Annotated in this window: 55 protein-coding genes (2 of these 55 running past the window's edge); 45 read left to right on the top strand and 10 right to left on the bottom strand. The window is 59.8% G+C overall.

Features of this window, described 5'->3' with window-relative positions; all coding sequences use genetic code 11:
* The 22 genes from tsf to ispD form a co-directional block, all read left to right on the top strand.
* Nucleotides 1–302 carry the 3' end of a translation elongation factor Ts gene (gene tsf, locus N5D61_RS14360; RefSeq protein ID WP_108235764.1) on the top strand. It extends 565 nt beyond the left edge of the window, so the window shows 302 of its 867 coding nt (coding positions 566–867); its start codon lies beyond the left edge, outside the window; it ends in the stop codon at nucleotides 300–302.
* Nucleotides 303–496: 194 nt separating this feature from the next.
* A complete protein-coding gene (gene pyrH, locus N5D61_RS14365) occupies nucleotides 497–1,240 on the top strand; it encodes a UMP kinase (protein ID WP_108235763.1) in 744 nt (247 codons plus the stop codon).
* Entirely contained in the window at nucleotides 1,237–1,794 is a 558-nt protein-coding gene (frr, locus tag N5D61_RS14370; protein ID WP_108235762.1) for a ribosome recycling factor, read from the top strand. The genes pyrH and frr overlap by 4 nt, the downstream gene beginning before the upstream one ends.
* A 16-nt stretch (nucleotides 1,795–1,810) precedes the next feature.
* Nucleotides 1,811–2,566 (top strand): polyprenyl diphosphate synthase, encoded by a 756-nt coding sequence (gene uppS, locus N5D61_RS14375; protein WP_108235761.1) that lies wholly within the window; start codon nucleotides 1,811–1,813, stop codon nucleotides 2,564–2,566.
* Complete coding sequence (locus tag N5D61_RS14380; protein ID WP_279893324.1) at nucleotides 2,566–3,384, top strand: phosphatidate cytidylyltransferase; 819 nt, start codon at nucleotides 2,566–2,568, stop codon at nucleotides 3,382–3,384. The genes uppS and N5D61_RS14380 overlap by 1 nt, the downstream gene beginning before the upstream one ends.
* Complete coding sequence (gene ispC, locus N5D61_RS14385; protein ID WP_108235759.1) at nucleotides 3,381–4,565, top strand: 1-deoxy-D-xylulose-5-phosphate reductoisomerase; 1,185 nt, start codon at nucleotides 3,381–3,383, stop codon at nucleotides 4,563–4,565. The genes N5D61_RS14380 and ispC overlap by 4 nt, the downstream gene beginning before the upstream one ends.
* Before the next feature lie 100 nt (nucleotides 4,566–4,665).
* Nucleotides 4,666–6,018, top strand: a complete 1,353-nt coding sequence (rseP, locus tag N5D61_RS14390) for a sigma E protease regulator RseP (RefSeq protein ID WP_108235758.1) — start codon at nucleotides 4,666–4,668, stop codon at nucleotides 6,016–6,018.
* 75 nt (nucleotides 6,019–6,093) lie between these two features.
* The gene (bamA, locus tag N5D61_RS14395) at nucleotides 6,094–8,484 is read left to right on the top strand and encodes an outer membrane protein assembly factor BamA (protein WP_108235757.1); all 2,391 of its coding nucleotides are present in this window, start codon (nucleotides 6,094–6,096) and stop codon (nucleotides 8,482–8,484) included.
* Nucleotides 8,485–8,529: 45 nt separating this feature from the next.
* Nucleotides 8,530–9,033, top strand: a complete 504-nt coding sequence (locus N5D61_RS14400; protein WP_108235756.1) for an OmpH family outer membrane protein — start codon at nucleotides 8,530–8,532, stop codon at nucleotides 9,031–9,033.
* Nucleotides 9,034–9,037: 4 nt separating this feature from the next.
* On the top strand, nucleotides 9,038–10,093 hold the full coding sequence (lpxD, locus tag N5D61_RS14405) for a UDP-3-O-(3-hydroxymyristoyl)glucosamine N-acyltransferase (RefSeq protein WP_279893328.1): 1,056 nt from the start codon (nucleotides 9,038–9,040) through the stop codon (nucleotides 10,091–10,093).
* 112 nt (nucleotides 10,094–10,205) lie between these two features.
* A complete protein-coding gene (gene fabZ, locus N5D61_RS14410) occupies nucleotides 10,206–10,646 on the top strand; it encodes a 3-hydroxyacyl-ACP dehydratase FabZ (protein ID WP_279893329.1) in 441 nt (146 codons plus the stop codon).
* Entirely contained in the window at nucleotides 10,643–11,419 is a 777-nt protein-coding gene (lpxA, locus tag N5D61_RS14415) for an acyl-ACP--UDP-N-acetylglucosamine O-acyltransferase (protein WP_108235753.1), read from the top strand. Before fabZ ends, lpxA begins: the two co-directional genes overlap by 4 nt.
* 2 nt (nucleotides 11,420–11,421) lie before the next feature.
* Nucleotides 11,422–12,558, top strand: coding sequence for a lipid-A-disaccharide synthase (lpxB, locus tag N5D61_RS14420; protein WP_279893330.1), 1,137 nt, complete (start codon nucleotides 11,422–11,424; stop codon nucleotides 12,556–12,558).
* An 11-nt stretch (nucleotides 12,559–12,569) separates the two neighbouring features.
* A complete protein-coding gene (gene rnhB, locus N5D61_RS14425) occupies nucleotides 12,570–13,217 on the top strand; it encodes a ribonuclease HII (protein WP_108235751.1) in 648 nt (215 codons plus the stop codon).
* Nucleotides 13,218–13,392: 175 nt separating this feature from the next.
* Nucleotides 13,393–16,914, top strand: a complete 3,522-nt coding sequence (gene dnaE / locus N5D61_RS14430) for a DNA polymerase III subunit alpha (RefSeq protein ID WP_279893331.1) — start codon at nucleotides 13,393–13,395, stop codon at nucleotides 16,912–16,914.
* Nucleotides 16,915–17,027: 113 nt separating this feature from the next.
* Nucleotides 17,028–17,975, top strand: coding sequence for an acetyl-CoA carboxylase carboxyltransferase subunit alpha (locus tag N5D61_RS14435; protein WP_108235749.1), 948 nt, complete (start codon nucleotides 17,028–17,030; stop codon nucleotides 17,973–17,975).
* A 48-nt stretch (nucleotides 17,976–18,023) separates the two neighbouring features.
* A complete protein-coding gene (gene tilS, locus N5D61_RS14440) occupies nucleotides 18,024–19,361 on the top strand; it encodes a tRNA lysidine(34) synthetase TilS (protein ID WP_279893332.1) in 1,338 nt (445 codons plus the stop codon).
* 267 nt (nucleotides 19,362–19,628) lie between these two features.
* Entirely contained in the window at nucleotides 19,629–21,260 is a 1,632-nt protein-coding gene (locus tag N5D61_RS14445; RefSeq protein ID WP_108235747.1) for a CTP synthase, read from the top strand.
* Nucleotides 21,261–21,275: 15 nt separating this feature from the next.
* Nucleotides 21,276–22,133: a 3-deoxy-8-phosphooctulonate synthase gene (gene kdsA, locus N5D61_RS14450; protein WP_108235746.1), complete on the top strand. Its 858-nt coding sequence runs from the start codon at nucleotides 21,276–21,278 to the stop codon at nucleotides 22,131–22,133.
* Between the two features lie 169 nt (nucleotides 22,134–22,302).
* A complete protein-coding gene (gene eno / locus N5D61_RS14455; protein ID WP_279893333.1) occupies nucleotides 22,303–23,592 on the top strand; it encodes a phosphopyruvate hydratase in 1,290 nt (429 codons plus the stop codon).
* Nucleotides 23,593–23,750: 158 nt separating this feature from the next.
* Nucleotides 23,751–24,029, top strand: a complete 279-nt coding sequence (gene ftsB, locus N5D61_RS14460) for a cell division protein FtsB (protein WP_108235744.1) — start codon at nucleotides 23,751–23,753, stop codon at nucleotides 24,027–24,029.
* Nucleotides 24,030–24,041: 12 nt separating this feature from the next.
* The gene (ispD, locus tag N5D61_RS14465; protein ID WP_108235743.1) at nucleotides 24,042–24,752 is read left to right on the top strand and encodes a 2-C-methyl-D-erythritol 4-phosphate cytidylyltransferase; all 711 of its coding nucleotides are present in this window, start codon (nucleotides 24,042–24,044) and stop codon (nucleotides 24,750–24,752) included.
* 144 nt (nucleotides 24,753–24,896) lie between these two features.
* Here the strand turns inward: ispD and N5D61_RS14470 are convergent, their stop codons facing one another.
* The gene (locus tag N5D61_RS14470; RefSeq protein WP_279893334.1) at nucleotides 24,897–25,799 is read right to left on the bottom strand and encodes a LysR substrate-binding domain-containing protein; all 903 of its coding nucleotides are present in this window, start codon (nucleotides 25,797–25,799) and stop codon (nucleotides 24,897–24,899) included.
* A gap of 112 nt (nucleotides 25,800–25,911) precedes the next feature.
* Between N5D61_RS14470 and N5D61_RS14475 the strand changes: the two genes are divergently transcribed.
* The 8 genes from N5D61_RS14475 to rpoS all read left to right on the top strand — a co-directional run bounded on the left by N5D61_RS14475 (nucleotide 25,912) and on the right by rpoS (nucleotide 33,185).
* The gene (locus N5D61_RS14475) at nucleotides 25,912–27,024 is read left to right on the top strand and encodes an S-(hydroxymethyl)glutathione dehydrogenase/class III alcohol dehydrogenase (RefSeq protein ID WP_279893335.1); all 1,113 of its coding nucleotides are present in this window, start codon (nucleotides 25,912–25,914) and stop codon (nucleotides 27,022–27,024) included.
* Nucleotides 27,025–27,106: 82 nt separating this feature from the next.
* Nucleotides 27,107–27,952: an S-formylglutathione hydrolase gene (gene fghA / locus N5D61_RS14480; protein ID WP_279893336.1), complete on the top strand. Its 846-nt coding sequence runs from the start codon at nucleotides 27,107–27,109 to the stop codon at nucleotides 27,950–27,952.
* A 94-nt stretch (nucleotides 27,953–28,046) separates the two neighbouring features.
* On the top strand, nucleotides 28,047–28,520 hold the full coding sequence (gene ispF / locus N5D61_RS14485) for a 2-C-methyl-D-erythritol 2,4-cyclodiphosphate synthase (protein ID WP_108235739.1): 474 nt from the start codon (nucleotides 28,047–28,049) through the stop codon (nucleotides 28,518–28,520).
* Nucleotides 28,517–29,575 (top strand): tRNA pseudouridine(13) synthase TruD, encoded by a 1,059-nt coding sequence (gene truD / locus N5D61_RS14490; RefSeq protein WP_108235738.1) that lies wholly within the window; start codon nucleotides 28,517–28,519, stop codon nucleotides 29,573–29,575. Before ispF ends, truD begins: the two co-directional genes overlap by 4 nt.
* Entirely contained in the window at nucleotides 29,563–30,312 is a 750-nt protein-coding gene (gene surE, locus N5D61_RS14495) for a 5'/3'-nucleotidase SurE (protein ID WP_108235737.1), read from the top strand. The genes truD and surE overlap by 13 nt, the downstream gene beginning before the upstream one ends.
* Entirely contained in the window at nucleotides 30,312–30,989 is a 678-nt protein-coding gene (locus N5D61_RS14500) for a protein-L-isoaspartate(D-aspartate) O-methyltransferase (protein WP_108235736.1), read from the top strand. Before surE ends, N5D61_RS14500 begins: the two co-directional genes overlap by 1 nt.
* A 191-nt stretch (nucleotides 30,990–31,180) precedes the next feature.
* On the top strand, nucleotides 31,181–32,077 hold the full coding sequence (locus tag N5D61_RS14505; protein ID WP_108235735.1) for a peptidoglycan DD-metalloendopeptidase family protein: 897 nt from the start codon (nucleotides 31,181–31,183) through the stop codon (nucleotides 32,075–32,077).
* A gap of 103 nt (nucleotides 32,078–32,180) precedes the next feature.
* Nucleotides 32,181–33,185, top strand: coding sequence for an RNA polymerase sigma factor RpoS (rpoS, locus tag N5D61_RS14510; protein ID WP_279893337.1), 1,005 nt, complete (start codon nucleotides 32,181–32,183; stop codon nucleotides 33,183–33,185).
* Nucleotides 33,186–33,760: 575 nt separating this feature from the next.
* Here rpoS and fdxA read toward each other — a convergent pair.
* Both fdxA and mutS read right to left on the bottom strand, forming a co-directional pair.
* Nucleotides 33,761–34,084, bottom strand: coding sequence for a ferredoxin FdxA (gene fdxA / locus N5D61_RS14515; RefSeq protein ID WP_108235733.1), 324 nt, complete (start codon nucleotides 34,082–34,084; stop codon nucleotides 33,761–33,763).
* Nucleotides 34,085–34,309: 225 nt separating this feature from the next.
* A complete protein-coding gene (gene mutS / locus N5D61_RS14520; protein WP_279893404.1) occupies nucleotides 34,310–36,877 on the bottom strand; it encodes a DNA mismatch repair protein MutS in 2,568 nt (855 codons plus the stop codon).
* A gap of 264 nt (nucleotides 36,878–37,141) precedes the next feature.
* Between mutS and N5D61_RS14525 the strand changes: the two genes are divergently transcribed.
* The 4 genes from N5D61_RS14525 (at nucleotide 37,142) to recX (ending at nucleotide 39,497) form a co-directional block, all read left to right on the top strand.
* Nucleotides 37,142–37,273 (top strand): hypothetical protein, encoded by a 132-nt coding sequence (locus N5D61_RS14525; protein ID WP_279893338.1) that lies wholly within the window; start codon nucleotides 37,142–37,144, stop codon nucleotides 37,271–37,273.
* A gap of 97 nt (nucleotides 37,274–37,370) precedes the next feature.
* Nucleotides 37,371–37,871 (top strand): CinA family protein, encoded by a 501-nt coding sequence (locus N5D61_RS14530; protein WP_279893339.1) that lies wholly within the window; start codon nucleotides 37,371–37,373, stop codon nucleotides 37,869–37,871.
* An 85-nt stretch (nucleotides 37,872–37,956) separates the two neighbouring features.
* Entirely contained in the window at nucleotides 37,957–39,018 is a 1,062-nt protein-coding gene (gene recA / locus N5D61_RS14535; protein ID WP_108235729.1) for a recombinase RecA, read from the top strand.
* An 8-nt stretch (nucleotides 39,019–39,026) separates the two neighbouring features.
* Nucleotides 39,027–39,497, top strand: coding sequence for a recombination regulator RecX (recX, locus tag N5D61_RS14540; protein WP_108235728.1), 471 nt, complete (start codon nucleotides 39,027–39,029; stop codon nucleotides 39,495–39,497).
* A gap of 89 nt (nucleotides 39,498–39,586) precedes the next feature.
* Here recX and N5D61_RS14545 read toward each other — a convergent pair whose 3' ends face one another.
* On the bottom strand, nucleotides 39,587–40,702 hold the full coding sequence (locus tag N5D61_RS14545) for an LOG family protein (protein WP_108235727.1): 1,116 nt from the start codon (nucleotides 40,700–40,702) through the stop codon (nucleotides 39,587–39,589).
* 451 nt (nucleotides 40,703–41,153) lie between these two features.
* The gene (locus N5D61_RS14550) at nucleotides 41,154–41,579 is read right to left on the bottom strand and encodes a PA3611 family quorum-sensing-regulated virulence factor (RefSeq protein WP_108235726.1); all 426 of its coding nucleotides are present in this window, start codon (nucleotides 41,577–41,579) and stop codon (nucleotides 41,154–41,156) included.
* A gap of 219 nt (nucleotides 41,580–41,798) precedes the next feature.
* On the opposite strand from N5D61_RS14550, the gene N5D61_RS14555 reads away from it, so the two are divergent.
* Nucleotides 41,799–42,509 (top strand): DTW domain-containing protein, encoded by a 711-nt coding sequence (locus N5D61_RS14555; protein ID WP_279893340.1) that lies wholly within the window; start codon nucleotides 41,799–41,801, stop codon nucleotides 42,507–42,509.
* 62 nt (nucleotides 42,510–42,571) lie between these two features.
* Here N5D61_RS14555 and N5D61_RS14560 read toward each other — a convergent pair whose 3' ends face one another.
* Complete coding sequence (locus N5D61_RS14560) at nucleotides 42,572–43,450, bottom strand: DMT family transporter (protein ID WP_279893341.1); 879 nt, start codon at nucleotides 43,448–43,450, stop codon at nucleotides 42,572–42,574.
* Nucleotides 43,451–43,675: 225 nt separating this feature from the next.
* Here N5D61_RS14560 and erdR point away from each other — a divergent pair, with 225 nt between their 5' ends.
* Nucleotides 43,676–44,326, top strand: coding sequence for a response regulator transcription factor ErdR (erdR, locus tag N5D61_RS14565; protein ID WP_108236034.1), 651 nt, complete (start codon nucleotides 43,676–43,678; stop codon nucleotides 44,324–44,326).
* A gap of 97 nt (nucleotides 44,327–44,423) precedes the next feature.
* Complete coding sequence (locus N5D61_RS14570; RefSeq protein ID WP_108235723.1) at nucleotides 44,424–44,792, top strand: diacylglycerol kinase; 369 nt, start codon at nucleotides 44,424–44,426, stop codon at nucleotides 44,790–44,792.
* A gap of 73 nt (nucleotides 44,793–44,865) precedes the next feature.
* Here the strand turns inward: N5D61_RS14570 and N5D61_RS14575 are convergent, their stop codons facing one another.
* The gene (locus tag N5D61_RS14575; protein ID WP_108235722.1) at nucleotides 44,866–45,792 is read right to left on the bottom strand and encodes a LysR family transcriptional regulator; all 927 of its coding nucleotides are present in this window, start codon (nucleotides 45,790–45,792) and stop codon (nucleotides 44,866–44,868) included.
* A gap of 122 nt (nucleotides 45,793–45,914) precedes the next feature.
* Between N5D61_RS14575 and fpr the strand changes: the two genes are divergently transcribed.
* Nucleotides 45,915–46,694 (top strand): ferredoxin-NADP reductase, encoded by a 780-nt coding sequence (gene fpr, locus N5D61_RS14580; protein ID WP_003184787.1) that lies wholly within the window; start codon nucleotides 45,915–45,917, stop codon nucleotides 46,692–46,694.
* 247 nt (nucleotides 46,695–46,941) lie between these two features.
* Here fpr and tsaA read toward each other — a convergent pair whose 3' ends face one another.
* From tsaA to N5D61_RS14595, 3 genes are all read right to left on the bottom strand, one after another.
* On the bottom strand, nucleotides 46,942–47,646 hold the full coding sequence (gene tsaA / locus N5D61_RS14585) for a tRNA (N6-threonylcarbamoyladenosine(37)-N6)-methyltransferase TrmO (protein ID WP_279893342.1): 705 nt from the start codon (nucleotides 47,644–47,646) through the stop codon (nucleotides 46,942–46,944).
* Between the two features lie 16 nt (nucleotides 47,647–47,662).
* Nucleotides 47,663–48,124: a DUF1456 family protein gene (locus tag N5D61_RS14590; protein WP_279893343.1), complete on the bottom strand. Its 462-nt coding sequence runs from the start codon at nucleotides 48,122–48,124 to the stop codon at nucleotides 47,663–47,665.
* Nucleotides 48,125–48,191: 67 nt separating this feature from the next.
* A complete protein-coding gene (locus N5D61_RS14595) occupies nucleotides 48,192–48,902 on the bottom strand; it encodes an rRNA pseudouridine synthase (protein ID WP_279893344.1) in 711 nt (236 codons plus the stop codon).
* A 160-nt stretch (nucleotides 48,903–49,062) separates the two neighbouring features.
* Here N5D61_RS14595 and N5D61_RS14600 point away from each other — a divergent pair, with 160 nt between their 5' ends.
* From N5D61_RS14600 to N5D61_RS14630, 7 genes are all read left to right on the top strand, one after another.
* A complete protein-coding gene (locus N5D61_RS14600; protein ID WP_279893345.1) occupies nucleotides 49,063–50,058 on the top strand; it encodes an alpha/beta hydrolase in 996 nt (331 codons plus the stop codon).
* 188 nt (nucleotides 50,059–50,246) lie between these two features.
* Complete coding sequence (locus N5D61_RS14605) at nucleotides 50,247–52,418, top strand: TonB-dependent siderophore receptor (RefSeq protein ID WP_279893346.1); 2,172 nt, start codon at nucleotides 50,247–50,249, stop codon at nucleotides 52,416–52,418.
* 226 nt (nucleotides 52,419–52,644) lie between these two features.
* Nucleotides 52,645–53,130, top strand: a complete 486-nt coding sequence (locus N5D61_RS14610; protein ID WP_279893347.1) for a GNAT family N-acetyltransferase — start codon at nucleotides 52,645–52,647, stop codon at nucleotides 53,128–53,130.
* Between the two features lie 111 nt (nucleotides 53,131–53,241).
* A complete protein-coding gene (locus tag N5D61_RS14615; RefSeq protein WP_279893348.1) occupies nucleotides 53,242–54,009 on the top strand; it encodes a helix-turn-helix transcriptional regulator in 768 nt (255 codons plus the stop codon).
* 110 nt (nucleotides 54,010–54,119) lie between these two features.
* Nucleotides 54,120–55,439, top strand: coding sequence for an MFS transporter (locus N5D61_RS14620; RefSeq protein WP_279893349.1), 1,320 nt, complete (start codon nucleotides 54,120–54,122; stop codon nucleotides 55,437–55,439).
* Nucleotides 55,440–55,958: 519 nt separating this feature from the next.
* The gene (locus N5D61_RS14625; protein WP_108235714.1) at nucleotides 55,959–56,207 is read left to right on the top strand and encodes a LuxR C-terminal-related transcriptional regulator; all 249 of its coding nucleotides are present in this window, start codon (nucleotides 55,959–55,961) and stop codon (nucleotides 56,205–56,207) included.
* A 293-nt stretch (nucleotides 56,208–56,500) separates the two neighbouring features.
* Nucleotides 56,501–56,806, top strand: the 5' portion of a protein-coding gene (locus N5D61_RS14630; RefSeq protein ID WP_279893350.1) for a hypothetical protein. The gene runs 435 nt beyond the window's last position; the window shows 306 of its 741 coding nt (coding positions 1–306); it begins with the start codon at nucleotides 56,501–56,503; its stop codon lies beyond the right edge, outside the window.

Raw genomic sequence — 56,806 nt, forward strand, 5'->3', positions numbered from 1 at the left:
AAGCGATCGAGCGCGAGAAAGGTGTCTTCCTGCAACTGAACGAAGAGAAGCTCAAGGGCAAGCCTGCCGATATCGCCGAGAAGATGGTTGCCGGCCGTATCGCCAAGTTCAAGGCTGAGGCTAGCCTGGTCGAGCAGGCGTTCGTCATGAACCCTGAAATCACCGTAGGTGCTCTGGCGAAGAAAGCCGGCGCAGAAATCGTTTCCTTCACCTACTTCAAAGTGGGCGAAGGCATCGAGAAGCCAGTCGACAACTTCGCTGAAGAAGTTGCTGCTCAAGTGGCTGCTGCCAGCAAGCAATAAGACGGTTTTCAAGCTGTCGACCCAAGAGGCTGCCCGCTCACGCGCGCAGCCTCTTTTTCAAAACGGCTGCACGAATTTGTTTTTTCAGGCTATGCAGCGCACAAACTGCATATCCTTGGGTGGTGGCCTAGAGTTAGCGCAGACTCGGGGTGCTTCCCGTACATTTTTTTAAGATGCCGCAGGAGAGATTCGCAATGGCTCAGCAGGGCAGTGGTTATCAAGCTCGCTATAAACGCATTCTACTCAAGCTCAGCGGCGAGGCCCTCATGGGGTCGGAAGAGTTCGGCATCGATCCTAAAGTGCTGGACCGCATGGCGCTGGAAGTGGGGCAACTGGTCGGAATCGGTGTTCAGGTCGGGCTGGTGATCGGTGGCGGCAACCTGTTTCGCGGTGCTGCACTCAGTGCTGCCGGCATGGACCGCGTCACCGGCGACCACATGGGAATGCTGGCGACGGTAATGAATGCCCTGGCGATGCGAGACGCGCTGGAACGGGCCAATATCTCGGCCATCGTGATGTCGGCAATTTCGATGGTGGGCGTCACCGATCACTATGACCGTCGCAAGGCCATGCGCCACCTCAGCAGCAAAGAAGTGGTGATCTTCGCGGCAGGTACCGGTAACCCCTTCTTCACCACGGACTCGGCTGCCTGCCTGCGCGCCATCGAAATCGATGCGGATGTCGTATTGAAGGCAACCAAGGTCGATGGTGTGTACACTGCCGATCCATTCAAGGACCCGCATGCCGAGAAGTTCGATCATCTGACTTACGATGAAGTGCTGGATCGCAAGCTGGGCGTGATGGATCTCACGGCCATCTGCCTGTGCCGTGACCACAAGATGCCGCTGCGTGTCTTTAACATGAACAAGCCCGGCGCCCTGCTGAACATCGTGCATGGCGGCGCGGAAGGAACTTTGATCGAGGAAGGCGAGCAATGATCAACGACATCAAGAAAGACGCCAAAGAGCGCATGCAGAAATCCGTGGACTCCCTGCACCACGCATTCGGCCAGATCCGTACCGGCAAGGCGCACCCGAGTGTGCTGGGCACGGTCATGGTTCCTTACTACGGTGCTGACACCCCCCTCACGGGCGTGGCTAACGTCACCGTGAAAGACTCGCGCACTCTCCAGGTCGTGCCATTCGAGCGCAATATGCTGGGGGCAGTCGACAAGGCGATCGCCAGTGCCGGGCTCAACCTGAACCCGACCAACCTGGGCGAACTGCTGCTGGTCAACATGCCACCGCTGACCGAAGAAACCCGCAAGGGCTTCACCAAGCAGGCGCGCAGCGCCGCCGAGGATGCTCGTGTTGCGGTGCGTAACATCCGTCGCGACGCGATGGGTGAGCTGAAGAAACTGGTCAAGGACAAGGCCATCAGCGAAGACGAAGAGCGTCGTGCCAGTGCCGACATCGACAAGTTGATCAAGGATTTCGAGGCTCAGATCACCAAGGCCACGGATGAAAAAGAAGCGGACCTGATGGCTGTTTAAGGGCCGAGAAGCTTTCATGGAAAAGACAAAGCTGGCTGTGCCGTCGGTGGTGCCGCGCCACGTCGCGATCATCATGGATGGGAACAATCGCTGGGCGAAGAAGCGCCTGTTGCCTGGAGTAGCAGGGCACAAGGCGGGCGTGGACGCTGTGCGGGCGGTCATCGAAGTGTGTGCCGAGGCCAAGGTCGAGGTGCTGACCCTGTTCGCGTTCTCCAGCGAAAACTGGCAGCGCCCCGCCGATGAGGTCGGGGCGTTGATGGAGCTGTTCTTCACGGCGCTCCGTCGCGAGACTCGTCGTCTGAACGAGAACGGCATCAGCCTGCGGATCATTGGCGACCGTTCACGCTTCCATCCGGAGCTGCAGGCCGCGATCCGGGAAGCCGAGGCAGCCACTGCTGCCAACAGTCGCTTCGTCTTGCAGATTGCTGCCAACTATGGCGGCCAGTGGGACATCGCCCAAGCGGCGCAGCGCCTGGCGCGTGAGGTGCAGGCCGGGCATCTTCGTCCGGACGACATCACGCCCGAGCTGTTGCAAACCTGCCTGGCCACCGGCGACCTGCCTTTGCCCGACCTCTGTATTCGTACGGGGGGCGAGCATCGCATCAGTAATTTCCTGCTATGGCAGCTCGCCTATGCCGAGCTGTATTTCTCCGACCTGTACTGGCCGGACTTCAAACACGACGCCATGCGCCATGCGCTGGCCGATTTCGCTTCACGCCAGCGTCGCTTTGGTAAAACCAGCGAGCAGGTCGAAGCTGGAGCCCGTGCTTAATGCTCAAACAACGAATCATTACAGCGTTGATCCTCGCGCCTTTGGCGCTGTGCGGCTTTTTCCTGCTGGAAGGCGGTTACTTCGCGCTGTTCATCGGCGTGGTGGTTGCGCTGGGGGCTTGGGAGTGGGCGCGTCTTGCGGGTTTTGAAAGCGCTTCCATTCGGGTCGGGTATGCCGTCGTGGTTGCGGTCCTGCTCTTCCTGCTCTATCTGTTGCCTGGCCTGGCCCCCTGGCTCCTGGTCGCAGCCCTGCTTTGGTGGCTGACGGCGACCTGGCTGGTCCTGACCTATCCGGAATCCAGTGACCATTGGTCCAGCGTGCTGTGCAAGCTGGTCATCGGCCTGTTGATTCTGCTTCCTGCGTGGCAGGGTCTGATCCTGCTCAAGCTTGCTCCCTCGGGTAACGGCTTGATTCTGGCGGTCATGGTGCTGGTCTGGGGCGCCGATATCGGTGCTTACTTTTCCGGGAAGGCGTTCGGCAAGCGGAAACTGGCGCCGAAAGTCAGCCCGGGCAAGAGCTGGGAAGGCCTCTACGGCGGCTTGGTGGCTTGCCTGCTGATTACCGCGGCAGTTGGTATTGGTCGTGGCTGGTCGGTCCCGGAAATCATCTTTGCCCTGCTGTGTGCTGCTATCGTGGTGCTGGTGTCGGTCGTGGGCGATCTCACCGAGAGCATGTTCAAACGCAAGGCGGGCGTAAAAGACAGCAGCAACCTGCTGCCTGGGCACGGCGGTGTGCTGGACCGTATCGACAGTCTGACGGCTGCGATTCCCGTTTTTGCGCTGCTGCTGTGGGCAGCCAAAGACTGGGGCTTCATGTGAGCCGCGCGCAACGCATTACGGTCCTCGGTGCCACTGGCTCCATTGGCCTGAGCACCCTCGACGTCATCGGTCGTCATCCTGAGCGTTACGAAGTCTTTGCACTGACCGGGTATTCGCGGCTGAACGAGTTGTTCGCCCTGTGCATCCGTCACGCCCCCCAATACGCGGTCGTACCCACCGCGCTTGCCGCGCGCCAGTTGCAGGACGACTTGCGCGCCGCGGGTCTGGGCACGCGTGTTCTGGTGGGGGAGGGCGGTCTCTGTGAAGTCTCCGCCGATCCTGAGGTCGATACGGTGCTGGCGGCCATTGTCGGCGCCGCCGGCCTGAGGCCGACCCTGGCTGCGGTCGAGGCGGGCAAGAAGGTTTTGCTGGCCAATAAAGAAGCCCTCGTGATGTCGGGTGCGCTGTTCATGCAGGCGGTGCATCGCAGCGCAACGGTGCTTTTGCCGCTGGACAGCGAGCACAACGCGATTTTTCAGTGTCTGCCGCGTGACTGCGCCAGCGGGCTCGACGCCCTGGGCGTGCGCAGGATTCTGCTGACCGCTTCCGGCGGGCCGTTCCGCGAGACGCCGCTTTCCGAGCTGGCACACGTCTCTCCGGAACAAGCCTGTGCCCATCCGAACTGGTCCATGGGGCGCAAGATTTCCGTGGATTCGGCCAGCATGATGAACAAGGGATTGGAGCTGATCGAAGCCTGCTGGCTGTTCGATTGCGCGCCCGCCCGGATCGAAGTTGTGGTTCATCCTCAGAGCGTCATCCACTCGATGGTCGATTACGTGGACGGTTCGGTATTGGCCCAATTGGGCAACCCTGACATGCGCACCCCCATCGCCCACGCACTGGCCTGGCCTGAGCGCATCGAGTCGGGTGTCGCGCCACTGGATCTGTTCAGCATTGCGCGGCTGGATTTCCAGGCGCCGGACGAAGTGCGCTTCCCTTGCTTGCGTCTTGCGCGGCAAGCTGCGGACGCTGGCGGCAGTGCGCCGGCGGTGTTGAACGCGGTCAACGAAGTTGCCGTGGCCGCGTTTCTGGATCGGCGCATCCGTTTTCCGGAAATCGCGAGTATGATCGACGAAGTCTTGAACGCGGAGCCGACCATTGCAGTGGGCGAGCTTGAGACAGTGTTCGAAGTCGACGCCAGGGCGCGGGTTCTGGCTGAGCAGTGGCTCCAGGCGAAATGATCGATAAGCATGGCGTGTTACACGATACAGGTGTGTCGGCGAGGACGGCCAGTCGAATGACGGTTGCCTGCAACGCCGGAACGCTACCCGGAGAATTGCGATGAGCGCTCTATATATGGTTGTCGGCACCCTGATTGCACTGGGTGTCCTGGTTACCTTTCACGAATTCGGCCATTTTTGGGTGGCGCGGCGTTGCGGTGTCAAAGTGCTGCGTTTCTCGGTCGGTTTTGGTATGCCGCTGCTGCGCTGGCATGATCGCAAGGGCACCGAATATGTCGTGGCTGCGATCCCGTTGGGCGGCTACGTGAAGATGCTCGATGAGCGCGAAGGCGAGGTGCCCGCTCATCTGCTCGATCAGGCATTCAACCGCAAGACGGTTTATCAGCGTATCGCGATCGTCATCGCCGGGCCGGTGGCGAACTTTCTGCTGGCCATCGCCTTTTTCTGGGTGCTCGCGATGCTGGGCAGTCAGCAGGTGCGGCCCGTGATCGGTGGTGTGGAAGCAGGCAGCATCGCACAAAAAGCTGGCTTGGTTGCGGGTCAGGAAATCGTTTCCATTGATGGCGAATCCACCACAGGATGGTCTTCGGTCAACCTGCAATTGGTCCGCCGTCTGGGCGAGACCGGCAGCATTGCCCTGAAGGTTCGTGACCCAGGTTCTGATGTCGACCTGCCACGTACCCTGGCCCTGGATAACTGGCTCAAAGGTGCCGACGAACCCGACCCGATCCGCTCACTGGGTATTCGCCCATGGCGTCCAGCACTGGCACCTGTTCTGGCAGAGCTCGATCCGAAAGGTCCGGCGCAGGCAGCGGGCTTGAAGACCGGTGATCGTTTGCTGGCATTGAACGGGCAGGCGGTCAGCGAGTGGCAGGAGGTGGTCGATTGGGTTCGCCTGCGCCCTGACACGAAGGTCGATGTCAGCGTTGGGCGCGACGGTGCGACCCTCGACATTCCTGTCACACTGTCGGTCAGAGGCGAAGGCAAGGCGGCGACAGGGTATCTAGGCGCCGGTGTGAAAGCGGTCGACTGGCCGCCGGAAATGCTGCGTGAAGTCAGCTATGGACCGGTCGCCGCGATTGCGGAGGGGGCTCGGCGGACCTGGACGATGAGTGTGCTGACCCTCGATTCACTCAAGAAAATGCTGTTCGGCGAGCTCTCGGTAAAAAACTTGAGTGGACCGATAACCATTGCTAAAGTGGCGGGCGCTTCGGCCCAGTCAGGTGTTGGTGACTTCTTGAATTTCCTTGCTTATCTGAGCATAAGCCTGGGGGTTCTCAATTTGCTGCCCATTCCAGTGTTGGACGGGGGGCACTTGCTGTTTTATCTGATCGAGTGGGCGCGTGGTCGTCCGCTGTCGGAAAAGGTTCAGGGGTGGGGTGTTCAGATCGGTGTGAGTCTGGTGGTCGGAGTCATGTTGCTCGCGCTGGTAAACGATCTGGGACGCCTGTAGAAGCTACGCCGAATTGTGAATCTGCCGCATTTTGCGGCAGTTTGTTTATTGCCAGTTGGAATAAGAAAGGACTTCATGAAACGTCTGCTGCTAACTGCGGTTCTTGCCGTACTGATGATCGCCGAAGTTCACGCCGAGTCCTTCACTATCTCCGATATCCGTGTCAACGGGCTGCAGCGGGTCTCCGCAGGCAGTGTCTTTGGTGCGCTGCCGTTGAACGTGGGCGAACAGGCCGATGACGCTCGTCTGGTCGAAGCCACGCGCGCCTTGTTCAAAACCGGTTTCTTCCAGGACATCCAGTTGGGCCGCGATGGCAACGTGCTGGTCATTACCGTCGTGGAGCGGCCGTCGGTCGCGAGCATCGAGATCGAAGGCAACAAGGCGATCACCACTGAAGACCTGATGAAGGGCCTCAAGCAGTCCGGTCTGGCCGAGGGCGAAATCTTCCAGCGCGCAACCCTCGAGGGCGTGCGCAACGAACTGCAACGTCAGTACGTCGCTCAGGGCCGCTATTCGGCAGAAGTTGCCACCGAAGTCGTTCCCCAGCCTCGCAACCGCGTTGGCCTGAAGATCAACATCAACGAAGGCGCCGTGGCCGCCATCCAGCACATCAACGTGGTCGGCAACTCGGTTTTCAAAGAAGAAGACCTGACCGACCTGTTCGAGCTGAAGACCACCAACTGGCTCTCTTTCTTCAAGAACGACGACAAATATGCCCGGGAGAAGCTGTCCGGCGACCTCGAGCGTCTGCGTTCCTACTACCTTGACCGCGGCTATATCAACATGGATATCGCCTCGACTCAGGTCTCGATTACCCCCGACAAGAAAAGCGTGTACATCACCGTCAACATTCATGAAGGCGAGAAGTACACCGTCAAGTCGGTCAAGCTGAGTGGCGACTTGAAGGTCCCTGAAGATCAGGTCAAATCACTGTTGCTGGTCAAGCCTGGCCAGGTGTTCTCGCGCAAGGTCATGACCACCACCTCCGAGCTGATCACGCGCCGTCTGGGTAACGAAGGCTACACCTTCGCCAACGTCAACGGCGTCCCCACGCCGAACGATGAAGACCATACCGTTGACATCCTGTTTGCGGTCGACCCAGGCAAACGTGCCTATGTGAACCGCATCAACTTCCGTGGCAATACCAAAACCGCGGACGAGGTGCTGCGCCGCGAGATGCGTCAGATGGAAGGCGGCTGGGCTTCGACTTACCTGATCGACCAATCCAAGACCCGCCTCGACCGTCTGGGCTTCTTCAAGGAAGTCAACGTCGAGACGCCGGCGGTGCCAGGCACTGACGACCAGGTGGACGTGAACTATGCGGTCGAAGAGCAGGCTTCCGGGTCGATCACCGCCAGCGTCGGTTTCGCCCAGAGTGCCGGTCTGATCCTGGGTGGTTCGATCAGCCAGAACAACTTCCTGGGTACCGGTAACAAGGTCAGCATCGGTCTGACCAAAAGTGAATACCAGACCCGTTACAACTTCAGCTACGTCAACCCTTACTTCACTCCGGACGGCGTGAGCCTGGGTTACAGCGCGTTCTATCGCAAGACCAACTATGACGATCTCGATGTCGACATCGCCAGCTACTCGGTGGACAGCATCGGTGGCGGCATCAACATGGGTTACCCGATCAGCGAGACCGCGCGCCTGAACTTCGGTCTGTCCGTGCAGAAGGACGAAATCAACACCGGTCGCTACACCGTTGACGAGATCTTCGACTTCCTCGAGAAGGAAGGCGACAGCTTCACGAACTTCAAGGCATCGGTTGGCTGGTCCGAGTCGACGTTGAACAAGGGGACTCTGCCGACCCGTGGCCATTCCCAGAGCCTGAGCCTGGAAACCACGATTCCTGGCAGCGACCTGTCGTTCTACAAGATCGACTACCGCGGTCAGTTGTTCCACCCGATCACCACCAACACCACACTGCGTCTGCACTCGGAGCTGGGGTACGGTGACGGCTTCGGCTCGACGTCGGGGCTGCCGTTCTACGAGAACTACTACGCAGGTGGTTTCAACTCGGTACGTGGCTTCAAGGACAGCACGCTGGGTCCGCGCAGTACGCCTAGCCGTGGTGCTGGCACGCCGGGTGGCAAGCCGGGCACTGACCGCGACCCGGATCAAGACCCGCTGCCGTTCGGTGGTAACGTGTTGATCACCGGCGGTGCCGAAATCCTGTTCCCGTTGCCGTTCATCAAGGATCAGCGTTCGCTGCGTACCTCGTTGTTCTGGGACGTGGGTAACGTCTTCAGTACCAACTGCGGCGGCACCAAGACTACTGTCGACGGTGAAAAAGTCGAATGTAACGGTCCAGACCTCTCGGGCCTCGCTAGCTCCGTGGGTGTTGGCGTAACGTGGGTCACTGCGCTCGGTCCGCTGAGCTTCGCCTTGGCGATGCCGGTCAAGAAACCGGACGACAACACCGAAACCCAGGTCTTCCAATTCTCTCTCGGTCAGACCTTCTAAGGGTCTGATCACTGTCACGACAACGGATTCTGTAGGAGTTACAACGTGCGTAAGTTGACCCAATTGGCATTGCTGGCAACGGTCCTGGTGGCAGGCCCGGCATTCGCTGACATGAAAATCGCCGTCCTGAACTATCAGATGGCACTGCTGGAATCGGATGCCGCCAAGAAGTATGCCGTTGATGCAGAGAAAAAATTCGGCCCGCAACTGACCAAGCTCAAGGCATTGGAAAGCAGCGCGAAAGGCATCCAGGATCGTCTGGTCGCAGGTGGCGACAAGATGGCTCAGCCTGAGCGCGAGAAGCTGGAGTTGGACTTCAAACAGAAAGCTCGCGATTTCCAGTTCCAGTCCAAGGAACTCAACGAAGCCAAGGCCGTTGCTGACCGTGACATGCTCAAGCAATTGAAGCCCAAGCTGGATCAGGCCGTAGAGGAAGTCATCAAGAAGGGCGGCTATGACCTGGTGTTCGAGCGCGGTGCCGTGATTGACGTCAAGCCACAGTACGACGTCACTCGCCAGGTCATCGAGCGCATGAACCAGTTGAAGTGATTTCATGACCGCGACTACCACCCTCGGCGCGTTGGCCGAGTTCCTGGGGGCCACGTTGCGTGGCCCTGCAGACAAGCAAATCATCGGCCTTGCCACCTTGCAGGAGGCGGGCGCTGGGCAGGTCAGTTTCCTGGCCAACCCTCAATACCGTAAATTCCTCGCCACGACCCAGGCCGCTGCCGTGCTACTCAAGCCCGCTGATGCCGAAGGCTATGACGGCGACGCGTTGCTGATCGACGATCCTTATCTGGCGTACGCGCGTATTTCCCATCTGTTCGATCCGAAGCCGAAGGCCCCAGCGGGTATCCACCCGACTGCGATCGTGGCACCCGATGCGGTCGTCGATCCGAGCGCCAGTGTCGGCCCTTACGTGGTCATCGAAAGCGGTGCAAGGATTGGCGCAGGCGTGACGGTGGGTGCGTATAGCTACGTCGGTGCCCGCAGCGTCATCGGCGACGGCGGTTGGCTGGCGCCTCGCGTCACCCTTTACCATGATGTCCGTATTGGCCAGCGGGTCGTGATTCAGTCGGGTGCGGTTCTGGGTGGCGAGGGCTTCGGCTTCGCCAACGAGAAGGGCGTCTGGCAAAAGATCGCGCAGATTGGCGGCGTGACAATCGGCGATGACGTCGAAATTGGGGTGAACACGGCAATCGATCGCGGCGCCATGGACGACACGCGCATCGGTAATGGCGTGAAGCTGGATAATCAGATTCAAATCGCCCACAACGTGCAGGTGGGTGATCACACGGCGATGGCGGCCTGTGTCGGCATTTCCGGGAGTACTCGCATCGGCAAGCATTGCATGCTCGCAGGAGGCGTAGGGCTGGTAGGGCATATCGATATTTGCGACGGCGTTTTCATCACGGGCATGACCATGGTGACCCATTCCATCACCGAGCCAGGTGCCTATTCGTCCGGGACGGCCATGCAGCCCGCCGCAGAATGGCGTAAAAGTGCGGCGCGTATTCGCAAGCTCGACGGCATGTCGCGTCGGTTGCAGCAGCTGGAAAAGATTGTCGAGGCCGTGACCTCGGGCGGTAAAGCGTCATCTGATAGCTGATATTTTTTTCTTATCAAGCGTGTACAGCCGATAAACTGCCTCCTTGATTTGCTAGAGGAGTGCTGCGCGTTCGTTGCGCACTCCCATCCTTGACTACAGGCTTCCTCTCGAAATGATGGACATCAACGAAATTCGCGAATATCTGCCCCACCGTTACCCGTTCCTGCTCGTGGACCGTGTGGTGGCGCTGGATGTTGAGAACAAGAGCATTCGTGCCTATAAGAATGTCAGCATCAACGAGCCGTTCTTCAATGGGCACTTCCCGGCCCATCCGATCATGCCCGGCGTGCTGATCATCGAAGCGATGGCCCAGGCTGCCGGTATCCTCGGCTTCAAGATGCTTGACGTGAAGCCTGCCGATGGCACTCTGTATTACTTCGTGGGCTCCGACAAGTTGCGCTTCCGTCAGCCGGTGCTGCCAGGTGACCAGTTGATCCTGGAAGCCAAGTTCATCAGTTGCAAGCGCCAGATCTGGAAGTTCGAATGTCAGGCATCAGTGGATGGCAAGCCGGTATGCTCCGCTGAAATCATCTGTGCGGAACGCAAGCTATGAGTTTGATTGACCCTCGCGCGATCATCGATCCGACGGCCATTCTGGCTGACGATGTCGAGGTCGGCCCGTGGTCGATCGTCGGACCTGGTGTGGAAATCGGCGAGGGTACGGTGATTGGTCCGCATGTGATCCTGCGTGGGCCGACCAGAATCGGCAAACACAACCACATCTACCAGTTCTCTTCAGTAGGCGAAGACACGCCCGATTTGAAATACAAAGGTGAAGCGACGCGCCTGGTGATTGGCGATCACAACGTGATCCGCGAAGGCGTGACGATACACCGCGGAACCATTCAGGACCGTGCCGAGACCACCATTGGCGATCACAACCTGATCATGGCGTACGCCCACATCGGGCACGACAGCGTCATCGGCAATCACTGCATCCTGGTCAACAACACGGCGCTGGCCGGTCACGTTCATGTGGCTGACTGGGCGATCCTGTCCGGCTTCACCCTGGTCCATCAGTACTGCCATATCGGCGCTCACAGCTTTTCAGGCATGGGCACCGCCATCGGCAAAGACGTTCCGGCCTTCGTCACCGTCTTTGGCAACCCGGCCGAAGCGCGCAGCATGAACTTCGAGGGCATGCGCCGTCGCGGTTTTTCCGAGGACTCGATACACGCCCTGCGCCGCGCGTACAAAACGGTTTACCGTCAGGGTCTCACCGTCGAGCAGGCCATCGTCGAGTTGGCCGAACCGGCTGCCCAATTTCCGGAGGTCGCGCTGTTCCTGGACTCCATCCAGAACTCGACGCGCGGCATCACCCGTTAACCATGGCGGCTTTGCGTATTGCGCTGGTCGCCGGGGAAGCTTCCGGCGACATTCTGGGTTCAGGGCTGATGCGCGCGATCAAGGCTCGTCATCCTGATGCGCAATTTATTGGCATAGGCGGTCCGCTCATGGAAGCGGAGGGCATGCAGTCCTACTTTCCCATGGAGCGCCTGTCGGTCATGGGGTTGGTTGAGGTGCTCGGCCGGCTGAAGGAGCTGTTGGCGCGCCGTAAATGGCTGATCCAGACGCTGATTGGCGAGAAGCCCGACGTTTTCATCGGCATCGATGCGCCTGACTTCACCCTTACCATCGAATTGAAGCTGCGCCAGGCCGGGATCAAGACCGTTCATTACGTAAGCCCCTCGGTGTGGGCATGGCGGCAAAAGCGGGTGCTCAAGATTCGTGAAGGGTGCGATCTGATGCTGACGCTGCTGCCGTTCGAGGCGCGCTTCTATGAAGAAAAAGGGGTGCCGGTGCGTTTCGTCGGGCACCCGCTGGCAGACACCATTCCCCTCGATGCCGATCGCCAGGCTGCGCGCGCCGAACTGGGCCTGAGCGACGGCCCTGTGGTTGCGTTGATGCCTGGCAGCCGCGGCGGCGAAGTGGGCCGCCTGTGTGCTCTGTTCCTCGACGCGGCGCAGCGCCTGCTGGCCGAGCGCCCAAACTTGCGTTTCGTGTTGCCCTGCGCAAGCCCGCAACGTCGCGCCCAGATCGAACAGCTCCTCGTAGGGCGTGACTTGCCGCTCACGCTGCTCGATGGTCGTTCCCACCTGGCGTTGGCGGCCTGCGATGCCGTTCTCATCGCGTCAGGCACGGCCACCCTCGAGGCGCTGCTGTACAAGCGCCCGATGGTGGTGGCCTATCGTCTGGCGCCGCTGACGTACTGGATTCTCAAACGCATGGTCAAAAGCCCTTACGTGTCGCTGCCGAACCTGTTGGCGCAGCGTTTGCTGGTTCCAGAGCTACTACAGGACGCGGCGACGCCCGATGCGCTGGCGCAAACGCTGCTGCCGCTGCTCGACAACGGTGCCGCGCAGACGACCGGCTTCGATGCCATTCACCGGACCTTGCGTCGCGATGCATCCAATCAGGCTGCTGAGGCAGTGCTGAGCCTGCTTGGCGCAGGGCCTTCACGATGAGTGCCAAATCAATGCAAATGGGTCTGGATTTCAACCTGGTCGAGGATCTGGTCGCCGGTGTCGACGAAGTGGGCCGTGGCCCGCTCTGCGGCGCGGTGGTGACCGCTGCGGTCATCCTGGATCCGAAGCGTCCTATTCAAGGGCTGAACGACTCGAAAAAGCTCACCGAAGCCAAACGAGAAAAGCTGTTCGACGAAATCTGCGAAAAAGCCCTGTGCTGGCATATCGCACGGGCGGAAGTCGAGGAAATCGACGAACTCAATATCCTGCATGCGACGATGCTGGCCATGAAACGCGCAGTAGAAGGGCTGATCATCACGCCGAAGCTTGCGCTGATCGATGGCAACCGTTGTCCGCAGTTGTCGATCCCTTGCGCCCCGGTCATCCAGGGCGATGCTCAGGTGCCCGCCATCGCGGCGGCGTCGATTCTCGCGAAGGTCAGCCGGGACCGGGAAATGGCGGCCATGGAACTGACCTACCCTGGCTACGGGATTGGCGGGCACAAGGGGTATCCCACCCCCGTGCATCTCGAGGCCTTGGCGCGCCTGGGCCCGACGCCCATCCATCGTCGCTCGTTCGCGCCGGTGCGGGCGGCGCATGAAGCGCGGGACATGATGCTTGCTTCACTCAATAGCGTGGCAAATCCGTTGTGGGAGTAGACCTGCGCGTGCGGATGTCATGCCCCATGATCACGAACTGGCCGGCCCTCGCATGCCTCCATAAGCGACTTCGTGGCCACAGGCGCTTCGTCATCCGCGTCCATGAGAACTGCCCAACTTCGCTGCCAGGCCGGTACAATCCGGCCTTTGCTTTCAGTGCGTCATAGGATCACCCATGTCGGCTTCTTTCGTTCATCTGCGCATGCACACCGAATATTCGCTGGTCGATGGCCTGGTCAGGGTCAAGCCACTGGTGAAGGCGCTGACCGGCCTGAACATGCCTGCCGTGGCAGTGACCGATCAAAACAACCTGTGCTCATTGGTCAAGTTCTACAAGGCCGCAATGGGGGCGGGCATCAAGCCGATCTGTGGCGCCGATATCTGGCTGGCGGGGCGTACCAAGGACGCGCCGCTCAGTCGCATGAGCCTGCTGGTGATGAACCCCAAAGGCTACCTGAACCTGACAGAGCTCATTTCCCGGGGCTTCATGGAAGGTCAGCGCAATGGTTTGGTGGTCATCGAGCGCGAATGGGTGGTCGAGGCCAATGAAGGGCTGATCGCCCTGTCCGCCGCCAAAGAAGGTGAGATCGGCATGGCCCTGCTGGGCGCGAATCCGACGGAGGCCGACGAGTTGCTCAAGGAGTGGTTGTCGGTCTTCGGCGATCGCTTTTACGTCGAGGTTCAGCGCACCCATCGCGTCAACGATGAAGAGCACCTGCACGCCGCCGTCGCCCTGGCTGATCGCCATGGGGTACCGTTGGTGGCCACCAACGACGTGCGGTTCATCAAGCAGGAAGATTTCGAAGCCCACGAAACGCGCGTCTGCATTGGTGAGGGGCGGGCGCTGGACGACCCGCGCCGCTCGAAAAACTACAGCGATCAGCAATACCTCAAAAGCGCCGAGGAAATGGTCGAGCTGTTCAGCGACCTGCCCGATGCGGTGCAGAACACGGTTGAAATTGCCAAGCGTTGCAACATCGATGTCCGGCTCGGCAAACACTTTCTGCCCAACTTCCCGATTCCCGATGGGCTTACCATCGACGAATATTTCCGCAAGGTGTCCTTCGAGGGCCTAGAAGAGCGTCTGGCGGTGCTGTGGCCGAAAGAGACCACGCCCGACTACGAGGCCAAGCGCCAGGTGTATGTCGACCGGCTGAATTTCGAGCTGGATATCATCATCCAGATGGGGTTCCCGGGTTACTTCCTGATCGTGATGGACTTCATTCAGTGGGCGAAGAACAACGGTGTACCCGTCGGGCCGGGTCGGGGGTCGGGCGCCGGGTCGCTGGTAGCCTACGTGCAGAAGATCACGGACCTGGACCCATTGGCCTATGACCTGCTCTTCGAACGTTTCCTCAACCCTGAACGGGTTTCCATGCCGGACTTCGACGTCGACTTCTGCATGGACGGCCGCGACCGTGTAATCGAGTATGTGGCGGACAAGTATGGCCGCAACGCGGTCAGCCAGATCATCACCTTCGGTTCGATGGCGGCCAAGGCCGTGGTCCGTGACGTGGCGCGGGCGCAGGGTAAGTCATTCGGTCTGGCTGATCGTCTGTCGAAGATGATCCCGTTCGAAGTCGGCATGACGCTGGAAAAAGCCTACGAGCAGGAAGAGATCCTTCGTGATTTCCTCAAGACCGATGAGGAAGGCGCTGAAATCTGGGAAATGGCGCGCAAGCTCGAGGGCGTCGTGCGTAACGTGGGCAAGCATGCCGGGGGCGTGGTGATCGCGCCGACGAAGCTGACCGACTTCGCCGCCATCTACTGCGACGAGGAAGGCAGTGGCCTGGTAACCCAGTACGACAAAGACGACGTCGAGGCTGCCGGCCTGGTGAAGTTCGACTTTCTCGGCCTGAGGACGTTGACGATCATCGACTGGGCGATGAAAACCATCAACCGCGACCGCGCCAAGGCGGGTGAAGAGCCGTTGGACATCGCGTTCATCCCGCTGGATGACGCGCCGACCTACGATTTGCTGCAAAAGGCCGAAACCACGGCCGTGTTCCAGCTCGAATCGCGAGGCATGAAAGAGCTGATCAAAAAGCTCAAGCCCGACTGCCTCGAAGACCTCATTGCGCTGGTGGCCCTGTTCCGTCCGGGCCCGCTGCAGTCCGGGATGGTGGACGACTTCATCAACCGCAAGCACGGGCGAGCCGAGCTGGCCTACCCGCACCCGGATTACCAGTACGAAGGCCTGCGGCCCGTGCTTGCGCCGACCTACGGCATCATTCTGTATCAGGAACAGGTGATGCAGATCGCCCAGGTCATGGCCGGGTACACCCTGGGCGGTGCGGACATGCTGCGGCGGGCAATGGGTAAGAAAAAGCCCGAGGAAATGGCCAAGCAACGCGGGGGCTTCATCGAGGGATGCGCCAATAACGGCATCGATCCCGATCTGGCGGGTAACATTTTCGACCTTGTAGAAAAGTTCGCTGGTTACGGCTTCAACAAATCCCACTCGGCCGCCTACGGTCTGGTGTCGTACCAGACGGCATGGTTGAAAAAGCATTACCCCGCGCCATTCATGGCGGCGGTGTTGTCTGCGGACATGCACAACACCGACAAGGTCGTGACCCTGATCGAAGAAGTGCGCACCATGAAACTGCGCCTCGATGCGCCAGACGTGAACACCTCCGAATTCAAGTTCACAGTGAACGAGGAGGGTCGCATCGTGTACGGTCTCGGCGCGATCAAGGGCGTCGGCGAAGGCCCAGTCGAAGCGATCACCGAAGCGCGTCAGGCAGGTCCCTTCAAGGATCTCTTCGATTTCTGTGAGCGCATCGACCTCAAGCGGGTCAACAAACGGACCCTGGGCGGGCTGATCAGCAGCGGTGCGCTCGACCGCCTGGGTCCGTTCTTCTACGACGAGCCCAAGCAGTATCACGCCAACATCGACCGCAACCGTGGCGTCCTGCTCGCCGCTCTCGAAGAAGCGATCCAGGCTGCAGAACAAACCGCTCGCAGTCATGACAGCGGGCACGCCGACCTGTTTGGCGGCCTGTTCGATGCAGCGGACGCTGACGTTTATGCGAACCATCGCAACGCCCGAGAGGTCACTCTCAAGGAGCGCTTGCGCGGTGAGAAGGAGACGCTGGGCCTGTACCTGACCGGGCACCCGATCGACGAATACGAAGGCGAGATACGTCGGTTTGCCCGTCAGCGCATCGTGGACCTCAAGCCTGCCCGCGATACCCAGACCGTCGCCGGGCTGATCATTGCGTTGCGGGTCATGAAAAACAAGAAGGGCGACAAGATGGGCTTTATCACCTTGGACGATCGGTCCGGGCGCATTGAGGCCTCTCTGTTCGCCGAAGCGTTCCAGGCGGCCCAGTCGTTGTTGCAGACCGACGCGATGGTGGTCGTGGAAGGCGAGGTCAGTTCGGACGACTTCTCCGGCGGATTGCGCTTGCGCGCTAAGCGCGTCATGAGCCTGGAAGAGGCCCGGACCGGGCTGGCAGAAAGTTTACGCCTGACCGTGCGTAGCGAGGCGCTCAAGGGCGATCGTCTACGCTGGCTGGGTGACCTGTGCAGGAAGCACCGGGGCGCGTGCCCGATCACGCTGGATTACACCGGACAGGATGCCAGAGCGCTGCTGCAGTTTGGCGAAGCGTGGCGGATCGATCCCGCAGACAGCCTGATCCAGGCCCTGCGTGACCAGTTCGGACGAGAGAACGTCTTCCTGCAGTATCGTTGAAAGCCAACTGACGAATTTATTAAAACTCGACCGCAAGGCGCCCGCTCCTTTAAGGTAGGGCGCTTACGGATCAACCGGCCGGCCTCTTGGCCGTCGACCCAAGACGGATGCCTATGAACCCGAATTTTCTGGATTTCGAACAGCCGATCGCTGACCTGCAAGCCAAGATTGAAGAGCTGCGCCTGGTAGGCAATGACAACTCGCTGAACATCAGCGACGAAATCTCTCGACTGCAAGATAAGAGCAAAACGCTCACCGAAAGCATTTTCGGCAACCTGACCAGCTGGCAGATCGCGCGCATGGCGCGTCACCCGCGTCGTCCGTACACGCTGGATTACATCCAACACATTTTCACCGAGTTCGACGAGCTGCACGGTGATCGTCACTTCTCCGACGACGCCGCCATCGTTGGCGGGATCGCGCGGCTCGACGGCCAGCCGGTAATGGTGATCGGTCATCAGAAAGGCCGCGAAGTGCGTGAGAAGGTACGCCGTAACTTCGGCATGCCGCGCCCTGAAGGCTATCGCAAGGCCTGTCGCCTGATGGAGATGGCCGAACGGTTCAAGATGCCGATCGTCACCTTCATCGACACGCCGGGGGCCTACCCAGGCATCGACGCCGAAGAGCGTAACCAGAGCGAGGCGATTGCCTGGAACCTGCGCGTCATGGCTCGTCTGAAGACTCCAATCATCGCCACGGTCATTGGCGAAGGCGGTTCCGGCGGCGCACTGGCCATCGGCGTCTGCGACCAACTGAACATGCTGCAATATTCCACCTATGCGGTGATCTCGCCGGAAGGTTGCGCATCGATCCTGTGGAAAACTGCCGAGAAAGCTCCGGATGCTGCCGAAGCGATGGGCATCACGGCCGAACGGCTGAAGGGCCTGGGCATCGTCGACAAGGTGATCGACGAACCGTTGGGTGGCGCGCACCGCGATCCAGCCGCAGCGTCGGCATCGATTCGCGAAGCCTTGAGCAGTCAGTTGGCCTCGCTCAAAAAGCTCAATCACGATGAACTGCTGGCGCGTCGTTACGAGCGCCTGATGAGTTACGGCGTCTAACCGGAGCCAACTCCCGAAGTCCGGTGAGCCAGCGCGGGGTCTACCAGCATGAGCAAGCCGGACCGCTTCAAGACAGAACTCCACCAGCGACTGCTGTCGCGCCTTGCGCCATGGCGTGACGCAGCCGCTTGGCGCATCGCCTTCTCGGGGGGGCTGGACTCCACCGTTCTGCTTCATCTGCTGGCTGAGCTTTCCCGCCACCAGCGCCTTCCCCCGTTGACCGCCATTCATGTCCATCACGGTCTGCAGGCTGTGGCTGCGTCGTGGCCGGGGCACTGCCGTCAGGTGTGTCAGATTCTGGGTGTGCCGTTGCAAGTCGTCGACGTTCAGGTCGAGTCGGGCGCCAGTCTGGAACAGGCTGCTCGGGATGCCCGGTATGCAGCCTTCGACGCTACGTTGCAAAGGGGGGAGGTGCTGCTCACGGCCCAGCACCGAGACGATCAGGCTGAAACCTTGATGTTCCGTCTGCTGAGGGGCGCCGGGGTTCGTGGTCTGGCGGCCATGCCGGCGCAGCGCAGGTTGGGCCATGGCCATCTTTTCCGTCCGTTGCTGGACGAATCGCGAGCGTTGCTCGAACGCTATGCTCGCGAGGAAGGGCTGAGTTGGATCGAAGACCCTAGCAACAAGGACAGCCGTTTTTCTCGCAATTATTTACGCAACCATGCCATGCCCATGCTGACCGAGCGCTGGCCGCAGGCAATCGCCAGCATGGCGCGCAGCGCAGCGCATCTGGCAGAGGCGCAAGGGTTGCTGGACGAGCTGGCGGTTCAGGACCTGTCGCTGGCGCAGAGTCCTTGCGCCTGGCCCTGGCTCGAATTGCCCTCACTGGAGTTGGCGCCGCTGGAAGTCTTGTCGCCCGCGCGCCAACGCAATGCGTTGCGCCACTGGCTTGCCCCCCTGACGCGCCTGCCGGACAGCGATCACTGGGCTGGCTGGGATGCACTGCGCGATGCGGGTCCTGACGGTCGTCCGATCTGGCGGCTGGGGAACGGGCAATTGCATCGTGCCGAAGGTCGCATCTGGTGGCTATCAGGTATCTGGCTGAAAGACGTTGCGGGCTCGCAGCACTGGTCAACGGCGTCTCAGCCGCTGCACCTGCCGGGCAACGGAATGCTGCAGATTCTGGGCGAAGTCCCCCGAGGCGGCCTTCATGTTCACTACCGCCAGGGCGGCGAAGTGCTCGACGTGCCGGATCGGGGGCGGCGCGACCTCAAGCGTTTGCTCAATGAAAAGCGGGTGCCGGTGTTTCTGCGCGGCCGATTGCCGCTGCTCTATCGCGGTGAACAATTGCTGGCGGTGGCCAATCTTCCCGGACTCGACGCGGACCCCCGTGGCGACTGGCGATTGCATTGGCTGCCACCGACGAATGACCACAGTTTGAGATGAGAGGCCGTTTCCGGTAGACTACGCTCCCTTCTTGATACAGCTTATGTCGGCCCTTTCGGAACGACATGAGTTGCCGATTACCAGCCAGTCTTTACTGGGCGATTCTCAAATGTGGCGAGCAATGGACAGGTCCGGATCCGGCCAGTCGCTTTCAATGCAGCAGTTTCAGGAATGCACGGTGAAACACGCAGGTCATCGGGGGCTTCGGCCTTCCTTCGCTTTCCCCGGCGGCTCTGACCGCTTTAACGCAGACTTCTAGGGTTTTTCATGACGCGCTACATCTTCGTCACGGGCGGTGTTGTTTCTTCATTGGGGAAAGGCATTGCCTCGGCTTCATTGGCGGCCATCCTGGAGGCGAGGGGACTTAAGGTCACCATGCTCAAGCTGGACCCCTACATCAACGTCGACCCGGGCACCATGAGCCCGTTCCAGCACGGTGAAGTGTTCGTTACCCACGACGGCGCCGAGACCGACCTGGACTTGGGGCACTACGAGCGTTTCATCCGTACCACCATGACCCAGAACAACAACTTCACCACCGGCCGCGTGTACGAACACGTGCTGCGCAAAGAGCGCCGTGGTGATTATCTGGGCGCGACCATTCAGGTGATTCCGCACATCACCGACGAAATCAAGCGTCGCATCATCAAGGGCGCTGGCGATGCCGATGTCGCCCTGGTCGAGATCGGCGGGACTGTCGGCGACATCGAGTCGCAACCGTTCCTGGAGGCCATTCGCCAACTGCGCGTTGAGGTCGGTTCCAAGCGCGCCATGCTGATGCACCTGACACTGGTGCCTTACATCGCCACCGCGGGCGAGACCAAGACCAAGCCGACTCAGCACTCGGTCAAGGAACTGCGCTCCATCGGCCTGCAGCCTGATGTCCTTATCTGTCGTTCCGATCATCCGGTGGATGTGTCGTCGCGTCGCAAGATCGCGCTGTTCACCAACGTTGAAGAACGCGCCGTGATTTCGCTGGAAGACGTCGACACCATCTACAAGATTCCGGCCGTGTTGCACGCGCAGGGCCTGGACGATTTCGTCGTCGAGCGTTTCGGCCTGCAATGCGGTGGGGCCGACCTGTCCGAATGGGAAAAGGTCGTGGACGCCAAGCTCAACCCTGAGCACGAAGTCACGATTGCCATGGTCGGCAAGTACATGGAGCTGCTGGATGCCTACAAGTCGCTGATCGAAGCGATGAGCCACGCGGGCATCACCAACCGGACCAAGGTCAACCTGCGTTACATCGACTCCGAAGACATCGAGAATCAGGGCACCGGCCTGCTGGAAGGCGTCGATGCGATTCTGGTGCCGGGTGGCTTCGGTCTGCGCGGCGTCGAGGGCAAGATCACCGCCGTTCAATACGCCCGTGAAAACAAGGTCCCTTATCTGGGCATCTGCCTGGGCATGCAAGTGGCAGTCATCGAATTCGCTCGTAACGTCGTCGGCTGGAAAGACGCCAACTCCACCGAGTTCGAGCGCAACAGTGCGCACCCGGTGGTCGGTTTGATCACCGAGTGGGCGGACGCCACCGGCGCCGTCGAAACCCGTACCGAAAGTTCCGATCTGGGTGGCACCATGCGTCTCGGCGCACAGGAATGCCAGTTGGAGCCGGGCTCTCTGGTGCACGATTGCTACGGCAATGACACCATCGTCGAGCGTCATCGTCACCGTTACGAGGTGAACAACAACCTGCTGCCGCAGCTGGTGGAGGCTGGCCTGAAAGTGTCCGGTCGCTCCGGTGATGGGGCGTTGGTCGAAGTGGTCGAGTCGCTGGACCATCCATGGTTCGTGGCGTGCCAGTTCCACCCGGAGTTCACTTCCACGCCTCGTGACGGTCACCCCCTGTTCAGTGGCTTCGTCAAGGCCGCGCTCGCCCAACACCAGAAGACTGCCTGATAGGGAACTCATTACATGGCACAGAAAATCATCCGCGTCGGCTCTGGCGACAAGGGCATCGAAATCGCCAACGACAAGCCGATGGTCCTGTTCGGGGGGATGAATGTCCTCGAGTCGCGGGACATGGCCATGCAGGTCTGCGAAGAATACGTGCGAGTGACCGAGAAACTGGGCATTCCCTACGTGTTCAAAGCCAGCTTCGATAAGGCCAATCGCTCTTCGGTGACGTCCTACCGTGGCCCGGGGCTGGAAGCCGGCATGCGCATCTTCGAAGAGATCAAAAGCACCTTCGGCGTACCGGTGATCACCGACGTGCACGAGCCTCATCAGGCTGCCGTTGTGGCAGAGGTCTGCGACATCATCCAGCTCCCAGCCTTTCTCTCGCGTCAGACTGACCTGGTGGTGGCGATGGCGAAGACCGGTGCGGTGATCAACATCAAGAAAGCCCAGTTCCTCGCCCCTCAGGAGATGAAGCACATCCTGGCCAAGTGCGAAGAAGCCGGGAATGACCAGTTGATCCTCTGCGAGCGGGGTTCGAGCTTCGGTTATAACAACCTGGTGGTCGACATGCTGGGCTTCGGCATCATGAAGGCCTTCGAATACCCCGTCTTCTTCGATGTGACCCACGCGCTGCAAATGCCCGGTGGTCGCGCGGATTCGGCCGGTGGCCGTCGTGCACAGGTGACCGATCTGGCCAAGGCTGGCATCAGCCAGGGCCTGGCGGGCTTGTTCCTCGAGGCGCATCCGGATCCGGACAACGCCAAGTGTGATGGCCCTTGCGCGTTGCGTTTGAACAAGCTGGAGCCGTTCCTGACCCAGCTCAAGGCGCTCGATGATCTGGTCAAGGCCTTCCCGGTGATTGAAACGGCTTAAAACCTGCTTTTACGGCAGTCTCGCCTCGGGTAGAGTGCCGCTCGCTTCATTCCCGACCAACGGGTCGGGAAATTCTGTCATCCCGGGCCTGCCCGTTGTCTAGTGCCCGGGGCGACAGGCGTTTTTTCCCAGCTGCGTCGTTTTCGTCAATCTTGGAGTGTTAACAACAATGGCAAAAATCGTCGACATCAAAGGTCGTGAAGTTCTCGACTCCCGTGGCAATCCCACCGTGGAAGCAGATGTGCTCCTCGACAACGGCATCATCGGCAGTGCCTGCGCGCCGTCCGGTGCTTCCACCGGCTCGCGTGAAGCGCTTGAGCTGCGTGATGGCGACAAGAGCCGTTACCTGGGCAAGGGCGTACTGAAAGCTGTGGCCAACATCAATGGCCCGATCCGCGACCTGCTGTTGGGCAAGGACCCCGTTGATCAGAAGGCGCTGGACCGCGCGATGATCGAGTTGGACGGTACCGACAACAAGGCCAAGCTGGGGGCGAATGCGATCCTCGCCGTGTCGCTGGCTGCTGCCAAGGCCGCTGCACAGGACCAGGACCTGCCGCTTTATGCGCACATCGCCAACCTCAATGGTACGCCGGGTGTCTACTCGATGCCGGTTCCGATGATGAACATCATCAACGGTGGCGAGCACGCCGACAACAACGTCGACATCCAGGAGTTCATGGTTCAGCCGGTGGGCGCCAAAACGTTCGCTGATGGCCTGCGCATGGGCACCGAAATTTTCCATCACCTCAAAGCGGTGCTGAAGGCCAAGGGGCTGAACACGGCGGTGGGTGACGAAGGCGGTTTCGCTCCGAACCTGGCCTCCAATGCCGACGCGCTGGCAGCCATCGCAGAAGCGGTCGGGAAAGCCGGCTACACGTTGGGCACCGACGTGACCCTGGCACTGGATTGCGCGGCGAGCGAGTTCTACAAGGACGGCAAGTACGACCTGTCCGGCGAGGGCAAAGTCTTTGACGCCGCCGGTTTCGCAGACTACCTGGCTGACCTGACCAAGCAATACCCGATCATTTCCATCGAAGACGGTCTGGACGAGTCCGACTGGGCGGGCTGGAAAATCCTGACCGACAAGATCGGCGACAAGGTACAACTGGTCGGTGACGACCTGTTCGTGACTAACACCAAGATCCTGAAAGAGGGCATCGACAAGAAGATCGCCAACTCGATCCTGATCAAGTTCAACCAGATCGGCACCCTGACCGAGACGTTGGAAGCCATTCAGATGGCCAAGGCGGCGGGTTACACGGCGGTGATCTCGCACCGATCCGGCGAAACCGAAGATTCGACCATCGCCGATCTCGCCGTTGGCACCTCGGCCGGCCAGATCAAGACCGGTTCGCTGTGCCGTTCCGACCGCGTTTCCAAGTACAACCAACTGCTGCGGATCGAAGAGCAATTGGCAGGCAAAGCCAAATACAATGGTCGCGCCGAGTTTCGCGGCTGATTGCAAGATGGTAAAAAGGCAGCAGGCGCTGTAGGGCTCTTCGCTTAAGTGAGGGTTTCCTCGGCGTTCTGATCCATGAGCCCGGTGACCACCGGGCTCTTGGGTATTTGAAATGGTCGGTTTTGCTGTCGTTCTCCACCAGGTAACAGATATTCACCATGCGCAGTCCCAACTGGTTGTTCCTCGTTCTGCTCTTGCTGCTTGCGGGCCTGCAATATCGCCTGTGGGTGGGTAATGGCAGTCTTGCTCAGGTGGCCAGTCTGACCCAGCAAATCGCCGATCAGCACGCCGAAAACGAAGCGCTCCTGGAGCGTAATCGGGTGCTCGACGCGGAGGTCCTGGAATTGAAGAAGGGGCTGGAGACCGTGGAAGAGCGAGCTCGCCACGAACTGGGCATGGTCAAGGACGGCGAGACTCTCTATCAGTTGGCACAGTGACGTTCGCCTAAAATGACCCATTCTATTCCTGCCTTCTGGGCAGTGATTCCCGCGGCGGGCGTTGGCGCACGCATGGCGGCAGACCGTCCCAAGCAGTACCTGAAGCTGGGCGGCCTCACCATTCTGGAACACAGCCTGCTTTGCTTTCTCGACCACCCCGGGCTCAAGGGCCTGGTGATCAGCCTGGCTGTGGACGACCCCTATTGGCCCACGTTGCCTTGCGCGTTGGATTCGCGCATTCAGCGTGTCGACGGTGGCAAAGAGCGGGCGGATTCGGTACTCAATGCGCTGCTGCACCTGCATGCCAATGGCGCCGATGACAATGATTGGGTGCTGGTGCACGATGCTGCACGCCCTAATCTCGCACGTTCCGATCTGGATCACCTGCTCGGCGAATTGGCGCACGACCCGGTCGGCGGACTGCTTGCGGTTCCCGCCAAAGACACCCTCAAGCGCGCCGACGGCAATGGACGAGTAAGCGAGACGGTCGACCGCAGTCTCATCTGGCAGGCATACACGCCGCAGATGTTCAGGCTGGGCGCGTTGCATCGGGCGTTGGCCGATAGCCTGGTGTCGAACGTCTCTGTTACCGACGAAGCATCGGCAATAGAGTGGTCGGGGCAAGCGCCGCGCCTGATCGAGGGGCGGGCGGACAACATCAAGGTCACACGTCCGGAAGACCTCGAATGGCTGCGCCAACGGCGGGGCGAATTCAACCGTTGATCTGCTTCTGCCCGAAAGGCATAGGAGCGGCGCTTGCCCGCAATCTGCCGGGAGCCGGCAGCAAAACAGATACCTTCATTGTGTCAGGCGACGCGTCCGATGGAGTTACTGCCGCTGCGCGGCGGATCGAGGGCAAGCGCGTTCCTACAATGGCTGATGATATTCAGGGCGCGAAGCCAACCCCGTCTTCAGGTAATCCACCAGCTTTCTGACTTTGGGCGACAGATGCCGCTGCTGCGGATACAGCGCCCAGACCGCCGTATTGGGCGGTTGATGAGTATCCAGCAGAGAAATCAGCGCGCCAGTGTTCAGGTGTTCCAACACGTAATAATCCGGTAGCTGACACAGCCCCATGCCCTGCAACGCGGCATCCAGCACGGCCTGCCCGCTGTTGCATCGCCAATTCCCGTGCACCCGCTGGGAAAACTCCTTGCCGTTTTGTTGCAGCAACCAGCTGTCTGAACTGCCAATCAGGCAATTGTGCCGATTCAGTTCCGAGAGGCTATGAGGGCGACCATAGCGCGCTACATAAGAAGGTGAGGCGCACAGGTACATGCGTCGAGGCGCAAGCCGGGTCGCCACCAATCGCGACTCCTGGAGGCGGCCGAGACGAATGGCCAGGTCCATCCCTTCATGCAGCAGATCCAGCGTGTTATTCGTCAATTCGATGTCGACACGCAGTTGCGGATACTCCTCCATGAACCGCGTCACCAAGGGGGCAATGAAGCGTTCGCCGTACGCGACTGCGCAGGTCATGCGCAGCAGCCCCTTGGGCTCGCTTGTCAGATCGCCCACCGCGCGCAGCGCTTCCTCGCGGCCGTCCTGCAACCGCTGGCAATGGTGCAGAAACGTCTGCCCGGCTTCTGTTAGCGCGACCTTGCGGGTGCTGCGATAGAGGAGTCGCGTTTGCAGTCTTTCTTCCAAACGGGCGATCTGCCGACTGATGTGCGAGGATGAAACGCCTAAACGTTCCGCCGCCGCGGTGAATTGTCCGCACTCGGCCACGGCAACGAATTCATCCAGGCCGTCCCAGCGATTGGTGTACATTGATTATCCCTGTACAGCATTAATGTTTTGCTTTTGTTCGGATTATTCACCATACAGCACTGCTTTACACTCTTCGCCAGCCCTTCTATTACCCAATCGTTGGAGAAAATGAATGATCAAGTCACGTGCCGCTGTTGCATTCGCACCTAACGAGCCGCTGCAAATTGTCGAGGTGGACGTCGAAGCGCCGAAAGCGGGCGAGGTGTTGATCCGTACCGTCGCGTCGGGCGTTTGCCACACCGACGCTTACACCCTGTCCGGTGCTGACTCTGAAGGCGTATTCCCTTGCATCCTCGGTCATGAAGGTGGCGGCATCGTTGAAGCGGTAGGTGAGGGTGTCACTTCCGTGGCGGTGGGCGACCACGTCATTCCGCTGTACACCGCCGAATGCCGCGAGTGCAAATTCTGCAAATCCGGCAAGACAAACCTATGCCAGAAAGTCCGCGCGACCCAAGGCAAGGGCCTGATGCCTGACGGCACCACCCGTTTCAGCTACAACGGCCAGCCGATTTACCATTACATGGGCTGCTCGACTTTCTCTGAGTACACCGTGGTGGCCGAAGTCTCTTTGGCGAAAGTCCCGAAAGAGGCGCCCCTGGAAAAGATCTGCTTGCTCGGTTGCGGAGTGACCACCGGTATCGGTGCGGTGCTCAATACCGCCAAAGTGGAAGAGGGCGCGACCGTTGCCATCTTCGGTCTGGGTGGCATCGGCCTGGCCGCGATCATCGGCGCGAAAATGGCCAAGGCCTCGCGCATCATCGCTATCGACATCAACCCGTCGAAATTCGATGTGGCCCGTGAGCTGGGTGCCACTGATTTCGTCAACCCGAAAGACCACACCAAGCCAATTCAGGATGTCATCGTCGAGCTGACCGATGGCGGCGTGGACTACAGCTTCGAGTGCATCGGCAACGTGCAGTTGATGCGCGCAGCGCTTGAGTGCTGCCACAAAGGTTGGGGCGAGTCGGTCATCATCGGCGTCGCACCTGCCGGTCAGGAAATCTCGACTCGCCCATTCCAGTTGGTCACCGGTCGCGTCTGGCGCGGTTCGGCATTCGGTGGCGTCAAAGGCCGCACCGAGCTGCCAAGCTACGTGGAGAAAGCACAGAAAGGCGAGATCCCGCTGGACACCTTCATCACCCACACCATGGGCCTGGACAAGATCAACGAAGCTTTTGATCTGATGCACGAAGGCAAGAGCATTCGTTCTGTCATTCACTTCTAAAAAGCGGCGACAAGTCACGAGCTGCGAGCTGCAAGACCTCTTGCAGCTGGCGGCTTGAAGCTGATCGCTGGGAGGAACGACCATGAGTCTTGAAAATCTTTCGTGCCAGAAAAGCTTCGGCGGCTGGCATAAACGTTACAAACATCACTCCGATGTGCTGGGTTGCGACATGGTATTCGCGGTTTATCTACCGCCACAGGCCGAGCAGGGTGGAAAGTTGCCAGTGGTCTACTGGCTGTCGGGCCTGACCTGCACGGACGAGAACTTCATGCAGAAGGCCGGGGCTCAGCGCATCGCAGCAGAGCTTGGGCTGATCATCGTCGCACCGGACACCAGCCCGCGTGGGCCGGACGTGCCGGGCGACCCGGACAACGCCTATGACTTCGGCCTTGGCGCAGGTTTTTACCTCAATGCCACCCAACAGCCCTGGGCGCGGCACTATCGCATGTATGACTACGTGGTCAGCGAACTGCCCGCCTTGATCGAAGCCCATTTTCCGGCGTCGGACAAACGCAGTATCAGCGGTCACTCAATGGGTGGCCATGGCGCATTGGTCTGTGCCTTGCGCAATCCGGGGCGCTACTCGTCGGTTTCGGCGTTTTCGCCGATCAGTAACCCGATGGATTGCCCGTGGGGCCAGAAAGCCTTTTCCCGCTATCTGGGGGAAGATCGTTCCCGCTGGCGTGAGTGGGATGCCAGCGTGCTGATTGCGGAGGCGCCTGAGCGGCTGCCTCTGTTGGTGGATCAAGGTGATCGCGACGACTTCCTTGCCCAGCAGCTCAAACCCGAAGCGTTGGTGCAGGCGACCAAAGCCGTGGGCCATCCGCTGGAGCTGCGGATGCAGCCGGGTTACGACCACAGCTACTACTTCATTGCCAGCTTCATCGAAGACCACCTCCGCTATCATGCGGTGGCGCTGGCAGGCTGATGAATTGACCCACGCGCTCAATTGAGTGCCAGCAGGTCCTAATGGCCGACAAAGCAGGTAGAATCACGCCCTGACTTTTTCAGGGCGTTTTTTTATGCGTATTGGCCACGGCTATGATGTGCACCGTTTCGCTGAGGGCGATTTCATTACCTTGGGAGGTGTGCGCATTGCACACACGTTCGGTCTGCTCGCACATTCCGATGGCGATGTCCTGCTGCACGCGCTGAGCGATGCCTTGTTGGGCGCTGCGGCGCTGGGCGACATCGGCAAGCATTTCCCGGATACGGACCCGAAATTCAAGGGCGCAGACAGTCGGGCGCTGCTGCGCCATGTCCTTGAACAGGTCAGGATCAAAGGCTGGAAGGTCGGCAACGTCGATGCCACCATCGTGGCCCAGGCACCCAAGATGGCCCCCCACATCGAGGCCATGCGGGCATTGATCGCAGAAGATCTGCAAGTCGGGATCGATCAGGTCAACGTCAAGGCCACCACCACCGAAAAATTGGGTTTTACCGGTCGTGAAGAAGGCATCGCGGTTCACGCCGTGGCGTTGTTGATCGCCGCATGACCGAACTCGAACTATTGGGCCCGCGCGCCTGGGGCGATGCGTTGGGCACGGCGGTCCTCAAGGCCACTGCCGAAGACTTCCAGGTCGACGAAGTGCTGGACATTCCTCTCTCGGGGGAAGGCGAGCACCTCTGGCTCTGGGTCGAAAAGCGCGGCCTCAACACCGAAGAGGCGGCACGGCGCCTGGCCAGAGCTGCCGGTGTCCCGTTGCGGACCATTGCCTACGCCGGATTGAAGGACCGCCAGGCCCTGACTCGGCAGTGGTTCAGCATTCAGTTGCCGGGCAAGGCCGATCCGGACCTGTCGGCCGCTGAAAACGACAGCCTGACCATTCTTGAACGCAAGCGTCACAAGCGCAAATTGCAGCGCGGTGCCCATTCGGCCAACGGCTTCACGCTGCGCCTGACACAACTGCAAGCCGACAAGCGCGCCATCGACGCGCGTCTTGAGGCGATCAGGCAGGAGGGTATCCCCAACTATTTCGGCGCCCAACGCTTTGGTTTCAATGGCGGCAACGTTGTCGAAGCGCGCCACTATGCCGAACGTCAAGCGCTGCCCGAACAGCGCAATGTGCGTTCCCGGCTGCTGTCCGCGGCTCGCAGTCATGTGTTCAATCAAGTGCTCGCGGCTCGGGTGGCGGACGGAAGCTGGCAGCGCGCTCAGGTCGGTGATTTACTCGCCTTCACGGACAGCCGCAGCTTTTTTCCGGCCGGCGAGGCCGAGTGCAACGATCCGCGGTTGGCCATTCTGGACCTGCACCCTACGGGACCCCTATGGGGGCAGGGCGATTCTCCAGCCACAGGTGTGACGGCCGAGCTGGAAAACAGCATCGCTCAACGTGAAGCGCAGCTGTGTAACTGGTTGATTAGGGCGGGAATGGAACACGAACGTCGCATCCTGCGACTGCCCATCGGGCGGCTGTCGTGGCATTATCCCGAGCCTGACATTCTGCAACTGGAATTCGTCCTGCCCGCCGGCTGTTTCGCTACCGTCCTGGTGCGTGAACTGATCGATCTGGCGTCCGCAGGACAGACGGACAGCTCATGCGTATTCTGATTTCAAATGATGACGGGGTCTCGGCACCCGGCCTCGCTGCGCTCTACGGTGCGCTAGCGGACTATGCCGAGTGTGCGGTCATCGCACCCGATCAAGACAGGAGCGGTGCCAGCAGTTCGCTGACATTGGATCGGCCACTGCATCCTCGTTGGCTGGACAACGGGTTCATCAGTCTCAATGGCACTCCGACCGATTGCGTACACCTGGGCATCCATGGGCTTCTGGAGCAGGAGCCTGAAATGGTGGTGTCCGGCATCAACATGGGTGCGAACCTGGGCGACGACGTCCTGTATTCGGGTACCGTTGCCGCGGCGCTGGAAGGGCGCTTCCTGCAGCGTCCGTCGTTTGCTTTTTCATTTTTGTCGCGCCAAGTCGATAACCTGGCCACGGCCGCGCATTTCGCGCGCACGCTGGTCGAAGCCCACGAGCAACTCGACCTGCCGCCACGCACGGTACTGAACGTGAATATTCCTAATCTGCCGCTCGAGCATGTGCGGGGCATTCAGCTGACGCGCCTGGGCCATCGCACCCGCGCAGCCGCACCGGTTCGCGTCGTCGACCCCCGGGGCCGCGCCGGATACTGGATTGCCGCTGCCGGCGACGCCGAGGATGGCGGCCCGGGAACGGACTTTCACGCCGTGCTGCAAGGGTATGTATCGGTGACACCGCTGCAACTGGATCGAACCTATCAGGACGGTTTCAAAAGCCTGAACGCATGGCTGGAGGGAATGGCCTGATGTCGCGTGAACAAGATGACCTGCTGCGACGGGGTGTGGGGTTCACCTCGCAGCGTACTCGCGAGCGCCTGATCCAGCGGTTGTACGAAGAGGGGATCAGCAACACCCATGTGCTCGATGTCATTCGCAAGACGCCCCGGCACCTCTTTGTCGATGAAGCGCTGGCGCATCGAGCTTACGAAGACACCGCCCTGCCCATTGGCAACAACCAGACCATCTCCCAGCCCTACATGGTCGCCCGGATGAGCGAGTTGCTGCTGGCGGCCGGCCCGCTGGACAAGGTGCTGGAAATCGGCACCGGTTCCGGCTACCAGACGGCGGTCTTGGCGCAGTTGGTGGAGCGGGTGTTTTCAGTGGAGCGCATCAAGGTGCTTCAGGATCGCGCCAAGGAGCGGCTGACCGAACTCAACCTGCGCAACATGGTGTTCCGCTGGGGCGATGGCTGGGAGGGCTGGCCTGCGCTGGCTCCCTACAATGGCATCATCGTCACGGCCGTGGCCACGGATGTGCCCCAGGCGTTGCTGGATCAACTGGCACCTGGTGGGCGTCTGGTCATCCCGGTTGGGGCGGGGGAAGTTCAGCAATTGATGTTGATCATTCGCGAGGAACACGGGTTCTCACGTCATGTATTGGGCGCCGTACGATTCGTGCCACTGCTCAACGGCCCGTTGGCTTGAACGCTGATTTACGTTCGCAATGAATTCCGGCAGACGTCGCCGGTCTACAGGCTGGCGATTTGCGATGAGGATTTCGCCTCGCCAACGTTTAGCGTTGTGAACGGTTTTGTAACCCGTTTTTTCGTAGCTGCCGGTCATGATCGAGACACAATAGGCAGCTTTAATTCAGTCACCGGTAAAGGGAGTGGCGGGTGAGTCTCACAGTCATTCGGCAGCGTACGTCTTCAACAAGTTTTCCACGTCTGGTGATTGGCATTGCCCTGAGTGTCCTTTTGGTTGGCTGCTCCAGCACGCCGTCAAGCGGTGTGCGTGTTGTTGATCGCAATGGCAAGCCTGCTGCGCCTGTCCGCCAGCCGGTCACGACCGGGCAATACGTGGTCAAGCGGGGTGACACACTGTTCTCCATCGCCTTCCGTTACGGGTGGGACTGGAAAGCCTTGGCAGCCCGCAACAATATTCCCGAGCCCTACACGATCCACGTCGGCCAGGCGATTCGCTTCGACGGTCGATCGAGTGCGGCCCCAGCGGCTGTAGCGGCCTCGCCAGTCGTGGCTGCGCCCGCATCTTCCGGCAGTTCGAGTTCATCTTCCTCAGGGTCGATCAAGACGACAGTGATCACCCGGCCGGTCGGGACGCCTTCAACTGGGTCGGCAGGGCCTGCGACTGCGCCTGTCACCACGCCCGTCAACACTCCAGTGGTCGCTGGGGCGCGCTCTCCAAGCGGTTGGGCATGGCCGACGAGTGGCATGTTGATCAGTAAATTTTCTTCAAACGGTAGTTTGAATAAAGGCATTGATATCGCCGGTGATTTGGGACAGCCTGTTTTGGCCGCGTCTGATGGTTCAGTGGTGTACGCCGGAAGTGGATTAAGGGGCTACGGCGAGTTAGTGATCATCAAACACAGCGATACCTACGTCAGTGCTTACGGTCATAACCGCAGGCTGTTGGTACGGGAGGGGCAACAGGTCAAGGCAGGGCAGGCAATTGCCGAGATGGGGTCCACGGGGACTGACCGGGTCAAGTTGCATTTTGAAATCCGCCGTCAGGGTAAACCGGTCGATCCACTGGAATTCTTGCCGCGTCGTTGATCGGTTACCAGCCTGTCCTGCCGTAGAGGGGACAGGCTCAAGTGATGCCAGGGAAAAGGGCGCCACTGGAGCTTGAGGTCGAACTCATGAAAGGACTACAACAATGGCTCTCAACAAAGAAGTGCCGGAGTTTGACATAGACGATGAAGTGCTTCTGATGGAGCATGGGATCGTCCTGGATTCTGCAACGGATGAGAAGCCAGCAACACCTTCCGTTCGTTCGAAGATCAAGAACTCCACAACACTCAAGCAGCATAAATACATCGACTACACGCGGGCGCTGGACGCCACGCAGCTGTACCTCAACGAAATCGGTTTTTCTCCCCTTCTGTCCCCGGAAGAAGAAGTGCATTTTGCGCGTTTGTCGCAGAAGGGCGATCCGGCCGGGCGCAAACGCATGATTGAGAGCAACTTGCGGCTGGTGGTGAAAATCGCTCGGCGGTATGTCAACCGTGGCTTGTCGTTGCTGGACCTGATCGAAGAGGGCAACCTGGGCCTGATCCGGGCGGTCGAAAAATTCGATCCTGAACGTGGCTTCCGTTTCTCTACCTATGCGACGTGGTGGATCCGCCAGACCATCGAACGCGCCATCATGAATCAGACGCGGACCATCCGCTTGCCGATTCACGTCGTCAAGGAGTTGAACGTCTACCTGCGCGCCGCGCGAGAATTGACGCAAAAACTCGATCATGAACCGTCCCCTGAAGAGATCGCCAATCTCCTTGAGAAGCCTGTGTGCGAGGTCAAGCGCATGCTCGGTCTCAACGAGCGGGTGTCCTCCGTGGACGTGTCGCTCGGGCCGGATTCCGACAAGACGTTGCTCGACACATTGACCGACGATCGTCCAACCGATCCCTGTGAACTGCTGCAAGACGACGACCTTTCCCAGAGCATCGATCAATGGCTATCGGAACTGACCGACAAGCAGCGTGAAGTGGTCGTGCGGCGCTTCGGCCTGCGAGGCCATGAAAGCAGTACGCTGGAAGACGTCGGGCTCGAGATAGGCCTGACGCGAGAGCGCGTTCGGCAAATTCAGGTCGAGGGGTTGAAACGACTGCGGGAAATCCTCGAGAAGAACGGTCTTTCGAGCGAGTCTCTGTTTCAGTAATTGCCGTTTGCGGCATCGCTAATCGTCTATGACGTCAACTATGGGCCCCGTCAGTCGGGGCCTTTTCGTGTCCGTGATGTGAGTCAAATGTCGTTAACGCCAGGCTTAAAACCTGTTCTGTAGATGTCGGTTTTAATTTCTTGCTCAGCGGTCATTTTCACTAACTTCGGTTGTAGGACATTGCGTACAGATGATGTCGGAAATCCTGCTTATTACGAATGGTTAATGTGCGCTACGCACAGAGATTAAGTTTATCCTATTGAAATTCATGGGTTTTATTCTGGTAAAACTTAAAGCGCCTTAAACTTTTTGAAAATTCCGCGCTATTGCACTGGTCCGGTAAATCACTAATATCAGAACTGTGCCGACGGATTGGCGCAGGCGGTCAAGGAAGACTGCTTCAGGGACATCGCAGGACGCGATTCATCAGGATGATGACAAAGGACTAAAGGGATTAAGGAAAAAATGTGGGCGGGGCTATCCCGCCCCTTTTTTCATCCGCGTCACCCAAGCGGGCGTGGTACCAGAAATGCAAAAAGGCCTCGAGAGGCCTTTTTGCGTTTCCCAACCTGGAATCAACGCTCCAAGTCGGCGATCTTGCCTGGCTTGCCATCCCATTCTTCAGCATCTGGCAGTGCGTCTTTGCGCTCGGTGATGTTCGGCCAGATGTCCGCGAGTTCGGCGTTCAGCTCGATGAAGTTCTCCATGCCGGCAGGGATCTCGTCTTCCGAGAAGATCGCTTGCGCAGGGCATTCAGGCTCGCACAGTGCGCAGTCAATGCACTCATCCGGGTGAATCACCAGGAAGTTCGGGCCTTCGTAGAAGCAGTCCACCGGACAGACTTCTACGCAGTCGGTGTACTTGCACTTGATGCAGTTGTCGGTGACGACGAAGGTCATTTCTAATTTTCTCCTCAGGCGGCGGCAGCAGAGCCCCTCACGTCAGGGTTGCTCAGTCGGGAACGTCCCGGCCATTCTGAACACCGACTGCACAGTCCATGCCGAGAGGCAGAACGATGTGGCATCGGTTCGCGGTGTTCAAGCGCGGCTCGGATGTTTAGGCCAGGCTGATGGCCTCACCGTTCCCAAACCGCGCGGGATTCTATCAGCTTGTTACAGATACCGTTAGATCCGGTTTTGCAGTCCATATAACCATTCGATTGCTTGACGCGGGGTCATGTCATCGATCTTGAGCTTCGACAGTTCTTCCAGCACAGGGTGAGGCAGTGTGGCGAACAGGTCTGCCTGCTGCGGTACGGCTGCCTTACCTGGCTTCGGTTTAGGCGTTTCGTGCGGAAGGCTGGTGGTTTCCAGACGCTGCAAATGTTCCTTGGCCCGGCTGATCACCTTGCCTGGAACCCCTGCCAACTGGGCGACGGCGAGGCCATAGCTCTGGCTGGCCGGGCCTGGTAACACCCGGTGCAGAAACACGATACGTTCGTTGTGCTCGGTCGCGTTCAGGTGCACGTTGGCCACCAGCGGCTCGGTTTCCGGCAGTACGGTCAATTCGAAGTAGTGTGTAGCGAACAGGGTATAAGCGCGCAACTGGGCGAGACATTCTGCCGCAGCCCAGGCCAGCGAAAGGCCGTCGAACGTACTGGTGCCGCGTCCGACCTCGTCCATCAGCACCAGGCTTTTGTCCGTGGCGTTGTGCAGGATATTGGCCGTCTCGCTCATCTCCACCATAAAAGTCGAGCGGCCACCGGCCAGATCATCGCTGGAACCGATCCGGGTGAAGATGCGGTCCACCAATGACAACTCGCAACGGGCGGCAGGCACGAAACTGCCGATATGAGCGAGCAATACGATCAGTGCGGTCTGACGCATGTAGGTGGATTTACCGCCCATGTTCGGACCGGTGATCACTAGCATGCGCGTGTTGTCGTTCAGGTCCAGATCGTTGGCCACAAAGGGCGAAGACAGCACTTGCTCGACCACCGGGTGGCGTCCTTGCTCGATGCGCATGCAAGGTTCGTCGGTAAACTGCGGACGATTGAGGTCCAGGTTCAGCGCCCGCTCGGCCAGGTTGCTCAGCACATCGAGCTCTGCCAGGGCGGCCGCGGTGTCCTGCAGGGGGGCCAGATGGTTGATGAGGTCTTCGAGCAACTGTTCGTACAGCATCTTCTCCCGCGCCAGCGCGCGGCTTTTCGCAGAAAGCGCCTTGTCCTCGAACTCTTTCAGCTCCGGGGTGATGAAGCGCTCGGCGCCCTTGAGGGTTTGGCGCCGGATGTAGTCGGCAGGCGCTTGCTCAGCCTGCTTGCTGGGCAACTCAATGAAATAGCCGTGGACGCGGTTGTAGCCGACCTTGAGATTGGCGAGCCCCGTCCGGGCCTTCTCGCGGGCTTCGAGATCGATGAGAAATTGCCCAGCGTTTTCGCTCAGCGACAGCAACTCATCGAGTTCGGCGTCGTAACCGGTCTTCAATACGCCGCCATCGCGAATGACCGCAGGCGGGTTATCAATGATTGCCCGCTGCAGCAGATCCGCCAGTTCCGGGTAGGTGCTGGCAGTTTTGGCCAGTTGCTGAATGTGGGGCGCTTCGAGTTCGCTCAATGCCCGCTGCAGCTCCGGGAGCGCACCGAGGGCGTCACGCAAGCGTGCGAAGTCACGAGGGCGGGCATTACGCAACCCGATCCGCGCCAGAATCCGCTCGATGTCGCCGATTTCCTTGAGCTGTGGCTGGAGGCTCTCGAAGCGATAGCGCTCCAGGAAGCAACTGATCGATTCCTGACGCGCCTGCAACACCTTCAAATCGCGCAGCGGCCGGTTCAACCAACGGGTCAATAGCCGCGTGGCCATCGCGGTCTGACAGCGGTCCATGACCGATTGCAACGTGTTGTCCCGACCGCCCGACAAGTTGGTGTCCAGTTCCAGATTTCGGCGGCTGGCACCGTCGAGGATGACGGTGTCATCCATGCGTTCGTGGCGCAGGCTGCGCAAGTGAGGCAGGGCGGTGCGCTGGGTTTCCTTGGCATAGCCCAGCAGGCAGCCCGCGGCGCCGATGGCGAGAGTCAGAGTCTCGCAACCGAACCCCTTGAGGTCCTGGGTCGCGAACTGCTGGCAAAGGCTTTTGTGCGCCGAATCGCGCTCGAAATCCCACGGCGCGCGGCGGCGCGAACCACGGCGCTTCTCGGCCGGGAGGCCTTGCGGCCAGTCGTCCGGAATCAATAGCTCTGCAGGGTTCAACCGGTCCAGCTCGGCCAGCAGGTTTTCCCAGCCTTTGATTTCCTGCACCGTGAAATTACCACTGGTGATGTCCAGAACTGCCAGGCCGAACAGGCGTTCGTCCCCCAGTACGGCGGCGATCAGGTTGTCACGACGCTCATCGAGCAGCGCTTCGTCGCTGACCGTCCCCGGCGTAATGATGCGCACCACCTGACGTTCCACAGGCCCTTTGCTGGTCGCCGGATCGCCGATCTGCTCACAGATGACCACTGACTCGCCCAGTTTCACCAGCTTGGCCAGATAGCCCTCCGCCGCATGGTACGGAATGCCACACATCGGAATGCTCTGCCCTGCCGACTGTCCGCGCGCAGTGAGGGTGATGTCCAGCAGCTTGGCGGCTTTTTTCGCGTCCTCGTAGAAAATCTCGTAGAAGTCGCCCATGCGGTAGAACATCAACTGGTCTGGATACTGATTCTTCAGCTTCCAATATTGTTGCATCATGGGGGTGTGCGAAGAGAGATCGGAAATTGCTTTATTCATCAGTGGCTTAGGCAAATTCGTTAGAAGATTGGGGCAAATGGAGGACGCTGCGTGGAGCCCCACCTACGTGAGCCGACGTCAGATCCGATTGCTTTTGCGATGGGCGCAAGGTTACCACGCGCGTTTGCCGGCCGCCGAGTGCGCAGATTCGTCACGGTTCGTTTCCAGATCGACACAAGACGCCAAGAGCTGTCTAGGCTGTGCAGCAGCTGCCCGATTCCGGGTACGCCTATCGATAAAAAGGACTTTTACATGCGACGCAAACGTGCAAGGGATTCGACCAACGGGCGCTTCATTACCCTCGACGAAGCACGGCAGCGGCTTCGAGAGACCGTCATCGAGACGGTCAAGAAGCCCTGCCCCGAAAAGAAACCATCCAGATAAACAGAAGCGCGGCTGTGGGCAAGCCGCGCTTCGCCTTGCGCATCGGTCACGCTCGTGTAGCGTGTGCTCATTGTCCGAATCAAGCGGAGTGCATTTTGTGGACGACCTAACTCAACTGGCTCAAACCCTGGGTGAGCGTCTTCTCGCCGTCCAGGCTCAGGTCAGCACCGCCGAGTCCTGTACCGGTGGAGGGATTGCCGAAGCCATCACTCGCATCCCGGGCAGTTCGGCCTGGTTCGAGGCCGGATACGTGACGTATTCCAATCGTCAGAAGACCCGACAACTGGACGTCTCCCCGGTTCTCTTCGATCAGGTCGGTGCGGTCAGCCGGGAGGTGGTCGAGGCCATGGCCCGAGGTGCTCAGGCCAGGAGCGACGCGAAATTCTCGGTCGCCGTCAGCGGCGTAGCGGGTCCTGACGGTGGTTCGGCGCAGAAGCCGGTGGGCACCGTTTGGGTTTGCTGGGCCGCTGCCGAACATCGGTTCGCGCACCGTTACCAGTTCGACGGTGATCGCGATGCCGTACGCCGACAAACGGTGAAGGCCGCGCTAGAGGGGCTGATCCGGCTCACTCGTGGAGAAATACCGAATCAGGGGTAGGCGCGCGCTCAACCCTGTGGAATAATACTGTTCACTTATACAGTTAAATCGGCCGTGAGGCCTAACCGATCACGAGAGGACTTCAATGGACGACAACAAGAAGAAAGCCTTGGCTGCGGCCTTGGGTCAGATCGAACGTCAGTTCGGCAAAGGCGCTGTCATGCGCATGGGCGACCATGACCGCCAGGCTATTCCCGCTATTTCCACCGGCTCTCTGGGGCTCGACATCGCGCTGGGTATTGGCGGCCTGCCAAAAGGCCGGATCGTCGAGATCTACGGTCCTGAGTCTTCCGGTAAAACCACCATGACCCTATCGGTCATCGCTGAAGCTCAGAAGCAGGGCGCGACTTGTGCATTCGTCGACGCCGAGCACGCCCTTGATCCGGAGTACGCCGGCAAGCTGGGTGTCAACGTCGATGACTTGCTCGTCTCGCAGCCCGACACCGGTGAGCAGGCCCTGGAAATCACCGACATGCTGGTGCGCTCCAATGCCATCGACGTGATCGTCGTCGACTCCGTGGCTGCGCTGGTTCCGAAAGCCGAGATCGAGGGTGAAATGGGCGACATGCACGTCGGCCTCCAGGCCCGTCTGATGTCGCAGGCACTGCGTAAGATCACCGGTAACATCAAGAACGCCAACTGCCTGGTCATCTTCATCAACCAGATCCGCATGAAGATCGGCGTCATGTTCGGCAGCCCGGAAACCACTACCGGTGGTAACGCGCTGAAGTTCTATGCCTCGGTCCGCCTGGACATTCGCCGTACAGGTGCGGTCAAGGACGGTGACGAGGTGGTCGGCAGTGAAACCCGCGTCAAGGTCGTAAAAAACAAGGTATCACCTCCGTTCCGTCAGGCTGAATTCCAGATCCTTTACGGCAAGGGCATCTACCGCAACGGCGAGATCATCGATCTGGGCGTGCTGCATGGCTTGCTGGAAAAATCCGGTGCCTGGTACAGCTATCAGGGCAATAAGATCGGTCAAGGTAAGGCTAACTCGGCGAAGTTCCTTCAAGACAATCCGGAAATCGGTGCGACTCTGGAGAAGCAGATCCGAGAAAAATTGCTGGCCACCTCGCCAGGTGTCAAAGCTCAATCGTCTCGCGTTGCCGAAGATGATGTGGCCGAAGTCGAAGACGCCGACATCTGATCGAAGTCATGCCGCTAGAACTGGATACGCCCGTCGCTGTTCGGCGTACTGCAATGGACCTGCTCGCGCGTCGCGAGCATGGTCGAGTCGAGCTGACGCGCAAACTGCGTCAGCGCGGCGCTCCTCCTGAATTGATAGAGGCTGCTCTTGACCGCTTGACGGAAGAAGGGCTGCTTTCTGAATCTCGATACCTTGAAAGCTTTGTTTCGTATCGTGCCCGCTCAGGGTATGGGCCTTTGCGCATTCGCGAAGAGCTCGGGCAAAGAGGGCTGCAACGTTCGGACATCGAACAGGCGCTTCGCGAGTGCGGTATCGACTGGCGGGAAAAACTGGAAGAGTCCTGGCGGCGCAAGTTCTCTGGGCAATTTCCGAAAGATGCCCGTGAGCGAGGGCAGCAAATGCGCTTTTTGAGCTATCGAGGGTTTCCTCCTGAACTGATCGGCCGGTTGCTGAGTGGCAAAGGCGCTTACGACGACTGACGGTGGTTCGCACCTTCGGCAAGAAGGCCGACAGCAGCGGCGGATTGATCGCTCGCTGCCCCGGCATCTCTTGCTGTCATAAGCAAGCTTCAGTTGGTATTCAGTGTCTCCCGCTCACGAGCGGTTGGAGGCTGTAAAGGTTTCGCCCAGTTTTCGCTTTGGTTGAGGTAGTCGACCAAGGCACGCAGTCGACCGTGGTCGCGTCCATTGAACTTGAACGCCAAGCGGGTGAGATGGCTGAACTGCTCATCATCGTATTCATCTTGATGGCTGTATTGCTTGAAGTCCTCGCTCAGGCACACATCGGCAAACCCCCGCTGCAGGTTCAGTAAGGCGGTCTCGCTAAGCGCGTGATGCATGCGAATCACGAACGTGTTTTTCAACCAGCGGCTCGAATGGAAGTTGCTGTAGAAGTGGTTGATCTCATCGACCGCTTCATCAGCGCTGTGCACCAGTTTCAGCAGGTTCAGGTCAGTAGGCAAAATGTAGCGGTTGCCTTCCAGCTCCTGCTTGATGAAATTCAGCGCACCCTCCCAGAAGGTCCCCTCCGGTGTATCCAGCAGGACGATGGGAACCAGGGGGCTTTTTCCTGTCTGGATCAAGGTCAGCACCTCCAACGCCTCGTCCAGCGTACCGAAACCGCCAGGGCACAGTACTAGCGCATCCGCCTCCTTGACGAAGAACAATTTGCGCGTGAAGAAGAAATGGAAGGGCAGCAGGTTGCCGGTGCCGTCGACGGTGGCATTGGCGTGTTGTTCGAAGGGCAGGGTGATATTGAAGCCCAAGCTGTGATCCAACCCTGCGCCTTCGTGCGCGGCCGCCATGATCCCACCACCGGCACCGGTGATGACCATCAGGTCGGAGGCCGCGAGCTTCATTCCCAGCTCGCGGGCGAGCGCGTACAGGGGGTGCTCGATGGGTGTCCGTGCCGATCCGAAGACCGTGACCTTGCGACGGCCACGGAACTGTTCGAGCACCCGGAACGCGTTGTCCAGTTCGCGTAACGCTTGCAGAACGATTTTCGCATTCCAGCGATTTCGATCGTCCTGAGCCATGCGCAGCACGGTCAGCATCATGTCGCGGTAGAGCGGAAGGTTAGGGCTGTCAGGGGCGAGGAGCGCGAGCTGTGCTTCGACCTGGCGTGTGAGGTCCAGCCCATTGCTTTGAAAGTGACGCGACAGCGCGTCGTTGGGTACGTAAGGCATTCAGACTTTCTCCTTGTGCAGAATCATCGACCCTGGCATTCATCACAGGATCACGACGCTTCATGCGTCGCTGCCGATCGCCTTTGCAGGCGCGCTACAGATACGGGGTGGCGATAAAAGATACGCCACGCTGATTCTGCTTATGTCCTTGGTTGGAAAGAAAACATTGATCGTAAAGACAACGACAGGCAACCCCCCTTTGCCTTGGATGCGTGACGAAACGTGACTGTTCGCTGAAAACTTCATGGCTTGATGATGTGCCCGATGCCTTTGGCTGGCAACGGCTCTTTGCACATCGCTATGAATGTTGCACGTTCAGGCGATCGCAATGTGGCCAGAGGGGTCGATTGACTGATGGCGGTGGCCAACGACGACAGATTGATCGGTAGGGGCGCTCAAGCGACAAGGGCTGCGCGCTGGAAATGACGCAGCCGCCGCTTGGGGGACTGGTTTACTTCTTCTTGGCAGGTTGCTGCGCAGCGCAGTCGGCAGCGGTCAGTTGCTGAGTGGTGATCGGGCGATTGGTCTTGTATTCCCTGAACTCGTAACGTAACACCGCGCCCTTGGCCAGCAATTGGCGGAAGCCAGGATTGCGGCACACGCTGGTGCCCAATTGGCGACCCATCAGCTCGGGGTTGTCCCGCATCTGCTGCGCTTGCCCGGCCTGCACGCTGAGGTGGTTGATCAGGATGCGACCATTGACGGTGTAGCCTTCGTCAAGGATGTCTTCGCTGATGGCGTTCGGTTTGCCGACGTTGCTTTTCGCCGCGACTTGTTCCAGCTCTTTATTCAGTTCGTAGTCCTGCTTGGATGCCGCTTGGGCGCACAGCGGAGCGACGAGCAAAAGCGTGAGGGCGGGGGCGATGAGGCGCAGCATTGGATTCTCCTGGGGCAGTGAACGTCGTTGGACCGGTGGCCGGCACGGGCGTTCACCGATGACTGGGACTTTCAAGGCCGAGCAGTATAGGTGAGTCGCCTTGGCGGACACCAGTGAACCGGGCACCTCTGGTAGACTGCGCCGACTTTTCCACTGCCGGATGTTCGTCTTGCTGTTGCCTTATCGTCGCTCCGTTCCCGTGCCTGGGGGAATTGCCCCATGAGCCATGCCGTCTCGCGCCTGCGCGCCGAACGACTGGCTCGCAGCACGAAACCCTTTATCGCCCGAGGGGCACGTGCTCCGAGATGCCCAGGCTGTCGGGTCATCGAAAGCTACTGCCTTTGCCAATGGCGGCCAACGGTCGAGGCAAAGTCGGCGGTCTGTCTGCTGATGCATGACACCGAACCGCTCAAACCGACCAACACAGGCTGGCTGATCGCCGACGTCATTCGGGACACCGAGGCGTTCGGTTGGTCTCGGACCGAGGTGGACGCGAAGCTGCCAGCGCTGCTGGAAGACCCTCAATGGCAGCCTTACATCGTGTTTCCCGGTGAGTTCGTGGCAGATGAGCGGGTGGTCAGCGAAGTGCAACTGGCGCCCGGCAAACGACCGCTCTTCATTTTGCTCGACGCGACCTGGCCGGAAGCCCGCAAGATGTTTCGCAAGAGCCCGTATCTGGATCGGCTGCCGGTGCTCAGTCTGGCGCCCGAGCAGATGTCCCGCTATCGCTTGCGCCGTTCCAAACGCGACGATCACTTCTGTACCGCGGAAGTCGCCGCGTTGTGCCTGGAGCTGGCGGGCGATCAGCAGGCGGCAGCCGTACTGGACGCCTACCTGGATGTCTTCAGCGCCCACTACCTGGGGGCCAAGTATCAGTTACCGATTGATCCGAATGACGCAGCGCACCGGTATTTGACGGCGTTTCTATAAATACTGCCGGGGGAAACGCCTGCGCATGCCGCACTTCGCGACACCCGAACCTTTCCCCAGCCCTATGCTTTGCGCGGCCACAGTTGCGCCAACAGCATCCCGGCCAGCATCAGCGTGCAGCCGATGTACCCGCGCAACTGCAGGGCTTCGCCGAGAATCCAAGCGCCGACGATGGCAGCGAACACAGCTTCCAGGGACAGGATGATCGCCGCATGGGAGGCAATCGCGTCTTTTTGTGCGACGACTTGCAAGGTGTATCCAATGCCCACAGCGACCACGCCGCCGTAGAGCAGGGCAGGGCCGGCGGCGATGATCGCCCGGAGGATGATCGGCTCGAAGATCAGTGCCAGAATCAGGCTCACCACCGAACATGTCACGAACTGCAGAAATGCCAGGCGGATCGGATCGTGCCGTCCAGCGAATAGGCTGACCAGGATCACATGCCCGCCCCAGACAAAGGCGCCTATCAGTTGCAGCCAGTCGCCGCGTGACACTTCGAAGTGGTCGCCCACGCTGAGCAAGAACATCCCCGACACCGCCAGCAGGCAGCCGAGCCAGGTGCCCATTCCAGTCTTGTGGCCGAGCAACAGGCCCAGAAGCGGAACTACAATCACGTACAGCCCGGTGATGAAGCCTGAGTGGGTGACGCTGGTGAACAGCAGGCCGACTTGCTGCAGATTGATGCCCAGCGCCAAGGCGACTCCCATCACCACACCGCCTCGCAACAGGCCCGGAGTGAACAGTGGTTCAGTGCGCGCTGCGTTGCCCGGCCGGCGCAGCATCAATGGCAACAGGCAGATCGAGCCCAATGCGAAACGCAGCCCGGAATACAGGTAGGGACCGACATGGTCCATACCGGCGGTCTGCGCGACGAAGCCGCTGCCCCAGATAAAGGCGGTGAGCAGCATGAGCAGGTCTGCTCGCAGGGCGTGTTTTCGCATGATGGGCCTCGGCGTTATCGGGGCCGCGAACTTTGCCGCAAAGCGGCAGGCTTGACCACCCCGCCTTCGCTGGGCATTCTTGGCGCCGCGAGAATGCCTGAACGCCGCCATCTGTCTGCATCGGCACGAGGGTTTGCGTCAGATTGACGCATCGTGGAGGCCGGCATCCAAATGCCCTCGCGAGCGCCGAACGCCTCCGCGCTCATTCATCAACAGGATCATGACATGACCTACGAAATCCTGATCGCCGATGACCATCCCCTTTTTCGTGGCGCGTTGCGTCAGGCTTTGAGCCTGGGCCTGGGACCCGATGTCCGCTTGGCCGAGGCCGAGAGCATTGCCGATCTGGAAGACCGGCTGACGCAGAAGTCGGACTGGGATCTGGTCCTTCTGGATCTCAACATGCCGGGCGCCTACGGTTTTTCGGGATTGGTGTTGCTGCGCGGTCAATACCCTCAGGTCCCGGTCATGATGGTGTCGGCGCAGGAAGAGGCGTCGGTGGTGGTCAAATCTCGCGAGTTCGGCGCCAGTGGCTTCATCCCGAAGTCCAGCTCGCTGGAAACCATTCAGGAGGCGGTGCGCAAGGTCTTGAACGGGGATGTGTGGTGGCCGGCGCAGGTCAATGAGCGTATCAGCGTGTCGGCCGAGGCCAAGGCGGCCAGCGAAGGCCTGGCGAGCCTTACGCCTCAGCAGTTCCGCGTTCTGACCATGGTCTGTGAAGGCCTGCTCAACAAACAGATCGCATACGAACTGAATGTCTCGGAAGCCACGATCAAGGCCCATGTGACGGCGATCTTCCGTAAACTCAACGTGCGCACCCGAACGCAGGCTGCGCTGTTGCTGCAGCAGCTTGAGTCGATTTCGCCGACTGGCTGAGCCCGGCGCATTTTCCGGGCTTACATCGGCGGCTCTTCACACTTTTTTGACCGCTGTTGCACTAGCCTCCACCCCTTTCATTTTCAGTAGTTTCTTTATGACGTCGCCTTTCAAGGGCCAGACCGGCCTCAAACGTATCCTTAACGCTTCCGGCTATTCACTCGACGGTTTGAAGGCGGCCTTCCAAGGCGAGGCGGCTTTTCGCCAATTGGTCCTCCTCAACGTCATCCTGATTCCCGTGTCGTTTCTGTTCCACGTCAGCCGCGCAGAGCGGGCGATCCTGGTCGCTGTTTGTCTGCTGGCGTTGATCGTGGAGTTGCTGAATTCGGCGATTGAAGCGGCGATCGACCGGATCTCCCTCGACCGGCACCCGCTGTCCAAGAATGCCAAAGACATGGGCAGCGCTGCCCAATTCGTGGCGCTGAGCATGATTGCAGTGGTCTGGGCACTGATTCTGTTGGGGTAAGGCTCGGTGCGGAATGCGCTGCCCTATGGCGGTTGAGTAGGCACGCGCGATGCGAACCCCGGTGCGCTTGACGTCAGGCAATGCTCGGCAGCACGATCTCGTCGCTGCGGCGCACACCTGCCGTCAATGACCGGCACAGTTCGAGAAATTCGCGAATGGCGTTGGTCTGGTACTTCTGCTTGTGCCAGATGAAGTAAAACTGCCGCGTCAGGTCCAGCTCCGGCGTTTCCACGGCCACCAGGCTCCCTCGGCGAAAGGCATCGCGCAACGCCAGCCGGGAAATGCAGCCAATCCCCAGACCCGACTCCACCGCGCGTTTGATCGCTTCGGTGTGCTCCAGCTCCAGGCGCACGTTCAGGCTGTTGAGATGGTGCCGCATCGCCTGGTCGAAGGTCAGTCGCGTGCCGGATCCCTGTTCCCTGAGAATCCACGCCTCGTGGGTCAGCTCCTGCAATGTGGCCTGGCCGCGCTTGGCGAGCGGATGCTGGGGCGCGCAGAACACGACCAGCTCGTCCTCGACCCAAGTCTGCACTTCGATGTCGGGGTGGCCGCAGTCGCCCTCGATCAACCCCAGGTCGATCTCGTAGTGCGCCACCTGCTGAACGATGTTGGCCGTGTTTTGCACATGTAACTTCACATGGCTTTCGGGATGGCGCTGCATGAAGTTGCCAATCAGCAAGGTCGCCAGGTAGTTGCCGATGGTCAGCGTAGCGCCCACGGCCAGCGAGCCGAATCCTGACTTGCCATTGAGCAGGTCTTCGATTTCCTTGGCCTGATCGAGAAGGGCAACGGCCTGCGGCAACAGCTGGCGGCCGGTGGCGTTCAGGCTCAGCCGTTTACCCGCACGATCGAACAGTTGGCAACTGGATTGCCGCTCGAGTTCGGTCAATGACGTGCTGGCCGCAGATTGCGACAAAGACAGCTGCACGGCTGCCCTGGAAACGCTTTCCTGCTGGGCGACGGCGACGAAAACCTGCAACTGGCGGAGAGTAAATCGCATATCTATATAACCGATAACCCATATCTTGATAATTCAGTTAACAGATATTGTGTCTGCCACTAGAATGTCGCGCAATGGCGCTTTCACTGGCGCATGCAAATTTTCAGGAGTTCCCACGTACCATGAGCAACATGAATCACGAGCGTGTCCTCAGCGTTCATCACTGGAACGACACACTCTTCAGTTTCAAGTGCACCCGTGATCCAGGCCTGCGTTTCGAGAACGGTCAGTTCGTCATGATCGGTCTGCAGCAGCCAAACGGGCGCCCGCTCATGCGTGCCTACTCCATCGCCAGCCCGAACTGGGAAGAGCACCTGGAGTTCTTCAGCATCAAGGTGCCGGATGGCCCGCTGACGTCCCAGCTGCAACACCTCAAGGAAGGCGACGAGATCATCATCAGCAAAAAGCCGACCGGCACCCTGGTGCTGGACGACCTCAAGCCTGGCAAGCACCTGTATCTGCTGAGCACTGGCACGGGCCTGGCCCCCTTCATGAGTGTCATCCAGGACCCGGAAACCTATGAGCGTTTCGAAAAGGTCATCCTGTGCCACGGCGTGCGGTACGTGAATGAGGTCGCGTATCGCGAATTCATCACCGAACACCTGCCGCAGAACGAATTCTTCGGCGAAGCCCTGCGCGACAAGCTGATCTACTACCCGACCGTCACTCGCGAGCCGTTCGAAAACGAAGGCCGTCTGACGGACCTGATGCGCAGCGGAAAGTTGTTCCGCGACATCGGGCTGCCGCCGATCAACCCTCAGGATGACCGCGCCATGCTGTGCGGCAGCCCGAGCATGCTCGACGAAACCAGCGAGGTGCTGAACAGCTTCGGTCTGACCGTTTCGCCCCGTATGCGCGAGCCGGGTGATTACCTGATCGAGCGCGCGTTCGTCGAGAAGTAATCCCCCCTGCCTGCCGGCAAGAGCAGGCTTCGAATCCGACCCCGTCGTGGACGACCGCCTCGCTCAGTGAATGCGCGGGCCGGTTGCCCGCGATTGAGTCAGTACAGGCACCGGTTTCCCGAGGTCTGAAAAAAACCGCCTGGAGGTCACGGACCAGGCGGTTTTTTTGTCGGCGGAAAAAGGGTCGCGCGCCTGGCTTCAGCGAACCGGCTCAGACCATTGGAAGAAGCCAAAGCTCTGTGCCGGTCTAGCTTTCGGAGAGAACCACCTCAAGCACCCTGATTTGCCCGGCTTGCGGATAATGCCAGCGCACATCCACATCCCAGAACCGTGCCCCATAGCGTCGATCGGGTGCGGGTTGCTGATAGGCGGGCCGGGGGTCCTGGGCCAGGCACTGTTCGATCAGTTCGACCAACGGCTCGTTCAAGCGCAACGCATGGTCCCGCGCCTGTTGCAGAGCGGCGTCGCCCCATGCGACCGGGATGAGTTCAGGCGCCGCCGCCGCCATGTCATTGCGTGCCTCAGGAATGATGTCGGCGTAGGGCACATAAGGTTTGACGTCCAGCACGGGGGTGCCGTCCAGTAAGTCGATCCCCGACAGCCACAGGCGATCGGGCTCGACCCTCTCCAGCTTGACCACGGATTGACCGATCCCATTGGGTCGGTGGGTGGCGCGGGTGGCGAACACCCCCATGGCCTGATTCCCGCCCAGGCGCGGAGGGCGCACCTTGAGGCGAGGGGTGGCCTCCAGCGCTTCGTGGAACAGGAACAGCAGCCAGACATGACTGACATGTTCCAGCCCTTGCACCGCCTCGCCTTGATCGAAAGGCGCCACCAGTTCAAGAACGCCGCGGGCCGCCGGTGCCAGGCTCGGTTGGCGGGGGATGGCGAACTTTTCCTTGAAGCAGGAGCGGACGAAACCAATGGGTGAGACGCTGTAGGTCTGGTTCATCTCAAGGCCGAAAGATTCAACCGCGAATGCGCAGGGTCAGGCCACGCAGGAAGTTGCGCAGCAGTTGTTCGCCACAAGGCCGGTAGTTGTTGTGGCCCGGTTTGCGGAACAACGCGCTGAGCTCGGGTTTGGAGATGGGAAAATCGGACGCCTGAAGGATGGCGAGCAAGTCTTCTTCCTTGAGCTCGAACGCCACCCGCAGTTTCTTGAGGATGATGTTGTTGGTCATGGGCAGCTCGATCGGCAGCGAGGGACGGGTTTCATCCTTGCCCCGCTTGAAGAACACCAGCCCGTCGAGGAAGTACGCCAGGACTTCGTCGCTGCACGGCTCGAAGCCGTCCTCTTCTTCCTTTTTCGTGTAGGCGATGACCTGTGCCTTGGTGGTTTCAAGGCCGCCGAGTCGGATGATGTCCGCCAACTTGCCATCGCTGATATCCAGCGTATAGCGAATGCTGCGCAGTACGTCGTTGTTCATCATGATGCATGTGTCCTGATCAATCGGTGCAAGCACGCGCAACCCAGTGCGCCGTGCCCAAAGCGGGGGGTTAAAACTTTTCCTTGTCGGTCATATAGCGCCATTGTCCCTCGGGCACTTTGCCGATGGACACGCCGCCGACCCGAATCCGCCGCATGGAGAGGATCTTGAGCCCCACCGCTTCGCAAAGCTGGGCGATGACGCCGGGCTGTGGATTCTTCATGGCAAAGCGCAGGCGCGTCTCGTTCTGCCAACTGGCTTTGACTTTAGGCAATTCCTTGCCCTTATGCATCAGGCCGTGGTTCAGGCGATTGAGACCATGAGGCGCCATCTGGCCGTCGACCTCCACGACATATTCCTGTTCGATCTTGCTGCGGTCGTCGGTGAGTTTGCGCAGAACTTTCCAGTCCTGGCTGAACACCATCAGCCCGCTGGCGTTGGCCTGGAGGGTCGAAATCGCTTCCTGCCTGAGGAAGTGGCCCTTGAGCGGGCGCGTGCCAGCGCTGTGCTCCGCCGAAAGAGAGGCCGGGGAAACAAGCTGCAGGGCCGCTTCAGCGCTCATGCCGACAGGCACGTTAAGTAGGAGGGTCACCGCCTCCGGTTTTTCGGCACGTGCGCCGGGCATCAGCGCAACGGCTTGTTTATCGACTTTGAACTGCGGCTCGTCGATCACAACGCCATCCACGGTGACCCAACCCCCCTCGATGAACAGCTCGGCCTCGCGGCGGGAGCAGCCGACGAGTTCGATGAGGCGTTTGGAAAGGCGAACGGGGTCAGTCATGAGAAAAGCCGTGGGGAAGGAAAAGGTGCCTATTGTACCCATGCATCCACCGTTAATCGCGGCAACATTGAAAATGACCGGCCGATGGGCCTCCATTCGAGGGATTTTCCAGGGGCGACTCATGTCTGCTCTTGATTCCTACCTTGTCCGGAGCATTCTCATGACCAAATGGCTACCCGCATTGCTGATGAGCGTCAGCCTGCCTTTACTGGCGGCTCAGGCGCCGTCCTATGGGCCGCAACTGGAAGGTTTTCAATACCCGTTCCTGGCGCAGAATTTCAGCTTCGAATCCCAGGGCAAGCCCGTGCAAATGGGCTACATGGACATCAAGCCCAGCGGCGCGCCGAACGGTCGCAGCGTGGTGATGCTGCATGGCAAGAATTTCTGCGGGGCCACATGGGAGGGCAGCATCAAGGCGCTGACGGCGGCGGGATACCGCGTCGTAGCGCCGGACCAGATCGGCTTCTGCCGCTCCAGCAAGCCTGCCGATTACTCGTACACCTTCGAACAACTGGCGCAAAATACCGAGGCGCTGCTGACCCATCTGGGTATTGATCATGTGACGGTGATCGGTCATTCCATGGGCGGCATGCTGGCCACTCGGTTTGCCCTGATGTACCCGGACAAGGTCGACCAGTTGCTGCTCGTCAACCCCATCGGCCTTGAAGACTGGAAGGCCAAGGGCGTTCCGGACCGCAGCTTCGAGGAGTGGTACGCACGCGAGTTGAAGACCAGTGCCCAGAGCATTCGCAAGTATCAGCAATCGACGTACTACGCCAACGAGTGGCGCCCGGAATTCGATCGTTGGGTCGACATGCAGGCGGGCATGTTCAACGGCAAGGGCAAGGAAGAAGTGGCCCGCGCATCGGCGCAGACCTACGGCATGATCTTCAATCAGCCTGTGTTCTATGACTTCGAGAAGCTGAAGATGCCGACCGTGCTGTTCATCGGTCAGAAAGACAACACTGCCATCGCCAAGGACGCGGCTCCTGAAGCACTTCGCAAGACCTTGGGCAATTATCCGGAACTCGGAAAGGCCGTTGCCCGGCGCATACCTCAGGCGACCCTCATCGAATTTGCAGGGCTGGGCCATGCGCCGCCGATTCAGGACCCGCAGCAGTTCAATCGCGTCTTGCTCGAAAGCCTCGAACGCTAACGCGATCAGGACAGCGCGGAGCCTCTTCCGCATCGAGCGGCTGACAGCCTATGCGTCAAGTGGCGACATGCGGACGACTGAGTGTCGAGCGTTTTCATACGTACAGGGAGGGCAGGGCGCAGTTGTAAAAAAACTGTGCAGAACGTACAAAGTGCGCCCACGAAATCCTCTCTGGAGCGTCACTGTCGATGACCACTTCGATCCGACCGGCAAGCGGCCTGTCTCGCCGTCTGCTGCCGTTGAGCATGGCTTTCGCTTCGCCATGGCTCGCCGCTCAGGAAGCGGAACCGTTGACGCTGGATGCGGTGGAGGTCTCAGGCGATGCGTTGTCGGTTTATCAGGCGGACAGTGCCTCGGTCGGTGGCTTCAATGAGCGGCCGTTGCGTGACACGCCCGCTTCGATTTCCGTATTCGGCGAAGCTCGCCTGAAGGATCAGCAGGCAAAGCTGCTCAGCGAGGTCCTGCGCAACGACGGCTCGGTGGGGGATAGCTACGCCCCGGTGGGCTATTACGAAAACTTTGTCGTGCGGGGTTTTTCCCTCAACGCGGCCAACAGTTACCGGATCAATGGCCGCAGCATCACCGGCGAGCAGAACGTCGCGCTGGAGAACAAGGAACAGGTCGAACTCCTCAAGGGACTGTCCGGCTTGCAGAGTGGCGTTTCGGAACCCGCAGGGGTGGTCAATTACAAAACCAAGCGACCGCAAGACGTGCGCTCGGTGACGGTCTCCACCAACGAGCACGGAGAACGCTACATCGCCACCGATGTCGGCGGCTGGTTCGGCAGTGAAAAGCAGTTCGGCCTGCGGGCCAATGTCGCCCACGAGGATATCCGCTCCTACGTCGAGCACGCCGATGGTCAGCGAGACTTCGCCTCCCTGGCCTTCGACTGGAACATCGACGATCGGTCTACCTTGCAGTTGGATGTCGAATACCAGACCAAGGAGCAGCGTTCGGTACCCGGCTATCAACTGATCGGCGGTACGGAGCTGCCTCACGACGCCTCACCGCGAAAGCTGCTGGGGTATCAACGTTGGTCGAATCCGGTGGGGATCGACTCGCTCAACATGAGCGGTCGTTACGAATACCGGTTCAGCGATGACTGGAAGGCCAGCCTCAGCGCCTCGCGCAGCCGTGTGGTGATCGATGATTACAGTGCCTTCGCCTATGGGTGTTACTACCAGTCAGATTGCCCGGCCACACCGGTTACCGGGCATTTCAACACGGACGGCGGTTACGACATCTACGACTTCCGCAGCCCCGACGACACCCGTCGCAACGATGAAGTCGAAGCCACGATGACCGGCCTCTTCAAGACCGGTGGGCTTGAGCACGAGGTGACGTTCGGTACCAGTGCCTGGCGTAGAACCGTTGATACCCGGCCTTATTTCAGCGAGTACGTTGGATCGGGGAACATCGGGCAACCTCCGCCGACGTTTGCACCGTCGGAGCGTCCGGCAGGGCATACCGAAAGGCGTCTGGACAGCCGCCAGTACGGGCTGTTCGTCACTGACAGCATTCGCTTCGACGAGCACTGGCAGACCGTGCTCGGCGGCCGGCAGGTGCGCCTTGATGAAAAAGCCTACAACGAAGATGGCAGTGACAATCGCCACACCGAGCGTTCCATTTTTCTCCCCCAAGCGGCGCTGATCTACAAACCGGTTGACGACCTTTCGCTGTACACCCAATACAGCAAAGGGATTTCTCAAGGGGGCACGGCATCGGTATTCGATACCAACGCCACTGAAATTCTCGCGCCGACGCTTTCCCGCCAGTTGGAGGCAGGCGTCAAATACGACTGGCGCCGCATGAGCTTTACTGCTGCGCTGTTTCAAACCCGACAGGCTTATCAATATTCGAAGCCGGGTGATGACGGCTCCCTCACCTTCGTCCAGCAAGGTCAGCAAAAGAACACCGGGCTGGAGCTCAGCGCCAACGGTTGGCTCACCTCGCAGTTGCAGATCGCTGCCAGCGTCGCAGCGATCAAGGCGCGGGTGGAGAACAGTGGCACCGCAGCTTATGAAGACCATCAAGCGATCAACGTGCCCAAATACCGCGGCAGCCTGTCGGCGGACTACAGCCTGCCGATTCCAGGTTTGGCGTTACTGGGCGGCATGCAATACAGCGCCAGCAAATACGCCAACCGCGAAGGTTCGGTCAAAGTCGATGACTACACAGTGTTCAATGCAGGCAGTCGTTACACCACTCGCATCGACGGCTACGACACCGTATTTCGCCTGACCGTCGACAACCTGTTCGATAAACGCTACTGGCGCGACGTCGGCGAATACCTGGGCGACGACTACCTATTCCTCGGCGCGCCACGCACCGCGCGGCTTTCGGCGACGGTGAGCTTTTGAGTGACGCGTTTCAGTGCTCGTGTGCAAGCTGTTGTGAGGCGAGCTTGCTCGCCCAGGCGCTATTCGTTCTTGGGCATTTCACGAAAAGCAGGGCCCCAAACCTGCCGACTGCAGCACGCCTCGCACCTTCCGGCCACGCGTGGAAAGGCGCATTCTGTCGTGTCGGCGTTTATAGGTCGTGCACGAACAAAGGTGTTCGTGCGTATGCTTCTGACGGAAACGCAACATGATCGAACTCAAACCAGGCTCTGTTTCTGACATCCCCAATCTGTGGTCGCTGCGCACGCGGGCAGTGCGACAGTTGTGTGCCGGTCACTATTCGCCCGAACAGATCGAGGCATGGAGCGAGTCGCCGCCCCCGCAATCCTATCTACGCTTGCTTGCTACCCACTGCGCCTTGATCGCCGAAGAAGACGGGCAACGTCTGGGCTACGGTATTCTGGATCGACAGACGGGCGAGGTGATCGCTCTGTTCGTCGAGCCTGTGCTAGCGGGCAAGGGCATAGGCAGGCGTTTGATGGAAGGCTTGGAGGGCATCGCCGCCGAGGAGCATTTCACCCGGCTCCACCTCTACGCTTCGTTGAATGCCGCCGACTTTTATCGCGCGATGGGATTCGTCGCGATACGGGACGAACATTATGAACACCCCAGTGGCATCTTTCTGCGTAGCCTGTACATGGAGCGCGAATTGTCGACGACGTCTCTGCACTGACAGCGGTTCGTGGCTGGCGACGCGTTTGCCGAACAGTGGCGTCAACAACGCTGGCATCGGCAACCATTGGCTTGCTAACGTGGGCAGGCCACTCGACTGGGGAATCGGGCCATGCCAGCACAGTACCCGTTGCAACGCCGCCTTGAGGATGGAAGGCCCTTGCTCATCACAGGGCCTGTGCAGTCGGCTCTCGATGACCGGCTGCACCGTTACCGCGAAGGGCAGTTGTGGGCTGTTCGACAGGGTGTGATCACCGCTGAACTGGATACGGGCAGTTGGGTCGTCCCTGCTCGGCGCATCGGCTGGATTCCCCCGGGGGTGGCCCATGCAGCGCGCGTCCATAATGCTGCTACCGGTTGCATGATCTACCTGCGTCCCGATCTGTGCCCGTTGTTTCCGACAACCCCGACGGTGTTCGACATGACGCCTCTGTCCAGCGCGCTTCTGGAACGTATTGCGCAATGGTGCGAGCAGCCTGGCGAACTCTCTGCGCCCCAGAACCGGCACCTGGATGTCCTGTTCGACGAATTGAAGATATCTCCCGCTCAGCCGCTGTTTTTACCCATGCCGAGCAGCCCCCATTTGGTGGGCATGACCCTGACCATCGTCGCGGACCCGGCCGACAAGACCAGCCTCGACGACTGGGCACGACGCGTGGGAATGTCGCGGCGCGGTCTGACCCGGCATTTTCGGGCAGAGACCGGTATGTCGTTGGTGCAATGGCGAATCGTCGCGCGGATGAAGCGAGCGGTGGAGTTGTTGGCCCACGGCGATAGCGTCAACCGCGTGGCGCAACGTCTGGGCTATGACAGCGTCAGCACCTTCATCACAGCCTTCAGCGCGCAGTTCGGGGCCACACCCGGCACATATGCCCTGTGATATGACCTGACTCCGGTTGTCTGTCAGCCGCCCGCATGGCGCCAGCTTTGTTATCCTGCGCGCCTTTGCCGCACCTGGCGGCTTTTTTCATCTGCCAAATGGGGTCGTCCATGACAGCCATTCTTCGACCGCGTCCACAACCGATCGGCCGCGGGGATTACAAGACCCTCGGCCTGGCGGCACTGGGCGGGGCGCTGGAAATCTACGATTTCATCATTTTCGTGTTTTTTGCGCTGACCCTGAGCCAACTGTTCTTTCCTCCGGACATGCCCGAGTGGCTGCGACTTTTACAAAGCTTCGGAATATTCGTCACCGGCTACTTGGCGCGTCCGCTGGGCGGCATCCTCATGGCGCATTTCGCCGACAGGCTGGGTCGCAAAAGGATGTTCAGCCTGAGCATCATGATGATGGCCCTGCCGTGCCTGCTGATCGGCCTGATGCCCACTTACGCTGAAATCGGGTATTGGGCACCGCTGGCGCTGCTGGGGCTGCGCGTGCTGCAAGGCGCAGCGGTCGGCGGCGAAGTGCCAAGCGCTTGGGTTTTCGTCGCCGAGCATGCGCCAAAGGGCCATCGTGGCTACGCATTGGGCGTGCTGCAGGCTGGTTTGACGTTCGGCTATCTGATCGGCGCCTTGACGGCGACCTGGTTGGCCAAGGTCTTCAGCCACGCGGAAATCCTCGATTACGCCTGGCGCATTCCGTTTCTCCTCGGCGGGGTCTTTGGCGTGGTCGGCGTATGGCTTCGTCGCTGGTTGAACGAGACGCCGGTGTTCATGGCCCTTCATGCCCAGCGGGAGGGGACGATCGAACTGCCGTTGCGCGCCGTGCTTCGCCGACACCGTCAATCGCTGCTGCCGGCCGCCTTGCTGACCTGCGTGCTGACATCAGCGGTAGTCACCTTGGTGGTCATTACCCCTACGGTGATGCAACAACGATTTGGCATGAGCCCCAGTGACACCTTCGCCCTGAGCAGCGTCGGCATCGTATTCCTCAATATTGGGTGTGTAATGGCGGGACGGCTGGTGGACCGCATCGGGGCCTGGCGCGGCGTCGTACTGTATAGCGTGCTACTGCCGCTAGGTGTGGGCCTGCTGTACGCCAGCCTGGTGATCCAGTGGCTCCCGGTCGGACTGGCGTACGCAGTGGCGGGGCTGGCCTGCGGCATTGTCGGCGTGGTGCCCTCGGTGATGGTCGGCTTGTTCCCTGCGGACATCCGCGTGTCCGGTATTTCGCTGACCTATAACGTCAGCTATGCCCTCTGGGCCAGCACCACGCCGCTGGCGTTGATCGCCTTGATGCCATGGAGCCCATGGGTTTGCGTAGTTTACTGCGCGATCATGGGCGCCGTGGGTCTACTGACCGCGATGTTCTTCGGTGTGCGTAAGCGGATGCAGGTCGACGACGGATTGCCTGCCGGGTGCGGGAACTGATCGCCAGGGCGTCCTTTAGTGACGCCCTGGGCGAGACTGCCCTTGGTAACGCAAAAATATTCGGTCAGGCCACACCTTGATACGCCGTCAGCCATTTCCTTTTTTGTGCCGCGCGACTTGCGCTGTTTCAGGGGAGTTGGTCGCTTTTTGCCAGGGTTGGATGGGTCCAGTTCGCTTCGCTATTCATTACCAATCAATTGTAACGAGTGATTGTAATTAGCATTCACTGCGTTTATCGTCGTCGCCCCAAACACGAACCCATCACTTCACGCGCATGTGTTGCGTAAATCGTTATTCGCGGTGTGGCGTATTCGTGTCTGCAATAAAAGGGGTGATTCCAGCGCAGAAGTTTTTCTGTTTACGTGTAGGAATAATTACCTGCTGCAGCGTTCTGACGGGCTGAACATCAGAATGTGAGCGGCGAGTTTGAACGCTGAAAAGAAGTGCTCGTCAACACCCTTTCGGTCCGACGGGCACCTAACACCATGGAGGGTCATCAGGAGCGATGGAGGCTCGTCAATGCAAGAGCGAGAGCATACGCGCAAGCGTCCCGGGCGCACCACGCCGCGAGAGTTTGAAGTGTTGAAACTGGTGCTGCTGGGCTACAGCAACAAGGACATTGCCCAACAACTGGGTATCAGTGATTACACGGCTCGCGATCATGTATCAGCATTACTGAAGAAGAACCAAGTAAAGAACCGCGCGCAGCTGATCGCCTTGCACGTTTCTGGCTCACGTAAGAAAAAACTGGAACACCCCTACATTTGACGGATTGTCTCGCAAAGTACTTTGCGCATAATGGGGTTATTTAAACCTTATAAATATTTTTAAACGGGTATGCATAAGTCGACATGCCTGCCGGATGTTTTGCTGACATTTAAACGCGGTCTTAAAGGCCGTACGGGTGCTGTCGGGCAGCGGCACAGCTCACCGGTCAAAAAGAGGGTCGTCGAGTTATTCGCATGGCCGGACGGTAACCGGCTGTCATTGATCGAGGCGTGCCTCGGTCGCCTGGTGCTGCGCCGTTATTCAGGATTCAACCAACTACAAGGAAAGACACGATGACAACCGGTAAACCGCTCCACGATCCCCGTCTGAGCGCCGAGCCCCATTGCCCTGTCGATGAAGACCCGGTCACGGGGGGCTTTCACAGTCTGGTGCACGAGCAGGCGTCGTATGGCATCGCCAATCTCATCGAGTTGCATCGACGGTGGATGGGGCCGCAAGGATTGTTCGCCACGTTTGATACAGAAATCGAACGGATGGGGCGCCAAGCACCGAGCCTTCAGGACATGCAATCTCTCGAGTGTCCCGAGCGCGCGCAGGCCGCAGAAAGGGCGCTGGCTTTCGCTCTCGGCAAAAGCCAG

This window comes from Pseudomonas sp. GD03842, assembly GCF_029841165.1.
In the GTDB taxonomy this organism is placed as follows: domain Bacteria; phylum Pseudomonadota; class Gammaproteobacteria; order Pseudomonadales; family Pseudomonadaceae; genus Aquipseudomonas.

Excerpts from the sequence above, each read along its gene's own strand:
- pyrH (WP_108235763.1), top strand. The coding sequence starts at position 497 with ATGGCTCAGCAGGGCAGTGGTTATCAAGCTCGCTATAAACGCATTCTA.
- frr (WP_108235762.1), top strand. The coding sequence starts at position 1,237 with ATGATCAACGACATCAAGAAAGACGCCAAAGAGCGCATGCAGAAATCC.
- uppS (WP_108235761.1), top strand. The coding sequence starts at position 1,811 with ATGGAAAAGACAAAGCTGGCTGTGCCGTCGGTGGTGCCGCGCCACGTC.
- N5D61_RS14380 (WP_279893324.1), top strand. The coding sequence starts at position 2,566 with ATGCTCAAACAACGAATCATTACAGCGTTGATCCTCGCGCCTTTGGCG.
- rseP (WP_108235758.1), top strand. The coding sequence starts at position 4,666 with ATGAGCGCTCTATATATGGTTGTCGGCACCCTGATTGCACTGGGTGTC.
- bamA (WP_108235757.1), top strand. The coding sequence starts at position 6,094 with ATGAAACGTCTGCTGCTAACTGCGGTTCTTGCCGTACTGATGATCGCC.
- lpxD (WP_279893328.1), top strand. The coding sequence starts at position 9,038 with ATGACCGCGACTACCACCCTCGGCGCGTTGGCCGAGTTCCTGGGGGCC.
- fabZ (WP_279893329.1), top strand. The coding sequence starts at position 10,206 with ATGATGGACATCAACGAAATTCGCGAATATCTGCCCCACCGTTACCCG.
- lpxA (WP_108235753.1), top strand. The coding sequence starts at position 10,643 with ATGAGTTTGATTGACCCTCGCGCGATCATCGATCCGACGGCCATTCTG.
- lpxB (WP_279893330.1), top strand. The coding sequence starts at position 11,422 with ATGGCGGCTTTGCGTATTGCGCTGGTCGCCGGGGAAGCTTCCGGCGAC.
- rnhB (WP_108235751.1), top strand. The coding sequence starts at position 12,570 with ATGCAAATGGGTCTGGATTTCAACCTGGTCGAGGATCTGGTCGCCGGT.
- dnaE (WP_279893331.1), top strand. The coding sequence starts at position 13,393 with ATGTCGGCTTCTTTCGTTCATCTGCGCATGCACACCGAATATTCGCTG.
- N5D61_RS14435 (WP_108235749.1), top strand. The coding sequence starts at position 17,028 with ATGAACCCGAATTTTCTGGATTTCGAACAGCCGATCGCTGACCTGCAA.
- tilS (WP_279893332.1), top strand. The coding sequence starts at position 18,024 with ATGAGCAAGCCGGACCGCTTCAAGACAGAACTCCACCAGCGACTGCTG.
- N5D61_RS14445 (WP_108235747.1), top strand. The coding sequence starts at position 19,629 with ATGACGCGCTACATCTTCGTCACGGGCGGTGTTGTTTCTTCATTGGGG.
- kdsA (WP_108235746.1), top strand. The coding sequence starts at position 21,276 with ATGGCACAGAAAATCATCCGCGTCGGCTCTGGCGACAAGGGCATCGAA.
- eno (WP_279893333.1), top strand. The coding sequence starts at position 22,303 with ATGGCAAAAATCGTCGACATCAAAGGTCGTGAAGTTCTCGACTCCCGT.
- ftsB (WP_108235744.1), top strand. The coding sequence starts at position 23,751 with ATGCGCAGTCCCAACTGGTTGTTCCTCGTTCTGCTCTTGCTGCTTGCG.
- ispD (WP_108235743.1), top strand. The coding sequence starts at position 24,042 with ATGACCCATTCTATTCCTGCCTTCTGGGCAGTGATTCCCGCGGCGGGC.
- N5D61_RS14470 (WP_279893334.1), bottom strand. The coding sequence starts at position 25,799 with ATGTACACCAATCGCTGGGACGGCCTGGATGAATTCGTTGCCGTGGCC.
- N5D61_RS14475 (WP_279893335.1), top strand. The coding sequence starts at position 25,912 with ATGATCAAGTCACGTGCCGCTGTTGCATTCGCACCTAACGAGCCGCTG.
- fghA (WP_279893336.1), top strand. The coding sequence starts at position 27,107 with ATGAGTCTTGAAAATCTTTCGTGCCAGAAAAGCTTCGGCGGCTGGCAT.
- ispF (WP_108235739.1), top strand. The coding sequence starts at position 28,047 with ATGCGTATTGGCCACGGCTATGATGTGCACCGTTTCGCTGAGGGCGAT.
- truD (WP_108235738.1), top strand. The coding sequence starts at position 28,517 with ATGACCGAACTCGAACTATTGGGCCCGCGCGCCTGGGGCGATGCGTTG.
- surE (WP_108235737.1), top strand. The coding sequence starts at position 29,563 with ATGCGTATTCTGATTTCAAATGATGACGGGGTCTCGGCACCCGGCCTC.
- N5D61_RS14500 (WP_108235736.1), top strand. The coding sequence starts at position 30,312 with ATGTCGCGTGAACAAGATGACCTGCTGCGACGGGGTGTGGGGTTCACC.
- rpoS (WP_279893337.1), top strand. The coding sequence starts at position 32,181 with ATGGCTCTCAACAAAGAAGTGCCGGAGTTTGACATAGACGATGAAGTG.
- fdxA (WP_108235733.1), bottom strand. The coding sequence starts at position 34,084 with ATGACCTTCGTCGTCACCGACAACTGCATCAAGTGCAAGTACACCGAC.
- N5D61_RS14525 (WP_279893338.1), top strand. The coding sequence starts at position 37,142 with ATGCGACGCAAACGTGCAAGGGATTCGACCAACGGGCGCTTCATTACC.
- recA (WP_108235729.1), top strand. The coding sequence starts at position 37,957 with ATGGACGACAACAAGAAGAAAGCCTTGGCTGCGGCCTTGGGTCAGATC.
- recX (WP_108235728.1), top strand. The coding sequence starts at position 39,027 with ATGCCGCTAGAACTGGATACGCCCGTCGCTGTTCGGCGTACTGCAATG.
- N5D61_RS14545 (WP_108235727.1), bottom strand. The coding sequence starts at position 40,702 with ATGCCTTACGTACCCAACGACGCGCTGTCGCGTCACTTTCAAAGCAAT.
- N5D61_RS14550 (WP_108235726.1), bottom strand. The coding sequence starts at position 41,579 with ATGCTGCGCCTCATCGCCCCCGCCCTCACGCTTTTGCTCGTCGCTCCG.
- N5D61_RS14555 (WP_279893340.1), top strand. The coding sequence starts at position 41,799 with ATGAGCCATGCCGTCTCGCGCCTGCGCGCCGAACGACTGGCTCGCAGC.
- N5D61_RS14560 (WP_279893341.1), bottom strand. The coding sequence starts at position 43,450 with ATGCGAAAACACGCCCTGCGAGCAGACCTGCTCATGCTGCTCACCGCC.
- erdR (WP_108236034.1), top strand. The coding sequence starts at position 43,676 with ATGACCTACGAAATCCTGATCGCCGATGACCATCCCCTTTTTCGTGGC.
- N5D61_RS14570 (WP_108235723.1), top strand. The coding sequence starts at position 44,424 with ATGACGTCGCCTTTCAAGGGCCAGACCGGCCTCAAACGTATCCTTAAC.
- N5D61_RS14575 (WP_108235722.1), bottom strand. The coding sequence starts at position 45,792 with ATGCGATTTACTCTCCGCCAGTTGCAGGTTTTCGTCGCCGTCGCCCAG.
- fpr (WP_003184787.1), top strand. The coding sequence starts at position 45,915 with ATGAGCAACATGAATCACGAGCGTGTCCTCAGCGTTCATCACTGGAAC.
- tsaA (WP_279893342.1), bottom strand. The coding sequence starts at position 47,646 with ATGAACCAGACCTACAGCGTCTCACCCATTGGTTTCGTCCGCTCCTGC.
- N5D61_RS14590 (WP_279893343.1), bottom strand. The coding sequence starts at position 48,124 with ATGATGAACAACGACGTACTGCGCAGCATTCGCTATACGCTGGATATC.
- N5D61_RS14595 (WP_279893344.1), bottom strand. The coding sequence starts at position 48,902 with ATGACTGACCCCGTTCGCCTTTCCAAACGCCTCATCGAACTCGTCGGC.
- N5D61_RS14600 (WP_279893345.1), top strand. The coding sequence starts at position 49,063 with ATGACCAAATGGCTACCCGCATTGCTGATGAGCGTCAGCCTGCCTTTA.
- N5D61_RS14605 (WP_279893346.1), top strand. The coding sequence starts at position 50,247 with ATGACCACTTCGATCCGACCGGCAAGCGGCCTGTCTCGCCGTCTGCTG.
- N5D61_RS14610 (WP_279893347.1), top strand. The coding sequence starts at position 52,645 with ATGATCGAACTCAAACCAGGCTCTGTTTCTGACATCCCCAATCTGTGG.
- N5D61_RS14615 (WP_279893348.1), top strand. The coding sequence starts at position 53,242 with ATGCCAGCACAGTACCCGTTGCAACGCCGCCTTGAGGATGGAAGGCCC.
- N5D61_RS14620 (WP_279893349.1), top strand. The coding sequence starts at position 54,120 with ATGACAGCCATTCTTCGACCGCGTCCACAACCGATCGGCCGCGGGGAT.
- N5D61_RS14625 (WP_108235714.1), top strand. The coding sequence starts at position 55,959 with ATGCAAGAGCGAGAGCATACGCGCAAGCGTCCCGGGCGCACCACGCCG.